The following is a 57671-nucleotide window of genomic DNA, read 5'->3' on the forward strand; positions in this document are numbered from 1 at the left end:
GGTTTCGCCAGTAGCTGGATCAACTTTGAAGACCTCACCTGTCTCGGCATCAGTATCCCGGATAGGACGCCAGCGTTCGCCAGAACCGTTTGCAGCCAGCCAGAGCGCGCCATCTCCATACGTCATCCCGCTTGTGTTGGAGCATTCGCTCGGAATGTCGCGGATAAGTTTCGGCACGGTATAGTCCGGGTCTGATGTGATTTCAACTAAGGCGACTCTATCGGTAATCTGGTCAACGATCCATAAACCGTCGTCTGTAACTTGTAAACCGTTCGGCACGGCATAGGGGGATCGGAAGGCTTTTTCAATTTTTGTTATCATATTCAGGCTCCTTTTGAGTGTCTATCTCCCTACTTGCGCTAAAGATGACTTTAGCCACGTTAGATATTGGGATTTCCGTTCTTTAGCGATTGGAACGGACTTGATAAACTCGTTTGTCGGTAGATTCTGGATAAACGCTAATTCCGGTGTTAGAATCATGGGATCAACAGGATAAACAAAGTGTTCTTGGAGTTTTGTGGCTAAGGCAGCTGCAGCAGCTCCTTTGGCACCGTCCTGAAGATCCGGTAATTCTTTGAGTAAAACCCATGTATTCACAAACTTTGTGTTAAGCAACTTGATAACTCTCGTTGAGGAGAGCGGACCCGCTCTCAAAGTTTTACCTGTCCCTCAGCAGGATTCGTCATCAAGTGTCCCAAATAAAACTAACGCATGGATGGGACGATTTGTTCCTTTCGCGAGTTCAACGACATCTTCAATCGGTGTCCACTCGATTTCAGCGAATTTGTAGAATGCAGTCGCTAACTTTTTGCGAGTTTCTTCTTCAGTAATGGTAGTTTCCCATGCTATCTCGTGTATAGGTGCGTCTGATAAAGCCGAGAGTTCCATGTGAGGAACAAAGACAATGTCTGCTACGCCGAATGCATTAATATCCACATTGCTATTGCGTGAAGGAAGCGAAAGTGAAAACTTATAGAGACGCCGTGTGTTCCGATTAATTACCAAGTGTCCAGCAAATTGTGCAGGCATAAAAAGTGCCTCGGGGCCATCTAACATAAACAACGCATGAATTCGGAAAGCGATCTCAATATGTTCGGGCGAAATTGCTTTTAAACATGCTTTGGCTCCATTTGTGCCTTTTCGGACTTGCCTTTCACGTTTTTTGCTGTAGTACCGAAGTTCCGTTGTTACCCCCAGGTGAAATTGGCGAAGAAAAGGAAGAATCTCTTCTGAATCTATATCCCAAACATCTCCTATGTCGACGGGTGACGGCGGAAGAAAGACTTGAAAATCTGCTGTGCTGTAATTTTTCAGTGGGTGCAAGGGTTTGAAATTAAACAACTCTAAGGTGTCTGCCAACTCCATGTTCACTGGTTCTGGCCACCTTGCTTTGAGCCGATCAAACTTTTCTTGTGTGGGTTGGTGCAAATTGTATGTCGCATCCGCAATTGGATCCCGATGTGCTTGTACTTGCACCGTTGCTGCACTGCTGAGAGCATCACTAAAGTCTACCACGATTTTATCTCCCGTCATCAAAATTCCCCATTTCAAATCAAGATGGCGGAGCTTGAACTTTTTCCGCCACGAAGTAAAAGAACGATTGTGTTTCGGTTACCGGATCCGCCGCATGTATTCGTCGTGCTAGCCTGCCCAAAACCAGACGAAGGTGTTATTTGCTTTACGTGCTACTGCCCGATAGCCCTTACAGATTCTAATAGCCCAATGATCTCCAACTTTTTTAAAATGGAGGGAAGGATGTCTTGGATTTTGCCGTAGCAACTCAAATTTCTGAGGGACCCGTCTCTGAACATCTTGCCGGAGTTTCGCGCAAAACCTCCAAAAATTTTCATTCAGGATGTGTTCCATGTTTGCGTTTATTCCCACAGTTAGCCACAAATTAAGCAGGGAGTTAATCTCATTTTCCAGTTTTGGTGTTCTTCTCGAAAATATAGCCCCCGTCGTTCAGGCACAATTTTGAACGGAGTCGGAACTTCAGATAGACTTTAGAATCTGCATGGAAAACAAACTCTAATCTACTTATTGTTTTTTTCTACCAATTCTTGAAGTTTGTCCAATTCATAATACCTGCCCTCTCGAAAATTTTTAAGGGCTTTTTCAGAGAGATAATCCAGATGTCCTGCCTTCACATCCGCCTCAAACTGTTTTTCCCACGCTTCCTGTTCAGCTTCTAAGGCTTCATGTAGGTCTTTCACAAGAGTTTTTAGTAATGCTTCTCTCGTGTACTCTTCGCATTCTACTTCGGGGACTTCTGGTATCCATCCTATCCACGCGGCACCGTTTTTTTGGATGTGGGCAGTGTAGGTCTCTTCGTAGACCGGATCTCGAATTTCAACAACCTGAATTGCTTTCATATTTGTCGCCTCCTTTTCAATTCTTTTCGAGGTAGACTATTAGAACCTTTCACATTGCTTTTACTCAACATAAATGATTAGTAAACGCCTACGACGACGCTTTCTTGAAGTTCGGTGAGGAGACGGAGGTTTTCAACGCCGTCCCAGGGGTATTCTGGTATCGGTTCGGCGCGTTCGGCTTCGTCCCGTTCAAGGAAACGAGGGACAAAAAATTCTTTTGTTAGGGTTGTGAGCATGACGCGCCCAGTTTCACCGTAATCAACAGTTTCCTCTGGGTTTTCTGGGTTAACGAGTTCAATGACAGCACGCGGCGATGGCGGATAATAGATAATTGCGTAGTTATCCGCTGGATCAAAAGGTTTGCAGGTAGCTAACCCCATGAGTGTATTGCCGTAGGTCGGGATAAAGTCAATGCCCGGTACGAGTTCTTCACGTGCGAATCGGTGGAACTGTGCGTCCATCTCGGTGCCACCGCAGAAAATGCCTTTGATACCGGCTTTTGGCAAGGAAATTTTTTCACAGAGTGCCTCCAGCAGCTTCGGCGTGGTGAAAAGGCATTGAACGTTTTCATGGGCGCGTAGTACGTTGAGTGCCTGCGAGATCACATGGTTTTTATACCCGTCCAACTCCTCATTTTTCCCGTAACGCACGAGTTGGTTCACCCAGCGCGGGTCGAGATCTACGTGGAAACAGATACCGCCACGATGTTGCGCGAGATGCTCGACAGCGAGCCGTAACCGGCGCGGTCCGGTTGGACCTAACATGAGCCAATCGCTACCGGGTGGAAAACCTTCGTCAGAGAGGGTTTTACTGAAAATCTCATAATCGATATGGAAATCTCGGATGCTAATCCGTGACTTCGGAACACCTGTTGAGCCGCCGGTTTCAAAGACATAGATCGGTTCCTTGGCGTAAGCCTTCGGTACCCAGCGTCGGACGGGTCCACCGCGGAGCCATTCATCCTGGAAATGTCCGAGGCATTTGAGGTCGGCATAACCGCCTATTTCTTTTCGCGGATCAAAGTCGAGATTTTCAGCGTATTCCAACCAGAAAGGAGATCCGGTCTTTGGGCTGAAGTGCCATTTGACGATTTCCCGGACATGTGCATCGAGTGCTTTTTGGTTCTCAGTAATTTTTCGGGTAAGGTTCATTTCTTCTCTTCTATCGCGATGAGCATATTCCGGGTTACGATGTAAAGCACACCATTTTTTGCCATAGGTGTCGTATAAACTGCACTGCCCATATTCATTTCAAACAGGAACTGTTCCGTTTTACCTGCCTTTAGGACGACAACATCGCCATCTTCGTCGCCGAGGTAGACCTTGCCGTCTACAACATAGGGTGAGCCCCAAATAGCGGCAAAGGTATCGTACTTCCAGTAGAGATCACCGGTGTTGACATCTAAGCAGTAGAGAAATCCGCTGAGGTCTGCGATGTAGAGAAGTTCATCGGCAATGGCGACAGTGGACATCGTGCGATTGAACTGCTCATCCCCGAAGTGCCATATTCCAGCGGTCTCGGTAATATCACCGGTTTGGGAGGCATCGATGCACCAGAGGTGTCCTACACCTTCACCGTGCTCGGGGTCTTGTCCAACAGCGATAAAGACCTTATCGTCATAAACGACAGGCGTTGAGATGATGTTATTGCGTGTGCCGCGTCCACCGAGTTCCCAGACAGAAGCTTTCGGGTTACAGTCAAACTTCCAGATAATGTCGCCGGTTTCTGGTGCAAACGCATAGACCCAGCCGTCTCCGCCGGGGATGATAACCTGTGGCACACCTTTGATAACGCCATAAGCGGGGTTTGACCACTGCCCGTGTAGTATACCTTCACCGGGAGAAGCATCTTCCCAGACGAGTTCCCCAGTGTTTTTATTCAACGCAATGAAGGATGGGGCATCAGGAGAAGGGATGTGGATATGCCCTTCATCAACACCGTTACTTGTTTCAAGAAAAAGGAGATCACCGACAACGAGTGGTGAACAGGTGGCGAGATTATGCGGAAAAACATCCAATTCATCCATCATATCATAACTCCAGATGATATCGCCATCAATCTCGCTTGTTTCGGTTTCGTTGGTAAAGGGACCGTCGTTTTCACCATCAAGGAAACCTTCAGTGTCAACACAGACGACTTCACAACGGTTAGAGATATAGTAGAGTCGGTCGCCCTCAATAAACGGTGTGGAACAAATTCCTTGTAGGGGCCAGTCGTTGACTCTACCAGAGGTGAGTTTGGTGTGGGTTGACTGCCATAGGAATTTGCCATCGGATTCGCGAAATGCCATGAGATTCCCGCGGTCGCCGGTGAGTTTCGGGTTGTAGAGTGCTTTGTTATTTGTTCCAACAAAGACCTTTCCGCCAATGACGAGGGGCCCTGCGTAACTCTGCGAACCGAGTTCTGCGGTCCATTTGATATTTTCACCGGTTTCGAGATCCCAACTTGCTGGGATATTCTTTTCGTCAGAGACCATGTTCCGGCTTAACGTTCCACCCCATAAAGCGATTTCTTTTTCAGCAGAGGCGGTGGATACAGCAAAAGCAAGAAATACTGCAAGTTTTATGAGGTAGATAGATCGTAATTTCCAAAGCGGTTTCAATTGAACGACTCCTTATGATTTGATATTATTCGTGGTTCGTTTACCATACTTTTAGATTGTCGTAGTAGATAACAGTTGCGGAGTAACCGTAGATGCCGGGGCTTCCCTCGCGATTCGGTAGTGGGTCTTCAGCAGTGATTGTCCATTCTGCAGGCTCAGGTTCACCGGTTCGCCATACCTTTCCTCGAATCAGGGCTTTATCGTTTATCACCTCTACCATCATCTTCATGGTGTACCAGACATCCGTCTCCCATTCAAAGTCAATAGTTTTCGCCATGCGTAAGTCTGATGCCCACGAACGGATTTGCAGGCGTTGGTGTCTGCCCTGCATATCCAATGTGTAGCGGTTGGCGATTAAGCCCATGTCTGGCAGTCTGCGTTTATCTTTGGTGCCCATTAGGTCAACTTGAATTTGATAGTTTTTCATTGTTGAGGGACCGAGATAGACATTAGAGCGGTTTAAGCCGCGTTGGACTGGTGTTTTGACTAAAACTTTACCGCCATCCTTCTCACGGACAAAGAATTTGCCGGTCGCGCCAATCCAATGTGTTGGTATCTTTTCGAGTTCAATCGTCTCAAAATCCTCTGTCCACGGGAGCGATGGTATAACGCGGACGCGAGCCATCGCTTTCATATCACCGGATTGCACGGCGACAGTGCCAGCATGCGCCCCTGCACTTTTATCGGGTGTGAATGTGTTGTTTTGTAGTGTCCCTGTTAATCCAGTTTTCATCCACTCTATAGCGCCGACTGCGCTCGTCTGTTTTCCGTTTGCATCGAACCCGATGACCCTGAATTCAATAGGATCGCCTGATGTGAGTTTTTCAGCGGGCGTAAGCAACAATGAGACAGCTGGAGCAGTGTTCATCTCAAGAGGTTTAGGCACCATCTCTTTGCTGGCACAACCAGCGGCAAGTAGACAGACAATCAGTATAGCGGACATTGAAATAGAAATTCTCATTATTCATTTCTCCCGATACAGTAAAGGCGTTCTTCTGTAGTGAAATAGATACGTCCATCAGCAATAGCGGGTGAACCGTAGATTTCGACGTAGTGATCTTCGTCTGCCCGGCTTATCTCTTGCGTGCTTAATGTCTCACACTTATCTTCGCCGGGTTGAAGGATGACAAATCCGCCGTTGACTTCCGTGACATAGAGTTTTCCATCTGCCCAAGCCGGTGAACCTTTACCAACTTTACCGATATTGTGCATCCAGAGTAACTCACCCGTATCCGCATTAACAGCATGAACATTAGCGGAGTTATCCACGACATAGAGGTGTCCGCCGTGAATTGTAGGGGATGCGTATCCGACGTTAACGGCATCGTACCGCCAGAGTTCGTGGGTTTTGGTGACATCACCAGAACCAGTTGCATCGATACAGACAACACGTCCCATTTCGGTACTATCTATATTCTCTTCACTATGCGAGGTGTAGACCTTCGTGCCTGAAACGACGACGGATGTATTGATCCCGCGTTGACTTAATTTAAATCCCCAGACCATCTCTCCGGTACTCTGTTTCATAGCGTAGATACCGCCATCGGCATTACCACCGATGATGAGTTGTTGTCCATTGATATTGGCAACGACGGGTGTAGAGTAAGTCGTGTCTAAAGGTCTACCACCGGGGGTCGAAATCCAAATCAGTTCACCGGTCCCTTTGTCGAAAGCGAAGTAGCGGTGGCGTGTCGCGGCGTGCGCGCCCCATCCTGAGTTAAGATAACTGATAACGACAAGGTCGCCTGCGATAATAGGCGTATGTACACGTCCACCGTAACCGGATATCCGTCCATACTCCTCCGTGAGTGAGCGGGACCAGACGATATTTCCGTCTTTGTCAAAGCAGAAGAAGAGCCCTTGGACACCGTGTGCATAGATATTCCCGGTTTCGGGGTCGCCAGCGAGGCTTGTCCAGCCGACACGGTTGAAGGAGATCGTGGTGTGAAAGACGTTAAATTGATAATTCCAAATCAGTTCGCCGGTTTCTGCGTCGAAACAGGCGATGCGTTCCTGTTCGGTGATGTCTTTGCCGACACGCCCGATGACATAGACTCTGTCGTTAAGAACGATCGGTGTGGAACGCCCGATAAATTCTGCTTCCCAAAGTAGGTTTTCACCTTCGACCGACCAATTTGAGATTAACCCAGTTTCAGGAGAGGTGCCGTTTTGATTCGGTCCTCGCCACGTTGGCCAATCACCAGCCACAACGGACATAGGAACGGCAACTAAAAGAAAACAAATGAATAACCGACAACAGATCGGTTTCTGATAACGCAAATTTCTGTTCCTCCTCGTGTATGTTACGTGTATCTGCAATCTTATTATAGTAGATTTCGTAATTACTTATACACTCGTATCGTCGTGTGAACTTTGAAGTTATATGCTACAGGAACAGTTTCCTATGCTACAAGGAAACCCAAACTAAAAGTTTAGGCTACAAGTGTAAACTTATTTTCGGATTTTACTATAAGACGCTGAAAAAGGTCTTAATGTTTAACTCGGCACGCCTATTAGAGTGCCTTATGGTACAGCATTCATAAATCTGACAGCGCACCAGATGGTTTTGTTCTGAATATCTTTTGATATATTATTATATCACTTCTGGTGTTTTTGAGAAAGGATTTAAATTGAGGAATAGTTGTCAACAGATAGCCATAGGTTTCTATGAGCAGGCAGCGGTCAAGGTGCCTCTGAAAACAGATAGATTTAGCGTTTTGTAGGTGGGCCTTAAAGGAAAGGATACGTAGTGTGATAGAACCGTTTTCAAGCGGATCAAGTTTCTTGGGAACTCCGTGTTCATTTTTTCTCTACTACTGCCGCAATCTTGGCTTCAATCTTTCGGGCAATGTTCTGGGCGAAATGGAGTTGATTTGACGATGGCCTGCTTGTCATGACAAGCACCCCGACATTGTCCTTCACGAACAAGAGAGGACTGCTCATTTTGACAGTGTGCTGATTGAGATGGCACCATGTGGCATCTCCGATGACAGCATCGGGACTCAGCTGGGGGTAAAAGTACAACTCGGCGGCAATAGTGCCACTCAATGCGTCTACCCCTCTTTTCGCAGTGTACGCGGAGTCAAATAACCAATATCGAATAACCAATTGACTTTCATTCCACCGCTGCTCGAATCCTACGATAATAGATAATTTCGAGTTTCCAGGGAGGCGGTCACTCGATGTGAGTCGCATCATACGGAGATCGTCCTGTGTGAGAATAACCGGATCAAGTCTCATGACGCGATTGATATTAAAGAGAATTCCGCACCCAATTAGGGTTATTGTCACGAGCAGCAGAAAACCGATGCTGCTTACTGGCATACTCTGTCTTGAGAGAATCTGTGTTTTCATTTTTTCTCCAATACTGACTCAATTTTGGATTCAATCTTTCGGTTGATGGATCTCGTCAGGGTGTGCTGGAAACTTAGACCCGAAATCCAATACTATAGGTGTGAGGAATTATCATTTAACCGAGGACGTGTCCCATAGGAGAATTGTTCCATCCACACTGCCACTGACGAGCGTTTTGCCGTCAGGTGAAAAACTCACACCCTCAACACTACCCATATGCCCCATGAGGGTTTTCAATAAGTTACCTGTCTCGACATCCCAGAGCCGAACCGAACCATCCGAATTCCCACTCGCAAGGGTCTTGCCATTCGGGAAAAAACTCACACTTTTAACCTCACCTGTATAGGTTGAGAAGGATTTCAATAGTTTGCCCGTCTCAACATCCCATAAACGCACCGAACTGTCCACACTGCTACTGCCGAGTACCGTGCCGTCTGGAGAGAAACTCACACTCAAAACACTCCCCATATGCCCCGTAAGGGTTTTCAACAAGTCCCCTGTCTCAGTATCCCAGCACCGAACCGAACCGTCCGTACCCGCACTGGCGATCATCTTGCCATCCGGCGAAAAACTCACACTCAAAACCGCCCCCGTATGCTCTGTGAGAGATTTCAATAGGTTACCCGTTTCGGCATCCCACAAACGAACTGTTCTGCCCACATCGCCAATAACGATCTTTTCCGCGACACCGCCACTGACAATCACCTCGCCATCCGGCGAAAAACTCACACTTGAAACCCGCCACTTACGCCCTTTGTGGGTTTTCAATAGGTTGCCTGTCTCGGCATCCCATAAACGAACCGTCTTGTCCTGACTTACACTGAGGACCCTCTTGCCATCTGGAGAGAAATCGACACGCGTAACCTCGCTTTTATGTTCCGTGAGTGATTTCAATAGGTTGCCTGTCTCGGCATCCCATAAACGAACCGTCCTGTCCGAACTCCCACTGACGATCCTCTTGCCGTCAGGTGAAAAACTCACGCTCTTAACATTACTCACATGCCCGGTGAGGGATTTGGATTTCAATAGGTTGCCTGTCTCAACATCCCACAAACGAACTGTCCTGTCCAGACTCGCACTGGTGAGCGTCTTACCGTCAGGTGAAAACCTCACATTTAAAACACTACCTGTATGCCCCGTGAGGGTTCTCAAGTGCCTGCCTGTCTCAACATTCCATAAACGAACCTTAGCATTCACACTTGCACTGGCGAGCGTCTTGCCATCGGGAGAAAAACTGGCACTCAAAACACGATGCCTATGCCGCTTGAGTGATTTCAATAGGTTGCCCGTCTCAACATCCCAAAACCGAATGGTCCCGTTGCTACTTGCACTGGCGAGCGTCTTGCCGTCAGGCGAAAAACCCACATTTAAAACACCGCCTATATGCCCCGTGAGGGTTCTCAAGTGCTTGCCCGTCTCAACATCCCACAAACGAATTGTCTTGTCCCAACTTCCAGTAACGAGCATCTTACCGTCAGGAGAGAAACCGGCACTTGAAATACTATGAACAGGCATGTAGCCAGCATGTCTATGCGCCGTGAGTGATTTCAATAGGTTGCCTGTCTCAACATCCCAAAACCGAATCGAACCGACTACACCACCACTGACAAGTAACTTACCATCCGGCGAAAAACTCACATTTAAAACACTACCTGTATGCCCCGTGAGAGTTTTCAAGAGATTCCGCGTCTCGACATCCCAGAGCCGAACCGAACCGTCCGCGTTCCCACTAACGAGCACCTTGCCATCCGGCGAAAAACTCACACTCTTAATACTACCGGTATGCGCTGCGGATAAGTCAATTTCTTTTCCCGTCTGTATATCATAGAGCCAAATGCCGATAGACGTTGTTACAGCAAGCCGGGTGTCATCTGGTGAAAATTGAATTTCCTTTATAGTACCTTTCCCAAGTCGGAGTTTTGCCCCTGCCGGTAAACGCCATTTGATGTAGTTTTGGGCAGATGTACTTGGGATAGAGGTCATTAAAACCAGAATCAACGTTAAAAAAATGGGAGATTGTTTAATAGACATTTGCAGTTCCTTTTAGCATGTCGGCACATTCCGCTTTGAGAGCGTCTGTGTTTTATTTTTCCTTCAATACTGCCGCAATTTGGGTTTCAATATGTCGGGCAATGTCCCTGGCGTCCTGTAGTCGATTCGATGGGGGTCCGTTTGTCCTGACGCTGACAAAGAGATTGTGTTTCACGAAATATATGTCAGTAGGTCCCCTTTCGCATTCCTCCCAACTCCTGTGGATGTTGCGCCATGTCGCATCCCCAATGACATCCTCGGGATTTAGCTCGGGGTGAAAGTTCGGCACCGCGGCAAAAAGCCATGTCCATTCTGCTTCCGCCGCTTTTTTCGCAGTAGACGAGGAATGAAATAACCAATATTGAATATTCAGATCTCCTCCACTCCATCCCTGCTCGAATCCTGCGATAACAGGTAATTTCTTTATAGATGAGAGATCATTTAGGTTTCTACTGGTACGTCCACTCTTCCTTAATCCCATCTTATGGAGATCGTCCAGTGTGAGGAGAACGGTATCGGATTCTATGACACGATTGACGAATCCCCTACATCCGAGCAGCGTTATTATCACGAGCAGAAGAGAACCGATGAGGCTTAGCGGAGTATTCCGCCTTGAGAGACTCTGTGTTTTCATTTTTCCTCCAATACTGCCGCAATTTTGGCTTCAATTTTCCGGGCAACGTCCCGAGCGAACTGGCGTTGATTTTTTGCCATGACGAGGACGGCGACATTGTTTTTCACGAACAAAATTTCAATATCGTTTATCTTTTCCGTCTGTCTCTTGGGGATGTAGTGCCATGTCGCATCCCCAATGACATCCTCGGGATGTAGCTCGGGATGAAACTTCGCCGGGCGGGCAACGCGGTATCCCCACGCATTCTTCCACACTTTTTGGGCAGTGTCCTCGGAGGGAAATAAATAATATCGAACAATCAGTTGATTTACATTCCACCGCTGTTCACATCCTACGATAATAGATGATTCCTCTGGAAATCCATAAAGGCGGAGATTCTCCATGAGTCGCATTGTCGGGAGATCATCCTGTATGAGGATAACAGGATCAAGTCTCATGACGCGATTGACATTGCGATTGACATTAAAGAGAATCCCGCACCCGATTAGAGATGTTGTCACGAGCAGAAGAAAACCGATGAAGTGTAATCGATACATCATAAACAAAAACCTCTTTTTTACTTGATGTTGGTTACCAATGCATTTGAATCCGAGATGAATTCTCCACTTTCAGAACGGAACATACCTTTCCTGCTGTTAAAGACACAATTTTGCGGTAGAAAACGTGCATTTTGTGAAAAAAGCAGATAAATTTGTATTTTTTAGAGACTGTTTAGCAAGTATCAAATTTCAAAGCACAATAAGCCGCTGCTTACTGATTTGATCTGGACTCGGTTTTCTTTTTAACGCGGATCAATGGAATTTGATGTGGAGAGGCATCCTCATAGCGTTCGGTTGAATCTCCATCGAAATGGTATAAACCGAGTGTGTCATCGTCTGGAGTAAATGTGCCAATGGGCGTGTTATACACCCCTTCGTCATAACGCACAACACGGCTGATTCTCAGTTCGTCTATATACATGCCAGATGCAGGCACCGCTTTCAGACCACTCTCCTTTAGAACAGGAACACCACCAATCAGAAGAGGTTCACTCATAGATGCGAGATGACTCCCAGGGACGAGTCCAGCAATAGAACCGCCACATCCGACAGTAGAGCTGCCGTCAATTATCGCCACGTAATAGACCCACCGCCCGGTAGGTTGTGTCCCTCATATTATTCCGGATCCACCCTCAACGCCTCTTGTGACAATGGCGGGACTCGCTTTATACCCATCACCAACAATGGCACAGGTAAAGCGGTTTGTCTGACCTACTATGGAGAAGGCAGCACGGGCCCCAGCAGTTAGTGATCGGATATCTCGAACGCTCGGCGGTCTGTCTATGTATACCCATGCCTCAATCGTTAACGGACCTGGATAATCAGGAAACCAAGGTTTTTCAGTTTGCACGCGTCGGAGTTCGGGATTTAGTTCAAGCCAACCGCCTCCAGCCGGAGAGGGTTCATGTGGTGCTGCAAGGAGTGTCACAGGCAACATCAAGATGATTAGCAAACATGTTTCTTTTAGGTATTTCATGAGGGGCCTCTGTCAACATTAATTGTAGGGTTGGTTAAGTTGTAAGCGGAGTACACCGCGGTGCCGCGTGCCGATATAGAAAATGCCACGATCAACAGCAAAAGCGGTTATTTTGTATGGAACTTTAGATGAAATCCGAATCAATGTATCTGTCTCCGCGTCTATCCGATAAACGCCTCGGTTAGTTACACCGTAGACCTGATCACCATCTACGGCTATCCGAGCAATCAGGGGACGGTTGCCCTCTGTATCGGTGAGTGCGTGCCAATTGATACCGTCGTGCGAATCCATAACCCCCTGATCTGTTACGACATAAACCGTAGCAGCCGCAAAAATTATCTCTTGAAAATATGCGAAACGGAAGGGTAAATCTGCGGTAATCTCTTTCCAACTCTCTCCGCTGTCAAACGATTGAAATAGCGAACCATCGCGTTTACCGACATAGACGACATTCTGCGAAGCCGCGAGGGTGAGACCTTTAGATGTATCTGCCCCCGGGGCGCGTTTGGTGGTATCTTCAATACCGGTATTGAACCATTGCGCTTCACCTTTTCGCCATCTGAAGAGTTTATGCCGGAATTCCATGTAGACCGTTCCATCTGCTATTGTAAACCGACCATTTGTGAGCTGCTCTTCAATGATATTAGGAATATCTATTCTCATTTGGTAACCCAATTCACTACGGCGACGTCCAGCAGGCGCATTATTGATCTGTTTCATCCATTCAACTTGTAGCGTACTTTCAGCAAATGCGGGCACTCCTTGGACAGCCATTAGCATACCTCCATCAGCAGAAAGGTGGTAAAAACCGACATTATTAGATGTACTGTTGCTTACGTAAAGTGAATCGTTAGCTGTCGCGATTTTTGCGTAACTCAGCAAATCTGGAGCTGCTTGTTTCTTTTGAAGTTTACCTGCTGCCACAACAATGTCATGAACATTTACGCCAATGGATATCCACGATTCCCCGAGATCCGTTGATTTGACCATACCTTCAGGCGTGAGGGCACAAAGTGCATTTTTAAGGGGAACCAGACTTTGAACGTGTGAGTTTACTATTCCAGTAAGGAAGGGATGCCACGATCTACCTGCGTCTGTTGACCGAGCAACCCCAGAGATATCCGAGGTATAAAAGTTATTTTCGTCCAGCGCGACAACGGGGAAGATACTCTGACTCAAGGCATTCTTGCCAATGCTGATATCCTTTCCGACATCTGTCCATGTATCACCACTATCAGACGAATGTAGTAAAACGCGTGTCCCCATCACTACGAGCCTCTCGCCAACTGCAGCTAACTGGATACCACTGAACATTTGGAGTCGGAAACCGTCATCTGTTGGTGGTAACTCCATCCATAATCTACCGCCTGTGCCTTTCCCCTCTACCGGTGAAATATCAATCCAAGTATTGCCCAGATCGGTAGAGCGGAAAATTCTCGGTGGAAACTCTAATATCTCAGTTGAAAGATTTAAGTCTTGATATTCAAACCTTGTAGGTTTTGTAAAATCGGGACCCGCTACAACATAGAGTTTACTCTCCGTGGCTATCAACGCATTAATAAATTGAGGACCGTAGAGCGGCAATAACTCCCAATCATCTGTGGTAACACGATAAAGCCCTCGGTTTGTCCCGACGAATACGCTGTTGTCAAGTGCAACAGCGTCCGAAACTGAGATGTCAGGTTTGCCATTCATCTTCATAATATAGGCGTGCAAATCTGGCATCATCGGTATCCAACTTTTACCGGCATCGTCAGACCGAAAGATATGTTTTTCAAAAACGAGGTAAAACATTTCATCCGTGATGAGCAATTCAAAAGCCCGTCCTTCTGGTCGAGGACCGACGGTATCCCACGTTTCACCGGCATCGGTTGAGGCTAATAATTCATCATCGGTCAAAATATAGAGTATATCGTTCCGCTCTGCCATCGGCGTTTGGAACTGACGGGTCGGGGTACTTTCACAGATCAACGTCCAAGCCTTTTCATCTTCTGTCAAGCGGTAGATTCCTCTCGCTGCAACAGCGTAGAGGGTTCGGTTGGATGTCGCAAATAGACCGACTCTGCCCCCTGAAGTGCCTTCTGGACCGCCCATCGGCATCCACCGCGATTTGATTATAGTAGGTTTCTCAGGTTGGTCAGATCGATCTGCGATGACTTGAAATGCTGTCGTTTCGCGGTTCGCGTTTCCGTTATGCGTGCCCGGTGTATCGGTGTTTCCGATCTGATTTCTCGGACTCAGTTTCTGCTTTGAAGCATTAACAACGGGCGCGTCAACGAGCTCAACGGTCATCTCCGCTGTTGCGTCGAAACTATAAGGTTGCTGAAAGCGAGGTAGGTATTGCGTGCCGTTGCCCATTAGCAGTATTACCAAGGCAGCCGTTGAAGCGGCGACCGCCCACGGCATCCACGGCTTACTGCCTGATGGTGGTGCTGGTTTGATACGGACGATTTCTTTCAAAACATTTTCGGTTAAAGTCGTGGTAAACTGGAAACCGCCCAAATTTTCGTGGATGATATGTTCTGCCTTCTTCAATCGCTTACGAGCGCGATGCAGCCGACTCTTGACCGTGTTCGGCGATACACCTAAAAACTTACTAATATCTTCGCATGTCATATCGCCGAGGTAGTGGAGCGTGACGACGGTGCGTTCACTCTCCGGTAACTTTTGAAGGAGACGTTTGACGACCTCGCGTTTCCCTTCACTGACGAATTCTTTTTGTTGTTCAACTTGGTATTGCGCACAAGCCAATTCCTCCAATTCCTCTGTTGACATCGCATCGAGCGATTTCATTGGAATCCGCTTCTTTTTGCACCAAGCGTAACATCGGCGAGCTGCAATTACGTAAAGCCATCCCGCAAACCTATTCGGATTTTTCAGCGCCTGGAGCTTTTTGTAAACTTTGAGGAATATATCTTGCGTGATTTCTTCAGCGATATGGAAGTCCCCAATTTTCCGCCATACGAGCGCGTGGACCGGCTTTTGGTATCTTCGCACGAGCGCGCTGAAAGCGGACTGGTCGCCTGCCAAAGTCCGTTGAACCAATTGCGCATCGTTATTTTTCATACGTCACCTCTAAAAACAGGTTGTCTCTCATAATGTTAAGAGAGGTGTGAGCGGTGGAAAGGTTGCATAAAACGCAAGATTTAATGAAAATTTGAAACGGAAGATCGCGAGCGACAAGAAATCCGCAGAAATCCGCAGAAACACCCTATCAATACGCAGAAATACCCAAGCAAAAACACCCCAAGCAAAAACACTCGCTCCTACAGATCGTGAACACAGCTTGTTTCCACAGATCGCGAGCCTAGCTCGCTCCTACAAAGAGAGGATGATAACACAAGTTTAGGTTCGATGACTAAGAGATCGTGATGGTTTTCCCGTTGACTGTTGTGCGTCCTGCCATATCAACGGTTGCGGCGCGAAGGCGGTAACTTCCGGCGTGTCTGCATCGTAGTGCCTCAGCGTGCCTCTAATTCGCTTAGAATCCGTTCTACGACCTGTTTCCGTTGCCCCTGAACCGCGGGCTGTTCCAATTCATAGATCTCATCCGAAATCAGGTGTTTATGGCTTTCAATGGGCAGGGAATTGTGTGATGCATTATCAATATAGCGGTTAAAAATAGTGTATCGGGGATAGGATTCTGTCCAACGTCTTCCGCCGTGATAGAGTGCTTCTGTAAAGATGACACAATCGCCAGCGTTGACAGGAACGTTGATAACCGTTGGGGGTCCATCGTAAATTGAGAGGTCGTCGGGTGGCTCAAAGTTACGCTTATGGCTTCCGGGCAGACAGACGAATCCTGTTTCCGGTGGGACATCCACCAAGGAGGTGCCAGCGTTGAGGAAACCTGCCCGAGGTCCAGATTCGTCTATACTGTAATCTTGACCGGCGGCATGGAAGTGGATGTCATCGGAGGTTTTGTAGTTCTTGGTTAAGGCACAATCAACAAGACAAGGCGTTCCGCGCGTCAGGGCAATAATGACACGCATAATCTCCCGGTTGAGGACAAGCCGTTGGAACACTGGATCCCCGTATTGGATATGATTGATCCAATGCGCAATTGTCGGGGAATGATCACCGGTTCGGGATGTAGAGGTAAGCGGTGCGGGCAGCTCATCCAAGGACGTATCGTGCCACTGGTTACCGAGTTCAATCATCCGTTCGATATCTTCAGGTGGCACGACTTTGCGGAGGATAATGAATCCGTGGTGATCAAAGAACCATTTTTCGTGTGGTGTTAGCATATTTTTAATTTACCTTGCGGAGAAATAACCTGCGTCTAAACTATTGGATGCGTTCCCGAAATCCGCCCTCCAAATGTAAAGCATTCTCACTGCGAAGCAAAATTATGCCATTTAAGGCATAATTTCATTACGGGCTACGGGTTTTTATAGTAAAATCCGAAAATAAGTTTACACTTTTCGCTCGTAGGGGTTGGGTTACCCAACCCCTATGGTCTCTCCAGTGTGCAAATAATTACGGGTTCTACTATAATTTATCTTGCGGAGAGACAACGTGTGTCTGAACTATAACAGATTCCAGCGTTATCATAATCTTCAGCGTCAAAACTCCGTCCTCGTAGGTCGGAGATGTAGACGCTGCCTATATTTTTTCTTGACAAAGATTGCCAAAAATGTTAAAATGTTCATCGTGTTCGGCATTGGTTGTGACTGATGCATTGGTATATTGCTTGATATTTCAGACAATCACGTAAAAGCCTCACACGACTGAAAAATATCTAAAATATGCTTGTCAGTCGTTAGTTGGGAAAGATTGCTTAAAAGCACATCCCATTTGAAATCAACGACTCAAAACTTTTCGTAAGGTGCTTTACAGCACGCAGTTAGGGCATTACCTGTTGCAGGAGGCTACAGAAGACTTGTCTATCGCAAGCAGTGGTCGTTGATAGCACGATCTGCCCCGCTCAGGGTGTTTCTAAGAATCCCCCTGCTTTAGCGGGGGGAGTATGTCAAAGAGATATTTTGTCCATCATTTTAAGGTTGTTTTGAGGGTGGCCCACACAATAGGCAGTTTCTCGGATGCCTGAACGGACAACCCGATTTTCGATTTAAAGTTTCGGGTCACTTCGCGAGCGGTTAGGGGTCGATCATAAATGCGGACTTCATCAATGACACCGGGGAAATGCCTGCTGACAGCACCGCGATTGTTCCCCGCGCCGATAAAGATGGGTTGTACAAATGGAACAAAATTGTCGAGTTCCTTTGCGTCGCCGGCGATGATCTCTTGTGGCTCACCGTCCATATAAATACTGACTTCGGCTTTACCAGCGTCTACGATTGCGAAAACGATATGGTGCCATTGCCCATCGGAGATCGGAAATTCAATTTCAACAGGGATAGCATTGCAGCCTGCCGCCGATTTTTGACGGACATAAAAGTGAATGACCCCTTCAGCAAACGGGAATCCTGCTAATGCGCTCCGGTTGGGTTCAATTGCCCATGCCATGTTACAACCTTCGTCGAGAACTTTGAAAAGGGTTGTCCAGTTATCTTTAAAACTGGTTTTCATCCAAACCTCAAAGGTAGATGTACCGATTTTCTCTCCAAAATCGCCGAGGTTTGTCAAGTTGACATAGTCGTTAGCACCGTCAAATTCGAGTGCTTCTCCGACTTGTCCGTCAACGATTTTCGGGTTACCGACGATTCTACCATCATTTTCACCCCAGATATCCTTAGCTGTAAAACCATCAATGTCTTGTTCGTCAAACGTCCAATAACTGACGAGTCCATCTGTTACGATGGGTTGTGCATGCCCGTTTTGGAAAGACATGGTAATAATTAGCGTGATTGCGAGGAGATAAATTAGGCTTTTCATAAGTAACCGCTCCTTTAGGTGTGCGAAAGTCACGCAGTGAAGTCCTGCCTATACATCCCGTATTTTTAACCCCCTAAATCCCCCTTATCAGGGGGACTTTAAGAGGGAATGCGTAAGTCCTACCCTTATTTTTTCTCCTATAATTCTGTCTTTAGGTTCCCCCAGACGATAGGTAACTTCTCGGCTGCTTGAACAGACAGTCCAATCTTCGACTTAAAATTTCGGGTCACTTCATCTGCGGTGAGCGGACGGTCATAAATACGGACTTCATCAATGATACCGGGGAAATGTCGCTCAACGTTGCCGCGATTGTTCGCCGCGCCTATGTAGACAGGTTCCACAAACGGAATAAAGGTGTCAAGTTTCTTGGCATCACCGACGATAATCTCCTGTGGCTCACCGTCCATATAGATGCTGACATCGGACTTACCCGGGTCTACAATTCCGAAAACGATGTGGTGCCATTTGCCATCGGAGAGTGCAAACTCAATTTCAACGACGATGGCATTGCAGCCCGCCGCCGATTTCTGACGGACGTAGTAGTGAACGATGTCCTCAGCGAGCGGGAATCCGGCTTTCGCACTCCGGTTGACATCAATCGCCCACGCCATATTACACCCTTGGTCAAGGACTTTGAAAAGCGTTGTCCAGTCTTTCTTGAAACTGGTCTTGACCCATGCTTCAAACGTAGATGCTCCGACTTTCTCACCAAAATCGCCGAGGTTCGTCAAGTTCACATAATCGTCAGAGCCGTCAAATTCAAGGGCTTCTCCGACTTGTCCATCAACGACTTTCGGATCTCCAACAATCTTACCATCATTTTCACCCCAGACATCTTTGACTGTACCGCCAGCAATGTCTTGTTTGTCAAACGTCCAATAACTCACGAGACCATCTGTGACTATCGGCTCCGTGTATCCGTTATGAATAAACATCGTGAGCGTTAGTGTGAACATTAAGAAAAAGAGTAACATTTTCATTGTGCGTTGCTCCTTGCGGAAGACGTTTCCGCAGCTATGAAAATCCTTGGTTTAGTTCTGAGGTCTATAGGTTTGCGAAAATGGTAAAGCCATTATAACATCTTTGGCGATTTCTTATCAAATTTATTTGATCTCAAGTTGATACTTGTAAGTTACGCCGAAAATTGGTAAAATGGACTTCATATCGTGATGTAAGTTACGTCGAAACAACGAGGAGAAGAATTTATGCCGAAAATGACGGGTGCTCGATTTATTGCTGAAACTGTTCACGGTTATGGGATTACGCACGTTTTTTTTATGCCCTACATCGGACCACGGGCTTTAATGGAGATGGAAAATCTTGGGATTAAGCGGGTTCAGACGCACGGCGAGAAAGCGGCAGCGTATATGGCGGATGCCTACGCGCGTGTGAACCGCGCGCCGAGCCTGTGTATGGCACAATCGGTGGGGGCAGTTAACCTTGCAGCGGGATTACAAGACGCTTATCTTGCCTGTTCACCAGTGGTCGCGCTGACTGGGAAAGAAAACCAAATCAACCAACAGCGACATGCCTACCAAGAAGTGGATCACGTCAATCCGTTTTCCGCTGTTACGAAATATAGTGCTTATGTTGCGACACCAGAGCAGCTTCCCTTCTATCTACGTCAAGCCTTCCGTTCCGCGACAACAGGGACACCGGGACCTGCTCACCTCGACTTTGAAGGTATCGCAGGGTCGTCGGTTATTGATCGGGAAGGTGAACTTGAGGTAATCATTGAAGAGGCATTTGCCCAATTACCACCCTTCCGACCAGAAGCAGAGGCAGAGAAGGTAGCGGAAGCCATCAGACTTCTCACGGAAGCGAAACGCCCTATCATTGTGGCAGGTGGCGGTGTAACGGCTTCAGACGCACGCGCAGAACTTGTTGCGTTCGCTGAGAAACTTTCAATCCCGGTGGCAACCTCCTTGAATGCGAAGGCGATGTTTCCGAGTGACCATCCTCTGGCGGTAGGCACCCCTGGTTCATATTCGCGGGCGTGTGCGAACCAAGCGGTTTGCGAGGCTGATCTCGTCTTCTTTATCGGTAGCCATACCGGTGGACAGGTGACCAGTGGCTATAAAATTCCACCACAAGGCACACCGATTGTACAACTCGATATTAATCCTGATGAACTCGGACGGAATTATCCGATTCAGTTGGGGATGCAGGGAGATGTGCGGAATACACTGCGCCGGATGCTTGCAGCGGTAAACACCACAACACAACGGACAGAATGGGTTAGCAGCGTGCAGGAATTGGTGAAGAACTGGAAAGAGAGTGTTAGCGAAAAAGTGAATTCGGAGCGGTTACCGATGTTACCGGAACGTCTCTGTCGTGAACTGACAGATTACCTTCCGTCAGATGCGATTCTTGTGTCCGATACGGGACATTCTGGCATCTGGACTGGGACAATGATTGACTTTAAACATCCGGATCAGAGTTTCATACGGTGTTCTGGTTCGCTGGGATGGGGAGTCCCGGCGGCGATGGGTGCGAAGTGCGCGCAACCTGATCGACCCGTACTCTGTTTCACAGGTGATGGCGGTATCTGGTATCACATGACGGAATTGGATACAGCAATGAAGTGCGGGATTAACGCTGTTATTGTTGTGAATAATAATCACTCGTTGAATCAGGAGCAGGGTGGCGTTGAGTCGGTTTATGGTGGACGGACATCGGGTTCCGATGAACTCTGGTTGTTCCCAGAAGCAGATTTTGCGAAGATGGCGGCGTCGATGGGATGCTTCGGGATTACGGTGAACAAGCCAAGTGAACTTGCGGGTGCGTTGGATCAGGCGTTTGCTTCGGGTCAGCCTGCGGTTGTGGATGTGAAAACGCATGTGGAAGGGATAGCACCACGGACGTGGATGCCTTCGTAAGAGAGAATTATGCGGTAGTGCGAGGTTCACCACGCCTCGCACACCCACCTATCTCGTAGTCGTGCAGCGGAAACGCTTGTTAGGAGATCGATATTGTGAGTTGTCCCTTCTGCCCACCAAAAGTCAATGACAATGCTGTTCTACTTGAAAATGAGTTGAGCCTTTTTATTGATCTAAAACATCCGATTCTGGAAGGTTCTGGGATTATTGTGCCAAGAGCCCATCGGCAATCAGCATTTGACCTCACCACAGAAGAAATTACCTCCACATTTTCACTTCTTACGGAGGTTAAGGCACTGCTTGATACTGAATACAATCCTCAAGGTTACAATCTCGGTTGGAATTGCGGTGCTGTAGCTGGACAAACAGTCCTCCACGCGCATTTGCATGTTATTCCACGTCATGCGTCCGAGCCTTATGCCGGCAAAGGGATTCGTTACTGGCTAAAACAGGAATCCAATCGTCGTAATATCTAACAAGTCATTATTATTGACAGCAAGGATCTCGTTACGACTTGAGTTCTCCTCGTTGTTCAGGTTGGCGGATAGTTGAACTTTCCCTGTCGCCATTCTTTGTAGATGAGAAACGCACCGAGTAGGTACAAATTGACGTATAATATGGATTTTACACCCTCAACTATTATGAAGATATCCAATCTTCGTAGCAATTTCACGCCCCTTATGTCTTGACTCGGTTCCCATTTCCCCATATATGCGTTGAGGACTGCGCCGAGCGCTGCATCGAAAATCGGACTCAGAAACCTGAATCCGATGAAGACCGCGGTGATGAAGATCACACCTTTTGACCGCGTTTGGAGGCATAAAAACACCAAAAATCCTGCCAGTACCACGTCTGAAATATAGGTTAGACCAGTAAGAACATTCTCAAACATGCTTAAAGGCTCCTGTGAATCTAAAATTTGATTGTCATCCTATCAGATTTAGGCAGATGGTTGGTTAAACTTTCCCTGTCGCCATTCCTTATAGATTAGAAAAACACCGAGTAAACATAAACCTTTGAACACTAAAGGTGTTAGCATAGCGACTGTCAATAAAAACTCCACGTCACTCATACCGAGTATTCCATCGTCCATCACTTTACCCGGCTCCCATCGCCACCAATCTGACTTAACAACTTGTTCAAAAATGGAATCAAAGATCTGAAATATAAGAAGTGTCGCACTAATGAGTACCAACCCTTTTGATTTCGTCCGGAAACATAAAAATACCAATAGCCCTATAAGAGCCAAGTGTGTGGCAAGATTTAGACTATAAAGCACATAAGCCATGCCAGACCTCCTTCAGATGTAAGTTTGATTGTAATCCTATGAATACTTTTCTAATCCTCTTCCAACGCTGTTCCCAAGTATCGCTGTAAAACCGGAGATATATCCGTTTCTTCTCGACTGCGTTGTTGACGGAAACACGCAGCTAAATCTTTACAGAAATCGAAGAACTTCTTTGGGGCATCAATGTGCATTTGGTCGAAAAAGAGTTTATATCTGGCGATGGTTGTGTGTGGTGGGATTGCATTATCTATGATTTGTTGACTCTTGATCCGCCCGCGAATGCGTAGGTCTTCACTGCACCATCCCAAGTGGACAAGCGTCCAATCCGTCATATACTGGGTAATGGCTTCAACGATCAGTCCACCATCGGTGGATACCTCTCCACCAACCCAGCAGTGAAAAAGTTCATGGGCAAAAAAGTGGTATGCGAGATCCCGTTCCTGCTCGGTGTTCCCATAATTCTGCGGAAATTCACAGATAAACTTGACCTCTATGGTGTAATCTTGAGCGGAATGTATCTGTTTGTTTATCTCGGCGCGCGCACCTAAGTTATTGGGTTCACAGATTCGGTCTTCGACTTCAATCACAATCCCCAATCCTGGTCCCATGAGCCTTTCAAACGCTTGATGTGCCTGTTCCAATAGTTCAAGAATCTTCTCAGGTTTCCATGGGCGGTTTGTTTCTGCTTTATAGGTAAAACGTTCTAAGGTCGCGCTTGCGGCCCAGTTGGTAGGATTCGCCTGTGATTGGATATTTTTCTGGTAATTCGCCATTCAGTTTATTCAAATTCAATCGGTTCGGTTACATGAAGGTTAACAATTTAGAGTGAAACCTAAAAATATATGGGCACTTCTTGACACGACGGGCAATGAATTGCCCTACTACGAACGGATATTTGTTAACGGATAAGTGTCTATATAATTTTAAGTTTTACTATAATTCGGTAATTTCTTGCCGAAGCCCGGTTCGGTTAGGAAACCGAACCTACCGGACCTGGGGAAAAGGGAATTCCGTATTTATGAAACAGGCTATGGTTATACCGCGAGTTCTTTTTGGTGTTCAAGTTGCGGAAGGCGAAATTTTCCCTGTCGCCATTCTCTATAGATTAGAAAGACACCGAGCACAAATAAAGAGTTGTACAGGAAGGATTTTATATAGGCAACTGTCAATACGAATTCTCCGAGAGTCATGCTTTGCGTCAACCAATTACTGATCTCACCTGCTATCCATTGATCCATATATGGGTCAAAAAAGTGTTTAAAAATTGAACTGAAAACCCCATTGGTAAGAAGTATAGCACTAATAAGTATCACACCCTTTGACTTCGTCCGAAAACACAAAAACAGCAGTAGTCCTACAAGAGCTAAGTGGGCAACAATACTCAAACCGGCAATAACGTTAAACATCGCTTGAACCTCCTTCAAACGCGAGTTGGGTTGTCATCTTATTTTTTTTGAGAAAATTATACCATAAGTCTGTTGACCATACCAGTTTAATCAGGTTTTCATTTCGGTATTCAGTTTTCGGTTTCCATCAGCATTCAGTTATCAGCGGTCAGTAAGTGGTAGGTGCGGGACGGGCAATAATGCACGTCGCATTTGGGCGAATACGCCGCAGAATTGCCCTACTACGAACGGTTCTGCTTGTAGTAGTGCGATTTATCGCACGTTCGGAATTACCGATTTAAGTAATTAATCTTCATGAAACCACACCTACCGCGTTTAGAAGACAGATTATCACTAACGGGGTTCAGGGTCAGGACTGCCGATTTTCAGATCTGTAAACGGTTTTCCGTCTGGGTCGGTAATCCGTAGATAGAATTCCCAATTGACTTCTTCATTGCAGACCTTGACGAGGATGCTATTTTCGCCGGGCTTGAGCGTCACAGGAATCGTATAACGGTCAATTCTGACACTATGGGCACCGGTATTTGTGAACACCTCTTCGCCGTTTAGAAAGACTGTCCCTTGGTCGTCGCTATCAAAACGGATTTGTGCTTCGCGTTCATCAGGCGAGGTAACGGTCACAAACGCATAAGCGACACGCCAATTGACATCCTGTCCGAGGTCAATGAAGCCGTTGAGTGTGTCATCGGTGCTTCTTTGCCAACTGATCTGTCCGTCTACACCATCGTATTTTGCGGTTGTGTCGATCTGTGTTGCCTCTTCTGCGATGTACGCCGTGTCGTAACCAACACCTTTGGTGTTGTCAAAGGGACCGAGGATTAACCATGAATCTTCAGCGATAACGCCTGTTTTTTGAACATACGTTTTCGCTTTTTCTGGCATAGCGTTTTCACGGCAGAACTCCGCCAACTTAAGATTAATATCTAATTGAATACCCAGATTGCCAGACATGGTATCCATTAATTCATCCAACATTTCAACGTAACGTCCTTTGTCGGTAGCGTTCTTACCTGCCCGAGCAATCCATGAAGACAACCAGCGTCCAAACGCCTCCTGTTCCATGGTGTTTAGGCGTTGTTTGAGCTGTACTAAAGCCTCATCATACCGGTCATTAGCGACATACGCCTGCGCCAACGTTTCGGTGTAGCTTGCCCCGGACCCCATTTGCGATGCGCGTTCAGCGTATTCCAATCCTTTTTCCGGCATGATACCTTTGTCAAGAATCTGCCTTGCAAGATTGCGATAACCAGCGGGACTTTGTCGCCGGTTTGCGTTTTTCTGTTGGATCGTTAGCCACTCGGTGTATGCCACATCTGCTTTTTCAGCATCGCCTGCTGCTTTGTAGGCATCGCCTAACAATTCCAGTAAAGAAACACTTGTTCCCATTTTCGGTCTTAATTCCTCAAGAACAGCAATTCCTTTATCTTTCTGATCTTTGTCGGCGTAAAGCTTCCAGATGCTCCGGACTACGGCATTGTGTTCGCTCTCTTCAAGGGAAGCATCTAATGCCTGACGATACACCGTTTCCGCTTCTGACAACCGGTCTGCTTTCTCGTGGGTTTGTGCCAATAGGTTGTACAGTTCATAAGAGGTCGGTTCAAGTTGAATCGCTTTTTGATATGCTGCAGCTGCTTGCGTCAACTGTTCTGCGTCTACCACAGCTACGATCTGACGGGTATAAGGCTCCAGTTTAGCCTCCCCGACCAGTCTACCGTTGTTTTTGTTAGGTGACGCGTCAGGGATATGCCCTTCCATTTCTCCGTCAAATTCCCAGTAAGCGACTAAGCCGGGTTCGTCCCCTTTCAATCGAGTGTTCATATTTGAACGGATCTCATCCGCTGTTAGTGCGACATCCCAGACAGCGACCCGATCAATTTGCCCTATAAATGAAGCATGCGTTACCCACTCTTCTTCATGAGAACCGCCGATTCGGACGGGCAGGTTGCTCTCATAAATGTTCTGATTCCCTCTAAAGTCTCGGGTCCCGACTTCAGCCCCATCAATAAACAGTTTAATGAAATTCCTTGGGGCATCAATGACCCCAGCGACGTGGTACCACTTGTTGAGTGTAACCGATCCTGGCGGTGAATATACACCTCTCTCCGCCTCACCACTTGGCGATGCAGCGAATTGGACTGTACCATCATTCCGTAGCCAGAGTGTGTAGCTTCGGTTGCTGATTTCGGGTGTCCGCTCATCCCCCTTATAAAGAATGGGGGTATACCTGTTAGGGTATTCGATCGGTTTGATCCATGCGGTCAGGGTTACCTGCTGGCTAATATTGTTCAGCGCAGCACTATCGGTAATCTCCACGAAACTTCCGTTTCCAGCCAAATCCAGTGCCGTATCTTCAACAATTTTCTCCGTCTGACGGTGCTTTTGATAGAGATCACCAATCTTTTTGTGCCATTGTGCATCATCAGGTTGAAGTTCACTGATTTTTTGGTATTGGGCGATTGCCTCGTCAACCTTATCGCCTAATTCGTAACTTTCAGCAAGTGCGAAATGTGCGTCAAGGTCATCAGGGTTTTCCTTGATCTTCTGTAACTGCTCGGGAATCTGCTTTTCATAGAGTTTCCCTTCAGTGTAAGCCTGACGTATTGCCGCCTCTGCTCTTTCCCGCCCTTGGTCAAATCTGGCAATGTTCGCCATCTGTTTATAAGCGTCAACGGCTTCTTCATACCGTTTCGCGCCGAGGTAACTCTGCCCGAGGATTTCGTATACATACTCGTTCAGCGAAGAGAGCCCCCCGCCCATCCGTGAGCTTGCAGCCACAGCGTCCTCAGCAAACTTGACTGCCGAGTCGTACAACTCACCCTCAGCACAGATAGAGGCAAGTGTCATGAGTAAAAAGATATCGAATGGCGCGCGCGGATTGGTTGAAACCGCGGTCTCACCTTGACTGATCAACTTTTCTGCGAGTTCTGGTTGGTTGCTTTTTTGCAGCGCGGCAGCGGCATAGAAAAAACTATTGAGGTTACTGGGTTGTGCTTTGCAAAGTGCCTGATATGCTTCTGCCGCCTTTTCATAATCGCGTGCATTCCGGTAAATTTCAGCAACCATTTCAAGAACCGCTGGATTCTGTGCGTCCTTTTCGAGTTTGTCGTTAAAGATGGTTTCCAATTGACCAAGTTTCCCTTGATTTTTATAGGCATTAATCAAGGTTTCGCGCGCCTCATCTCCAGCAGTCATAATTTTGAAACCGGACGAACTGGAACTAATAGAGAAACTACCCATTGGACCGGACTGAGACTGATTCTCATAGAGTTCTACCGCCAAATCGTTATCGCCAACTTGGACGTATAGTTTCAGTAACTCGTTGGTGATGTTCCCGCGTTCATAACTTTGCGTGGTCATATCCAAGGCTTTCTTATAAGCCTCAATTGCTTTCTGAAATTCACCGGCGTTCCGGTAGTCTTGTGCGCGGTTTCGCTGCATCTCAAGCGTTATCGTGCCAGCCTCTTCCGCCTGCTTTAGCATCTCTTCTAATTTGCCCTGACGCTTGTAGACGGTCATGAGCTGCCGTTCTATACTCCGACGTTCCCACTCTTGTCCTGTGTATTGGATGGCATCCTTGAATGCCTTCTCTGCGGCATCCAGATCATCCTTCCGAAGGTAGAGTTGTGCCAATTGACGATAGACGCGCCCGTCACCGGGATTACGTTCAACGGCTTTTTTATATGCCTCAATGGCATCGTCAACGCGGTCTTCGGCAGCATAAAGTTTCGCGAGCCGCGCATAGTGAACACCGTTCTCTGTATCCGCCTCAATGTATTGCTGTGCGAGTTCAAGTGCTTCGGGGGTTTTGTCAGCAGCTTGGTAAGAATCAACGAGTCCGTCCTGATACTTCGTGTTTTCGGGATCTTCGTCAAGTAAGGCGTTCCAAGTATCTACCGCCCTATCGTGCTTATTTTGACGTGAATAGAGATTTGCGAGTTGTGCGCGTGATTCGAGATCATCCGGCATCACCTCTGCGAGTTTCTCGTAAATTTCTACCGCCTTTTTGACCTCGTTCTGTTGGACGTACTGTTGTGCTAACGTTCTTTGCATCCCGACATCAAACTTTTCCGTTTTCTCAGGCGTACGGGTTGTCTTCGCCAACCCATCACGTCGCTGCTTGATTTGCATCAACTGTCGTTGCGCCTGTTCACGGGTCCACTGTTGTGTTGAGAAGTCATTAATGATCTCGGTAAAGAGTGCCTCAGCATCGTCCCACATTTCGTGTTGCAGGTACGTGTTCGCGATTTGCTCTTTCTCATAGGAGCCATGCCTCTGAAGTAGGCGGAGGGTCCCCATCTTACGGAATGTATCTTGCGCTTTCTCTTTCTCACCCTTCTTGGCATAAGCCGTGCCAAGTTTTTGATAGGTTTCCGTAAGATGCCGTGTATCTTGATGATTGATTTTTGCGATTGTAGACTCCAGCAAACGCAGTTCCCGATCTCTGTCATTCGCGCTTCGGTAAGCGTCGGCGAGATTGTTTAACCAGTGTGTATCCACAAGTGTTGAATCATCAAGGAGTTTGTCAACGAGCGCGTCTGCTCCTTCAAGGTCGTCCGCTGTAATCTTCATAGAAGCGACGAGATAAGTTAGCAACGCGTCGTCGGGTTTCTCATCGAGTTTTGCTTCATATTCGGTTAGCAATTCCGCTATCTGCTCTGATGCTTTGTAGAACTCAGTCAGTTTTGATACGATCTCTACCTGTGCGTGTGGATCTCGCGAGAGTGTCGTATCTTTTGCGTTGAGTTTTTCGCGTAGGAGCTGGATCGCCTTTTCACGATCACCTGCGGCGACATAAGCGGCAGCCAATGCGGTATAGGAAGAAGCGTTGTTTGGCTGCAGGGCAATAATTTTTTCGTAGAGTTCAATAGCGGCTTTAGGATTATTGTTTTCAAGGGACTGACGTGCCACGCCTTCTGCGAAAAAGTTGCTATAGTTCAGTCCGACAGATGGAACGATCATATCTTTCGCGAGCGAAACGAGTTCATCAACTTTGCCTGCGGAAAAGAAAGTCTGCATGACCTGATAATAGTTGTAGCTGAGTGCGTTCGGATTCTCTTTGAGGAGTATCAGGTATTGCGTTACAGCCTCCTTCGCCTTGCCGCGGCGCTCTAACATCTGCGCGTATCGCTGTCGTGTCATAGTGTCTTGAGGACGCAGGGCAAGTGCTGCGTCAAATGCTTCGGCTGCTTTTTGCACCTGATTTGTCTGTTCATAGAACGTCGCCAATCTGACGCGTGCCTGAAACGAATTAGGGTCTTTCTGGGTAGCTGCAACGAGCAGAGGTTCGCGTTCTCGCAACCCTTTTGCACGCCCGGCGGTCTGTACGGCGCGTCGAAAGTCCCACGAATACAATGTGCGTCCGTATCGGTCGCGCTGGTTGACGAACTGCATTGCGCGCGCGGCGATCCGTGCGGCATCCTGTCCTCGCCCTAAGTCATCCAAATGTTGGCTTAAATCTACAAGGAAGTTCGGATCACGTTCACCCATTGCCAAGGTCATCGCTTTTTTGGCAATAGCGATTGCGTATTGCGTGAGTCCGTTCTGTTGGAGGATTCGCGAGAATTGATAAAGTTCACGAGTCCCACTCGGTGAATTGAGTACCTTCGTCACCAATTCGCGTACAGCAACGGTATCGCCTGTCTGCACGGCAAGCTGGAGTGTGAGTTCATGGTACTGTTTGCGGTTTCTTGGATCCGCCTCAGCGAGTCCGGTAATTAATTTGAATGCTGCGGCGTGTTGTCCTGCTTGGATAGAGGCAAAAATCGTGTTTAGTTTAAGGGTGAGATCCTCAGGGAATTCCTTTTGAAGCGCGGAGAGCACCTCTTGGGCATCGTCACGCTGCCCTGCCCACCAATAGCAATAACTGAGTGCTAAACTCGGGTAGATCCGGTCTCTCCCTGTCGCACTCTCCAATTCAGTCTGCAATTTTTTGTATAATGCCTCCTGCTGATTGCGGGACCACAATTGACTGAAAACCCGCTGGAGGAACTGTAAACGGTTTTGATCGTAGTAAGTCGTCGGCGATGGATAGTTTGTCTGTAGGGATGTGTAACCGGCGTAAGAGCGATTTGCGTATGCTAAGGTTGCGACGCGCCGTGCGTTTGTCGCTTGCGGTTTGGTTCGTTCAAAGAAGTTCCAGAACAGCGCAATCCCTTTGTCGGTCTGTCCTTCACGAATATAAGCAGTGGCGAGATTTTGATAAATATCCCGATACTGACGCCATTGCTGTGATGCGTAGGGATTGGGGAACCCAACCCCTACGCCGCTTGCTGGCAGTTGCGTATTTTGTGCTGACTGACGTTGCGGCGTTGAAAGCCCTGGTACCTGAATCTGTGTAAGGATTTTTTCGGCAGCGTCTGTTTTCCCCATCCGTGCGAGCGTACTCACAATCGTCGCGCCTGTATTAAGGTCAGACACTTCTGCATCTACAAGTTCTACCACCAGTTTCTCGGTATCTTCTTTCCGTCCGTGCCGATAGAAGTTACTTGCATATCGTGCGATATACCAGAGCCGTGCGTCAGGGGCTAAAGCGGTTATTTCATCAAGATATTTTTTCAGCGTTTCATAGCTGATGCCTTGTCCGATTAATCGAGTCAAGCGCGTTCCGTGATAGACAGGGTCGTTGGGTGATACGGCAATTAGCCGTTCAAGTGTTTCATTCGTTTTGTCGGTATTGCCGGTTAAGATATAGATTTGTGTTAACGTTTCGAGGCCCTTTATGTTTTTCGGATCGGCATCCACTTGTGCTTCAACCTGATTGATGAGTTCTCCCAATTTTCGTTGTTGTTGCGCGATTGTGGTTATCTGTACGAGCGCGCCCGCTTGCGCCTCTTCAAAGTTCCTCGGTATCCACTGGGTTTGCCGTCCCCCCTGAATCTGAAATGCGGATCGCTGAATTCGAGAGGTGAGCGTTCGCGGCAAATCAAATCTATCTGTCCTGATTCCGGGAGGTCCAGATGTCGCGTGAGGTGTATTTGTGATTAGGTTCTGTGTTGCATGCTGCGTCGGTTCAGGCATGTCAAGCACCTTTTGAAACAGCGGACGTGCCCGGTCATATTCGTTCATTTCGACGAAGGCATCACCCAGTTGATACAATTCAAGATGCGCGTTTGGACCTGTTACCTTTTCTGCTGCCCGATCAAGCACAGAAATCGCCTCATCTAACAATCCGTGCTGAATCAGTAAAGTCGCGAGTTTAATCTCTGCGTCAAACGGTTGATTTTTGGTATGGAGAAGTTTAGTCCACGCCTGAATCGCCTCTTGTTCCCGCCCGACATCAAATAGTAATTCACCGAGCCGTTGCCTATGCATAGGATTCGGTTGTGCCTTGACGAGTCGCTGTTGATAGGTGAGTGCATCCTGTGTATCACCGAGATCAAGGCTGATTTTGACGAGTTGTGCCAAGAGATCCGGGTTATCGCGTTCCCGATCCAAAGCACGCGCCAGCTGGAAATGTGCGTTAGGCAAGTCGCCCTCCATCTGATAGAGGTTCGCCAATGCGACGACGGAACCTACATCAGATGTGTTGGTTTTCGACATCTGTTTCAATCTTTCTTCCAACTCGCCGCGTCGTCCCAAGTCGTAATATACCTCAGAAAGCGGTTTGACAAAAGCGAGCTTATCACTGATGCTTCCACTCAATTCCCAACACCGCCAGTACTGTTCAAGTGCCTGTCGAGGGTTTCCTGAAAGTTTATAAATTTCAGCAAGTTCGGAACGGATGTTAGTAGATTCTGGTCGAAGCCGAATCGCCTGCTTGAAGCTATCAATAGCCGTCTGGTAGTTTCCCGCCTGCTTCGCGATGAGTGCGAGCATCTGATGCCCTTCAGGGTTGCGCGGGCTGTGGGCAATTGCTTGCTTCGCTGCATCCGTAGCGGCATCAAAATCCATGACTTCGAGATAGGAATGCGCGATGTTTGTATAGTATTCGCGGGCATTTGCGCTGTCAACTTCAATCAGGTGGGTATAGATAGCGTTGGCATCATCACGCCGTCCCTGCAAAGTGTATACTTCCGCGATCCAACGGTTAACAAGAACGTCATTGGATTCAAGAGCCTTTGCTTTCATAAGGACTTCAAGTGCATAGGTGGTATTGCCGAGTTTAAGGTACATCTTAGCGAGCTGCTTGTATTGGTTGAAAGCATCCGCAGCCGCAATGTCTGGTTTTTCAAGTGCCGTTTCCAGCGCACTAATTTTTTCAACAAGCGTCCCTTGTCGCCGATAAATTTCGATGCGTTGGTTATCCATCTGTTCAGCGAAAAATTCGTTCGGTGCGAGTTTCGCGGCTTCAGTGTATTCCGTTAGTGCTTCGTCATAATCTCTGTTCTCCACAAGTCGCTTCGCCAATGCCTCACGATAACGGTATACATCGGGTGCTAACTCAGCGGCTTTTCGGCTTGCAGCGATAGCTTCGGTGCCGCTGTTTAGGACGCGTGCTTTGCTATCAAGGAGCTTCGCGAGACGGTCATAATTTTCGGCGACTGCCTTATCACCAGCAACCATTCTGTTCCATGTCTCCAAAGTTTTTGCCCGATCTCCTTCTCGGAAGTAAAATTCGCCGAAATATTCGATGTAATCAAGGTTCCCGGGTGCCAGTGAAATCGCCTTTTGATATGCTGTGACGGCATCATCCATCCATTCATGATTGGCGTAAATCTCGGCAAGGATAAGGTGCGTGCTTGCGTTATCGGGATCGCGTTCGAGCATCCGTTGATAGGTTGCTCTTGCTTTGTCTTCGTCATCTAATTGTAAATACAACTCACCGAGTTCGCGGTAGAGACCGAAATCGTCGGGTTGTTGCTCGCTGAGGGATTCGTAAGCTGCAGCCGCTGCTTCAAACTGTTCAGCGTTGCGGAGTGCAGCGATTAGGTTCAAGCGGAGCGTAGTGTCTGTCGGTGCGAGTTCAAGTGCCTTCTGATAAGCATCAATGCCCTCGTCTAACTGCTGGTTTTCAATATGTGCCTCGGCGAGCAAACCGATGAGTTCTGGATCGTTTGGTGTATTTTCAAGTTTTTCTTTATAGTGTGTGATTAAGCCTTCCCAGTTTCCGTCAGCGGCGTAAATGCCGATGATGCGATGCTGAAGGTCTTTGCGTAACCAGTTTCCGGGTGCCGTCAACGCCAATGCGGCTTCGTAGGTTTGAATGGCAGCCTCGTAATCACTCTTTTCCTCGTGTATATTCCCGATCTCCCGACGACTCAAGCAGACGCGATATGGATCGTCGGTTTTAAGTGCGATAATCGCTTCATGTTGCGCGATGGCTTGTTCGTAGAGTTGTTGTTCTCGGAAGAGGTCTGCGAGTTCAATGCGGGAAAAAATGTTTTCTGGATCCAGTTCAGAGATTTTTGTCCATGCCGAAATTGCTTCGTCTACGCGGTCTCGGCTGAAATAGGCGCGTCCGAGTGCCTTGTAAATCGTCATCAATTCTTCAGGAGATGCGGTCTGTGTCTGTTCTGATAATTCTGCGGCTTTCGTTAACTCGCGGATTGCGTCCTCATGCCGACGCAGGGTTGCGTACATCTGCCCTAATGCGAAATGGGGATAATAACCGTTTGGTGCCAGTTCAACGGCACGTTGATATGCAGCAAGTGTCTCGGCATCTTTTCCGAGGCGTTTATGGATATGACCCAAGATAAGTTGGAGGTTTGAATCGTTAGGTTTGGCTTGTGCTTCCGCTTGATAATCGGCAACCATAGCATCTAAGCCATCACCTTCAAGATAGAATTGGTAGAGTCGGTCGAACGTACTTCCCTCTTTTGGGTTGCGACTGAGCATTAATTTGTAGCGCTCGACAACTTTTTCGTCTTGGGCGAGGGTGATTGCGGGATAGTAGAGAGTGCAGGATAGTAGATAAAGCACACACGCGACGCTTAAGCATTTTTCTCTTGTGAACATGAAGATCTCCTTGAGGAAATGTTTGGCGTTGGAAAGCCTAAAAATTTTTGAGACTTTTAAATCAATTTCCCAAAATAGATAACGATTTTAATATTTGTGGGTTTGCTATAAACATACCGTTCCTACGGAACTCAGGAGCGAACATTCACCTCACAGTTTATATCTGATATGCAAAGGTTTCGGTTTCGGAAGGCTTTCTGAGTGCAGGAAACACGCCTTTTTTCTAAAATTGACACTTATGGTTCACTTATAGTGACACACTTTAAGGGCAAAAAAGGTGCATAATTTTATGCAAAAATCGATTTTAATCAGACTCGCTAAAAACTTCCATTCCGGCGGAACCGTCAGCGACCTTACGAATTTGCTTCTCAAAACCGGGGGGTGAGAGCGTCCACGTAATCCAGAGCGGTTCGTCGCCTGTGTTGACAAATCGGTGTTCAACATTCGGTGGAAGATAGATGACTGTGCCGGGTTTCAGGTCGGCAACTTCATCACCAACATACGCTTTGCCTTGTCCACCATAGACGAAAATAATCTCTTCGGCTTCGCTGTGGGAATGGATAGGAATTTCACTATTCGGGTCAATCTCCTCTAAGCCCATTGCGAAATGTTCGGTATTCGCTGTATTTGGCTGGATGAGTGTGTAGAGTGTTCGCGGTGCCTCACCTTCAACGCGGACGACTTCTGCATCTTCTTTGTGGTAGATATGTTTCATCTTTTGCTCCTTAAGGATGGATGGTAGTTAAACAAACCAGTAGGAATATAGACTTGCATTTCTGAGTTGAAAACGTAGGCGTATCTCTTTGCCTTTGAGTGCTTCTAACGGACTGTTGAATTTAACCGGTGCATCCAACGGATCGCCAACGATTTGCTGAGAGGTGTAATTCTTCAAAGGGGTCCCAATATCATCGGTGACCGAGACGATGACATAGCCTTGACTTGCATCAAGGTTGAGGTGTAATTCTCCGCCATCAATTGTCAAAGGCTTTGTCAGCATGTATCCTTGCGTCTCACCTGCATCAAGGGAGACGAATCCGTCCCGTCGTAAAGTCGCCAAGCCGAGCATGGACTTGTGCTTCCGTTCGACCTGTTTGAATTTTCTGCCAGTATGGGGTCCGTTCACGCCGCCGTAATAAAAATAGATTTGGTCGTTATGTGTGATGAAATTTTGGCTAATCCGCGTCATGCCGTCTTCCCAACTGCCCGGTTGCCCGAGCGTCAGGAAAGTCTGTCGGTCCAAGACGCGTTGCCAGTTGATACCATCACGACTTGTTGCGAGCGACGTGTCAATTGTGCCATCAACGCCTTCGCGATAGACCCAGATCATGCCGAGATAGATGCCTTCGTAGATGTTGATCGGCATGCCGTAAATTTGCGTCCCTTCTTCATCAACTTCATCACATTCAAAGACGCGTTCGGGTCGGCTGAAGTTGATTGCGTCGGGACTCTCGGCACGAGCGATTTTACGTCCACCTGCCCCGAATCTTCCAAAGACGACATACTTCTGTATTTTCGGGTCCCACACCAAGGATTGGGTCGTGTCGCTATCAATCGGAATAACGGGATTGGTTTCACAGTTCGTCCAGTGGACCCCATCGGGTGAAAAGGACATCCACATACCGTCCCCTTCACCACGTCCCCAGATCGTACGCCCTTCGTATTCAATGAAGGTGTCAATCCCTCCGTGTTCCCAATAGAAGCCTTTGTAACGACGCGCGGGGTCGGTTTCACGTTCATCGTAGATGATAGCTGCGCCTTCGCAGTTTGTGCGTCCGATGTCAACGAGATTGTTTTCGACACTGCCTTCAAAATCGACTTGGTTTAGGATAGGTTTCTCCCAGTGCACCCCATCGGTTGAAGTGGCATAAGCGAGGAGTGTTATATTGCCGAGCGCACTTCGTTGACGGACCTGTACGATTCCGTCCACATAAGGTCCTGTGAGATACCACATTTTGAACAATGAATTCTCTGGATCGTAAAGCACTGTACCATAGAGCGATGCGACACTCTCCCATGGATTTTCGCCGCGCAGAACAGGGTTATTGGGATGCCGTTGCGGCTGGTGTATCCGGCGATACAACCCTTCGATCCGGGTGATGTGATGCAGATCAAGGAAAAGATAGCGGTGTTCCATGCATCGGTTCCTTAGATATTCTGTGTCCTTCGTGCAGCCATGTTATCATAAATGCGAACGTAAGTCAATCACAATGGCCGTGTTTCATTTTATCGCACTGCCTTGCTGAACGGGCAATAATGCACTTCGCATTTGGGCGAGTACGCCGCAGAATTGCCCTACTACGAACTGCACTGAACGGGCAATGATGCCCTACTACGAACTGAATTTACCTTTAATTTGAAAATGGACAAAGCACTAAACTTACCTATTAAGTTACAGCACGCGCAACTCTTCAAATAGAGCCAACTGTTGACGGTAATTTGTCGGGAGTGGACGAATTTCTTGATAACCCTCAAAGAAAATTGTCTGTTCCTCTTCACTGAAATGGCGTGAAAGCGTCAGAATATCTGAGAGATAATAACCAAATCCAAACTCCATCACGTCAATTGGAGAAGGTTGTCCATCGGAGATAATGATATTATGGGGTTCCAGATCCGAGTGAATCAGTCCAAAAACGTTTCGTTCTTCACCGTGTTCCGTGACAAATTGTGAGAAGCGCGAAGAGAGAGCGGTAAGTTTCGCAAGTTCCGCCGCCGAGGTGTCCGTATCGCTTCCAAGTGCTGCTTCAATTTTCGCTGTAATCCAGTCTGTATCGTACCGCGGGCGGGTGAACCAGTTCGGTAATTCTAATGTTTCTGACACGGAGTGCATGCGCCCCACCATGATCCCAAGCTCCCGAATCAGTTCCGGTGTTTTTTCTGCTGCGGAGAGTCCGTGAAGCGTCTCACCGGGGATCCAATCGTATACAGTCGCATAGCGCAGCGGTAGGTCGTTTGGTGAGGCACACTGAATCATTTCGCCATCACGTCCGGGCACGGGAGAGAGGGTTTTGATGCTCGCTTCGTTCCAAAGTGCTTGTAACCAATAGATTTCAGATTGAATTTTATCAATAGAAGTTCCAGCCTGATAGATTCTCAGTGTGAATCGAGTATCCTCAGTGTGCAAGAAAAACAACATATTCGCAAAATCAAATCCGACACCACTGATTTGGAATGAAACGTTATTCAACGCATACAACATAACAGCCGCTTTTGCATAGTGCCAATCGGTGACAAGGTATTGTAAAATATTTTTGTTATAAACTATCAAAATACCACTGTCACACGCGTGTCGTGTTGATTCGGAGATAAAGGTTCGCTGTTCATTATTGCGTGAATCCAAGAAGGCAAGGATGGCGGGATCAATCTGCGGGTGCGGATCAGAGATTGCTTCAAGCCAATACTGTCTACACTTATCATGACAATCGATTCGGTAGACGGGTAAGGACGGATCGCGGTACCAATCCGGTGAATTTCCGATAGCGTATTCAACTTGGGTCCTACAAAATGGGCACGACATCTTCTCTGCCATGATGGTGTTCCTCCTATTCACATTGGTTTTATATGAATACAATTATTTAGTTTTCGTTTTTTTGTCTGAAAGACCCCCTAAATCCCTCTTATCAAGGGAACTTTCTGCATCTTCTTGTCTGGAAAAACCCCCTAAATCCCCCTTATGAGGGGGACTTTAAGAGGAAATACGCAAGTTTTAAATGTAATAGAACGCCGATTCTTAGGCACTTTGGCTAAATCGCGGTTCAGCCAATCGGAAGGTTAGTAAAAATCCTACCAAAACAAGCACACCGCCGCCGATAAAAACCGGTTCAAAAGCGAATTCTTCGATTAACGCGCCAATTAGCGGGGAAACGAACAGCGGGATTGCTTGAAAAAGACTCATCACGCCGAGATATTGCGGGTGTTTCTCCTGTGGCGCGATTTCAAGCGTGTAATTCGTGACGATGCGGGCTGAGACGGGTGTAAATCCCATAAGGGCAAAGATAATCCAATAAAACTGGGCACCGGTTGGCATCCGACTAATGCCGACTGCTAACAACGGCATACAGGCACTGATGAATATCAGGATACGCAAGACAAATCGGTTCCCTGAACGGTCTGCGATGTTGCCCATGATACCGGCACCGATAGCGTTGGACGCGTTTTGTGCAATTATCAACGTGACGAAACCAGAAGGGACGAGTCCTAATGTCCGCGTCCCGAAAACGGTATAGTGTGGGAAAAGGGGCCAGATCGAGTAAAATAACAGGATAACGATTGCAAATCGCCGAAAATTTCTGTCGTACCGCAGCGATAGGAGTGCATCACCGAGAAATCTGAAAAAAGGGGCCGTCCCTTCTGGCTGTGAAGGGAGTTCTCTAAACCCAAAACTGACCGCCGCTGCGATCCCGAAGAAGAGAGCCGTTGCCCCAAAGAGCACAGCATAACGCGGTGGACTCACAGAAAACCAACGCGGTAGGAGGTAAAAAGCGACTCCGATCGCAAGTGTACAACCGATGATATTGGAATAGGCGAGTAGCCTGCCCCGTTTTTCAGGGCTGATAAGTTTCCCCTGCAGCGTTCCGTTCGCCAGATGATTGCAACCGACAGCGAGCCAGTGCAGGGTACACAGCGCGAGAAAAACAGCGACAATGACATTCCCTGACCAACGCGTTAAGCTTAATGTTGCGGACAATATGAACCACGGAATCGCAAAACCGAGACCGGTGAAAACAAAGAACCCACGTTTTGTGGGCATCCGAGCGACACGTTGTGCCACCAGAAACTGGGGTAGACTTTGCCCGATTCGTAGAATGAGGGGTAGCAACCCGCGGATAGTTCCAGACGAGGTATAGACATCAATAAAGGCTGGAATGACCACAGACTCGGATTTGAACATCCAACCGAGACGCATCAGAATCTGATTGAGCGCGAATACAATTAAATTGCGCTTTTCATGCGGATAAGACTCTTTTGAACGATCATTCGTCTGATCTGGTGCGCTTTTATCCATTGAAATTCCAGTCGTTTGTCATAGTAAAACCCTCAATTATCTATACGCGTGAGAAAGCGGGGTTTATAGAGGAAAACCCAAGCAAAACACACCGCCAGCGAAGGAGGGCGTTTTAGCATCGGATTTACGGTGTCAAGGCACCTGCTTCGAGCCGCTGTGCGCCATATTTTTCCAAGTCGGCTTGTTCCTCTGATGTCAAGGTCTCTTGCTTGGAGAGTGCCTCTGCAATCCGATGGAAGCGCTCAACGTCTCTCAATCCCATAATGGTTAGATGGACACTTTTATGGCTGAGCACATAACGGTAGAATTGTTCTGGCGATGGCGCGTCAGCGTCTCCAAAAAGTCTGTCGTTACGTGAGGCGTTCATAATGACGACACCGGTATTGTGTTTGTCAGCTGCAGGGAAAACTGTATCTTCCGGTGTTTTCATTGCGCAATTATACCAACAGAGGACGGTGTCGAAAAATCCAGTGGCGACAGCGTGCTGAATCTGTACCCAATCGTGTCCGGTAACACCGATAAAGCGAATAAGCCCTTCATCTTGTGCTTTTTGCGCCATCTCCAATGCGCCACCGGGTGCTAATGCTTGGTCTCGTTCTTCTTGCGTGTTCAGGTGATGTAGTTGGTAAACGTCAATGTAATCAACGCCAAGCATTTGTAGAGATGTTTCAAGCTCTGTCCGTGCCCCTTTTGCATCGCGCTGAGCGGTTTTCGTTGCAAGAATGAGTTTATCGCGTTGTCCTTTTATAGCGGCTCCGATGACCTTTTCATCCTCGCCATCTCTGTAGGCTCGTGCCGTATCCATATAATTGATACCGGCATCAATCGCTTTCCGGTAACCGTTAACGGATTCACAATACGCGCCCCCACTACCGAGTCGGGTAACCGTCAAACCTGTGCGCCCTAAAACTGTTTTCGGGATTTCATAAGCCATTATGTTTACCTCTATGGCTATCAGCAAGAATAGCCATCAGCAGTCAGGGTGGATTTTTTCAAAAAATTCTTTCAGCAGTCAATAGGAAAGATCATCCTTTAAGAACACCTCTTTGCTGATTACTGATTACCGATTGCTGATTGCTAATTTATTCTTGAATGTTAGCAAGAGTATATGCTATTTCGCTGTAAAAGTCAACCTTGTCTCAAAATGCAGATGTGTTAATATTTGTAACGCGACAATCGTTTTCTATAGACATAGCACCCCTCTCGGGTGAGGAAAGTGCCTGAAAGCCCTCCTTGAAACGTCCAAAACTTGAGAGTAGCAACTTGGGTTAGATATAGCGCACCGCTGGAGTGCCGGAACCATCCACCATCAAAATGCGGGTGCCATCTCCCACGCCTGAACGGATCGGAAACGTGCCTGTCCACCTCGGTTCACTAATCTTACACCGGTGCTGTCGACTCGCGTTGGGTAGACACGTTGCGTAATACACTGTCTACCGTTTGCAAACACTTCAACCACAGATTTATCGACATAGATGCGGAGCTGAAGTGTTTCGTTGTCCTTCAGCGTAAACGGGGCACATTGTGAGTCAACGAACTGCTCTGATTCTGGCAATCTTGCAGTGCCGCCTGCGTCTCGGTAGTGTGGATAGCGAATGGCTTCGTTTAAGGTAGAACGGCTGATGTCTATTTTTAATGTTTCTTCCGCTGGAACATACAGAACCCCGGTGCATTCAGCCTGATCTGGTGAGCAGAGTACTTGGACACCGACTTCGGCTGCATTGCTGGGATCAATTTCGACAACCAATTCGAGGCAGTTTCCCTGAACCTCTTCTAAGTTCATCTCATCATCGGCATTCAAGATGATATTTTCACGCGCCTTCGGGTTCATTCGCAGACATTCCAACTCCGGCACGGGTTCAATCTGTAAACTACCGTCGGTTGCGAGGGACAGGATTCGTGGTACAGTCATGACACCTGACCAACCGGCAGCGCGTTCCTGTTCAACGCCTTGGATTTCGCGGATCCAATCGAAAAAGATACGGCGACCTTGCGCGTCTAACAGTGAGCGAGGTCCACCGAGCAGTCCACCCTCCCAACTCATCCGTCCATAGTTTTCAACGTGATATTGCTCATTTTCAAATCTACCGAGATAATACTGCGTGCCTTGCCAATGGCTACAAAAGAGTAACATGTGCTTATCGCCCAACGGATAGAAATCAGGGACCGCGCAGTCTTCTTCTGGGTCTGTCCACTGGCGCCGTGATTCATAAAAGGAGCGCACGAATTCCCAGTCTACGAGATTAGACGACTTAAACAGCGCAGTGCCATCTCCGATTTGTCCCGGTATCGTGTTTCCGATGAGGGCGTAATATGTATCACCTTCCACCCAAGCGCACGGGTCAAATACAATATATTCGCCGTGTCCTTTTTCACCGGGTTTTGGTACTGGGATCACTGGGTTGGCGGGATGCTTATCCCACGTAATGAGCAGGTCATCATCGCTTGTTGCGATACACGTGCCATCAGGAATTCCGTGATAGATGAACGTCGGAATGCCCTCCCGATTTACGAGTGCCCCACCACTAAAACATCCGCCCCGGTCGGGTCCGTTAAGGTCCGGTGTTAAAGCGATCGGATGATGCACCCAATGCACGAGATCGACGCTCGATGCGTGTCCCCATTGCATCCATTTCCAATAGCCACCTTCGGGATTGTGTTGATAGAAGATGTGGTAGCGTCCCTTCCAAAAGATGGAGCCGTTAATATCGTTCATCCAGCCAAATGGCGGGGTGAAGTGATAGCGCGGTCGATATGGATCGTCTTCGTACATTGCATCCAGTACTCGTGTGGAATGTATAAGTGCTTCTGTCTTTTCGATGGTTGTATTCATAGTTCTATTGTTCCTTATAGAGAATCGAAAGGCTCGTTATCTACAAACAGCCCGTTTGTAGTAGGGCACTTCATTGCCCGTCAGTCATGTCATGGATACCTATCATTTCTCCGCCGCTGGAAGGTCTCCAAACTTGCTGGTCTTCCTGTCTCACAATGTATCACATAGAAAATCCACTAACGTGAGTTCGATATAAAAAGACAGAGCATTTTAACCCAAATCTGAAAAATTATGAGACATCAAAGCATCTGAGAAGCGGATTCTTACCTCGTTTTCAAATCCACCCATATTGTCGTGAGTTTCCCACTCGCGGATACCAATCCCCTCATACGAACTGTGGCTAACTGCTTGCGAACACCGGCATGAGAGACATCCTCTATTCGATAATAGTAAACGACATTCGGTTTAGCGGTGGTGTCCGTCCACATATAGGTGTGGCGTTCACCGGTTGTGCCTGCGCCCGGAATGAGTGTCGGATTGACGACTTTGAATTCACCGTTTCTTGCTTGACTACGGTAGACATAGAAGCCTGCGTTGTCTATTTCTGATTCGGTAATCCATTTGAGAACAACGCCAGCGGGTGTCCGTTCTGCTCGGAAATGGGACAGTGTTACCGGCAGCGGTTCGCCCCCTTCTTTGAGATAAATTTTCATATCTGGCTTCTTTTTTAGAAGCGTAAGGAGTCGTGCATGGTTCTTAATCGGGTTGCCTTCGAGGCGTAACACCTCTAAGTTCGTGAGATTTATCAATGGCGTGATGTTGCTGACGTTGTTATGAGAAAGGTTTAAATAATCCAAATTCGTCAGGTTTTCCAGAGGCATTAGATCAGAAACTTGATTCCTACTGAGATTCAAGTGTTTTAATTGCGTCAGATTTTTCAGGGGCGTGAGGTCGCTGACATTGCCAATGAAGGACAGGTTTAAATGCTCTAAGTCCGTGAGATTTTTCAGGGATGTGATGTCCCTGACATTGTTAGAAGAGACGGTCAAAACCTTCAACTTCGTCATATTTCTCAGTGGTGTAATGTCGCTCACATTGTTCACCACATAAAGAGACAAGCGCACTAAATTAGTGAGATTTTTCAGGGGCGTGAGGTCAGAAACAGGATTCCTACCGAGCTTCAACTCTCTTAATTGCGTCAGATTTTTCAGGGGCGTGAGGTCGCTGACATTGTTCAAGAAGAGACTTAAGTCATCTAATTCTGTCAGATTTTTTAGCGGCGTGAGGTCACTAACATTATTATCGCCAAGCCATAACTGTTTTAATTTCGTCAGATTTTTCAGGGGCGTGAGGTCGCTGACATTGTTATTGTTAGCATCGTTACCATCAAAATCCCCCAGATACAAGTACCTCAATTGCGTCGCATGCTCTAACCCGGAGAGGTTCTTTATCTGTCTATCTCTGGCATTCAAGTTTTTGAGGCCTAGCAGTGCTCGTTGAGAGATAGGATCATTTTTATTTAGTCCCAACGCTTCTCGTATAGATGCTTCCAAATTCGGATCGAGTATTGACACGATTTTAGGAGGCGGCAGTATATTGGAAATATCAATCGGAAATGTTTGTGATGTTATACCACCACCTTTATCAATCATACGTAACTCGACTTTATCATGAGTTTCAATAATTAATTCAGTGCTGACAAATTCAATCGTCTTACTTTCATTTTCAAAAAAGTGGCACCCATTCAACTCAAAGTCTGAGTTTGGATCCGTCGGGTCTACTCGGATTATCAGCTGTACTTGGTGCAAACCCCTTGGGTCATTGGTTTTAAAACGCAGACGGATTGCGTCAGGTGATGCTAAAGTTGGGGGCAACATCTGCATTGTCCGGTCTGTATTATTGACTTGTGGCGTGCGGACGTTGAAGTAGGAATGGACATCCAAAAACCCGGCAGCACATTTAGAGAGTGTGTCGGGTCTCCCTCCGTAAGACATGATATACGCATCGTTGCGAAAATCGTGATATAATCCAAAGCAATGTCCAAGTTCGTGTGCTGTCATAATGAATTGGTAGCCAGCCTCCTGCCAATTAAGCTCATTAAAATCTCCCCGCGGCGTTGTGAGTGCGTACCCTTGAAACGCGTACCCGCCGAGTGACTGACCGAGATCTGCCACAATCAAATAGGTGTTACTTGATGTATCATACCGCTGCTTTATCTCTGGGATAACTGTTTCAACAGCAACACTTATACTATTATTATAACGCGAGCTGGAGGACTTCCCCTTGACATGATGTATCACCACCTGTCCCGTCTTACCTGTTTCAAGTCTAAACGTTTTTCTCCCGAAGCCGTGTCGTTCCATCTCGTCGGCGTAGAAAGTCTGTATATTTTTTACTAAAGCATCGAGATTTGTATCAATGCCTGCTTGGGGTTGGCGGTCTTTGGGTAAAAAGTAAATGACACGGACACTGTTATGTGGTAAATTCTCTATAATTTGTGCAGAACTGTGAGGTAAAGTGATCTGTCCAAAAAAGGTAAGAAGTGTAATCAGGCAATACAGTGTTGTTTTCATAAAGTGTTGTCTCCTTTTCGTGTGAATCTACGTTAATTTGATGTAACCAACGGTTTGCCTTTTAATTTTTAAATACTTATGTGGAACTACGTTACTATAATCCCAGCGTCCCAAATCACTCAGTGAACCAGAAGGCGTAAATTTCTGCCTCGAGTATAGAAAAGCGGAGGCGCACAGTCCTGCCACGAAGTTCAGCAAGGTTAGCCTTCTCCTTCCAACGTACTGGTTCGTCAATACTATCAATCATCGCGGGGATACTTTCGTCGAAGGTGTATCCCGGAACAGGTCGTCCATCATCGGCATTGAGCACCTCTACCTTAACCCGACCACGCCAAGAATCGACATTAACGCGCAGTTCGCTACCTTCCACAACTATAGGTTTCGTCAACACCGAACCCCATTCAATGCCGCCCTTAAGCGACACAAAACCGTCAACGCGAAGTTTGGCGAGTGCCATCGCAAAGTTGTTGAGGTATTTTCTGTTCATTATGTCCGTCAAAGGTTGACTGCGGTGCCGAACACCAAGGTAGTAGAACCAGAGTTCATTGTTGCGTCTGACAGGTCCGTTGACGACCGAGATCTGCCCTGTATCGTAAGCACTGCCATCCCCTACAGGTGATAACTCGATAAATGGCGTGCGGTTCGCGACCCGCTCCCACTTTCGCAAATCTCGACTTGAAGATAGTTCCACCGATTTGCGACTGTCTACGTTTTCATAGAGTGGCGGGTGCTTCCCCGTCCAGTGGTGCATCACAGGTAATCCCAGATACAATCCCTCATAGCGAAACACCGGAAAATTATAAACGTCGGTACGCCATTCTTCAGGTCGGTTGTATATCGGGGTAAGATAATCGGGATCCTCAATGAATTTACGGATCCGTTCTTCCCCGTTTTCTTGATCAATCTGGTCGGCGTGAAAAATTAGTTCTATCCCGCTCCAGTTTTCAAAGTCCTCGCTGGTACTCAAACAGAAGCTACGTCCATAAGGCGATCTGCCATCGGGTCCGGCGTGTTTGACGGTTGCGATAAATAGACCGTTCTCCTCGTCATAACCGAAGTGCGCCTCGTCCGAGCTTGGCACAGGTGGCACATCAAGGTATGTCCAGTGCAGGCAGTCTGGTGAGACTGCTGGTGTCAGCCCACCGCCTTTTCCCCATCCCATCCCTTTATAGCGACGTTGTTCATCAGGATCATGAGGGTCGTAGATCGGTGCCAGTGGCACGCCCGTGGGTAGGATGTTGTTGTCTGTGCCAATCGCGGTGCCTCGCCATGTGAGGGCATCATAATCCTGAAGACCCAACGCGGGTTTCTCCCAGTTCACACCGTCTTCCGAGGTTGCATAGCAGATAAAACTCCGTCCACCCATCGGCGCGCCGGTTACATCGAGTTTGACCTCTGGATCATCTCCTTCTGCACTGGCGTAGTAAAGCACCTTGAAAACCGCTTCATCGGGTATCCATGCGGGGGTTGTCCACATCATAATACCGCAGTTTTCCCAGCGATGTTCAGGTCGAAGCATAGCGTTCTTTTCAAACTTTTGCAGTGGATGCAGTTTCCGGGCGAGATTGTCGATTTCGTCAATATCATGGTCATCAATGAATAGCGTTTTCATTTGATTAGTTATTAGTTATCGGTTGTCAGTTGTCAGTTAAGAATCGGGAATCGGAGTTTCCTCTTACAAGTAATATTTTGACAAAAGGCATAAGTCCTACTTAATATTAATGGTGATTCTATTATGTTCCGAAAATTGTAAAAGCGGAAATTCACCAAGCCTCCTACTCTTAAGTTATCCAAAAGAGGTAGACGAATATAAGTACTATCCAAACCCATGCAACTGTTTTTATCACAACGCTTTTCCATCCTTTTGTCGTGAGAGAATAGGCAATGTAGTTGAATAAAAGCATTAAGGCGATCATGAGGTTGCCGTATTGGTCATAACCAAAATTTCGCCACTTTAGTAGGTGCATCACGTTAAAGACAAGGAGGCAAAGAATGAGCGCAAGGAAACCGTATCTCCAAAGAAGATTGAATGTGAATTCGACTTCTGTCGATACCGCTGGGCGGTTCGGGTTCATCCGAAGCGTTCGTTGGCGTTCTCGTTCGTCTTTAATTTTCGCCTCAAACTCCTGTTTTTCGGTATCGGTTAATTGCTTCACGAAAATTACCTCTTCATTTGGTTGTCAACTACAGCAATTCTTATTCTGTATACTTCCCACGCAGGACAAGACCTCGTGCAGACTTGAGACTGTGTAATCTGGTTGTTCATCTGTTGATTCCGGTATCAACACCTCTGATTTTCGGTTGATGAAAATGCTTGTCATGCCGGCACGGTTGGCACCAACGATGTCATTTTGAACAGAATCCCCGACGTATACTGCCTCTTTCGGTAAGACATCAGCGCGTTCACAAGCGACTTTGAAGATTTCGAGATTCGGTTTCCTGACACCGATTTCACCGGAAATTGTTAGCGACCGAGTACGTGCGCTGAGTCCAAGATGTTTCACTTTAGAAAGTTGGCTGTCGGCATGCTCATCGTGTGCGCCGTTTGTAATGATGCCGACATGGTATGTGCGTAGTTTCTCAAGGACCGTGACATCTTCGTAAAGCCGTAAACTTGTGAGGTAACGCGCACAGAAGAAGTCGCTGAGTTCTTCCATGACTTTATCTGCGGGTAAACCCAATTCTTCAAATAGGCACTGGAACCGTGCGTCTCTCACTTCTGCCATAGAAAGTTTCCCCGCGCCGAGTTGTTGGAAGAGCCTCTGGTGAACTGTTCTCCATGCGTTTGTAGCAGTCTCTTCCGAAACATCTGGATACTGCTTGCATAAGCGTTGAAACATTTCTTTTTGCGCGATGCTCCATGCTGTATCGGAGTCGCAGAGTGTGCCATCAAGGTCAAAGAGGACTGCTTTAATCATTGTGTTTCTCTCTCGCCGTTGTCTTCCAAGAATTCGATCAGAATTTCCTCGCTGATTGCCCGCGATGCGCCATGCCCTTCGTTGACGACCTTGTAGTGAATCACGTCACCGTTGAGGTAGCTGAAGATTTCCAGATTGCCATCAATTCTGCTGGGCTTGGACAACTTCTCTCCATCGTAGCCCATCTGTTTCGCCCAGAGAAAAATTGATTCTTCAGCGTCAACGAAGCCCAATTTGCCGCTTTTGGCAGGAATGTGTTTTGAAGGACCGCCGTGATAAGGTACCAGCTCATCGGTGGTGCCCGAAATATTCATTAGACGCTTGCCGGTCATCGGTGTGGCAACAGCTTGATAGTTGTTGTCGGCACCTTTGGCTTTGAAATTTTTCCCATCGTGCTGATACACATTCAACGGGCTGACTGCGCTCACATAATTCCGAAGGTTCGGTAGTTTGCTTTCGATTGCCAACTGGTTCACCAAAGCGGCACCATTTGAATTCCCCATGACGCTGAAATTGTCGCTCTGAATGTTGTTGTACGCGGATAATTTCTTAACGATTGCTTCGATGAATCCGAGATCGTCTGCTTGGGAACGCTCCGACACGATGTTCCAACTCGCCTTGTATCCGTCAGCAAACACCATGACGTATCTGCTCGCTATCGTTGGGTGCCGCTTCATGAATCCATTCATCGCATCCTTCGCATTTCCACCATTGCCGTGTAAAAAAATGAAGACTGGAAATTTTTGCTGATCCGCACCTTCGGGGACACTGACGTAATACGGACGCTTGAACGCTGCCTCCTGTGCCCACGACTGCGTGATATAATATACTCCAGATTTTAGTTGCGCTGCTGCATCCGCGAACGGAACAGTGCCAGTTATCAAGACAGTGGTTAATATTAACATGAGAGTCTTTACCATATCTTCTCCAATTGCCCTATTGCCATTGTGTTGGTCTAAGAAGCATAACAACGGTCCGTCAAGTGAAGAGAGCTCCTACCTAAATATCCAGAATATGTAAGCGAATCCAAATGCTATCCATACCCATGCGATCGTTTTCATCACGATGCTTTTCCATCCTTTTGTTGTGAAGTAATAAGCGATGTGATTGAATAGCAGTATGAATCCGATCACGAGAGCACCGTATTGGTCATAACCAAAATTGCGCGACCTTAGTAGATTTATTACGCTAAAGGCAAGTAGAGAAAGAATGATGCCGAGGAAACCGTATTTCCAGAGCCGCCTTGGCACAAACTTCCGGACAATCCCTGTTTTTGCTGATGCCTCTTCAAAGGTCTCAGGTAGGTCGGGATTCGATTCTCGAAGGGCTTGCTGGCGTTCCTTTTCTTTTTGAATTTTCGTTTCAAGTTCCTGTTTTTCAGCATCGGTTAACTGCTTCACGAAAGTTACCTTCTTTCTGGCGATTTAAGAGGCATGACAAACGCTAAACATTTTTCGTCACGTTCCATCGGTTCTACGGCAAACCCCATAGAGAGTTTGAGAGAATGGTTCTCAGGGTGATTCTCGCCGCTGACGGATCGCACTTGATAGCAGCCGAACATCTTCGCTTGTTTGATAGTATACTCTTGAAGTGCCGTGCCGATGCCTTGTCGCCGATAGCCTTCTTTCACGCCAAAGGCAAGAATTTTCGCCTCTCTAAGTGTTTTTCCATCTATCTGAATAGGTGGATGATCGCGATCATTGGGACCGATGTTCCACACAACAAACATGAGGAATCCGACGATAACCCCATCCTGTTTTGCCGCTAAAAAATAGCGTGAAAACTGCTCAAAATAGGGATTGAATGCCCAATCTGCTTGGTTTAAGTCGTTGACGAGCGCGATAAACTCCTGCCAATCTGGATGGTCGGGTGTGAGTTCTTCAATGGAAAAGTGTTGTTGCTCATTCATCGAACGTCTTACTTTGAAGCTTTTATCATTCCCCAAGTGAGTGCTAATTTTTGGGTCGGTTCAACAGCGAGTCCTACCGCGTCAAGATTATTCTCAATCTCTTCTTGCGTTAGACCGCGGTTGTAGAGGCGCAGTTCGTCAAGGAGACCGTTGAAAGGCAGCCCATCCGATTTTCTGGCACCCATCCAAAAATTTTCGCCATTGTGTTTGATAGCACCCTCGAATTTTTTCTCACTATCAAATTCACCATTAATATAAATTATGGCTTTGGAACCGTCGTAAACACCAGCGACGTGATGCCATTTATTCACATCGGGCTGTGCTATGCTGTGGAAGGGCCACGTCTCTAAGGCACCGTTCCAGAGATTAAAATCAACCCGGGTTTGGTCTGACCATGCAATCACATAAGAATTATTTCCTGACCTTGATATGCCTGCGATAATCGCCCAGCCAGGTTTTTCAGGCTTTATCCACATCTCCAACGTAAGTTGATCGCCAATATCGGTTAGGCTCTTATCCGATCCACAATCAACATGTCCACCGCTAAACTTGAGTGCCTCACCGACTTTACCCTTAACCACCTCAACGTTTCCATCCATGGTTCCATCGTTAGCACTAAAAACGTCTTTAACCGTTTTGCCTTCAACCGCTGCTTTGTTAAAGGACCAGTAACTCACCAGCCCATCGGTAATCGCTTGACGCGCGTGTGCTATGTTTGTAGCCATTAAAACAGTTGCTATAACGACTAAAACAAGCATTTGTCTCAGAGTTCTGTTAATCATTTGGTCCCCCTATTTCGGAATATTGGGTGCTTTTTGGCACAGTTAAGTTTCCTAATTTACCTAAGTTGCTACCTATTCGAGAAAAACCGAGTTTTCAGTCTCCACTTCAGGGTATCAACTCGGGTTTCAATTGACCAAAGAAATCTCTATAGACATATAGGTACTACGGACCTAAAAACCTGCGTGAATCTATTAACAGTATCCTTTCCATCTTTATTTTATTATCCAAAACTTATTTCAATGAACTTAGTCATCATATTCTACAACGACATCATCACCATCAACTCTGACAGGGTAAGTCGCTACGCGCAATGATTCATCGACGAGGCATTGTCCGGTGGCAATATCAAATGTCCACTGATGCCATGGACAGCGTAGCACTTCACCTAAATCGTCAACAGAGGGCATCGTCCCCTGAATTGAAGGCGGAGCATTGGCTGCGAACCTACCGGTCAGTTCACCAGTACATAGGGGTCCGCGCTTATGCGGGCAGATGTTGCGCACAGCGTAAAAGGTGCCATCAACATTAAAGACACCGATGCCTGCCTTGCCACGGAACGGCACGACAATTTTGCGTTTCCCCGGTGGAATCTCTGATACCTTTCCTACAACAACACGTGCCATATTTTTAATTTACCTTGCGGAGAAATGACAGGAGTTTGAAACTTCAACTGCTTTTCTCATGAGTCGCCTGCGCCTGCTTCGGAGTGAGAATGCAGGCTACGGTTTTGTGTTTCGGTTAATTCGCTACTGGATTCGGGGATCCGTTGGCTTCCTCTAAATCCAATCGAAGGATGTCCAGCGCGTTTTGGGCAAAGATGCGATGGTGTAAATCCTCCGGAAGCCTCGGGAAAACTGTTACTGGGTCGTTCCAGTCGAAATGCGGAAAGTCTGAGCAGAAGATGAGTGTCTCATCCGCATGGAGCATCTCTAACATCTGGTACATCTGTTCCGGTTTCTCAGGTTCATGCATGGGTTGTGATCCGATTCGGATGTGTTCACGGAAATACTCGCTCGGCAGGCGTTTGAGCCAGGGTGTCTGGTCTCGGAGTGCTTTCCAATCGGTATCAAGATGCCACATCACTGGCACCGCCCACATCTGTTGTGCTTCAATAAGTGCGAACTTGAGGTTGGGAAACTTTTCAAAGACACCTTCGCAAATCAGAGATGTCGCATGCGAACTGGCGACATACGGTCGGCTCATCCGAGATTCCATGTAGTAGGTGGGATGCCCGACGGGGGTTGGCGTGTTTCGGGTCGCGCCGCCCCCACCGCCGATATGGGATACGATAGGAAGTCCATGCGCTTCACACGCTTCCCAGATCGGATGATAGAAACGGTTGCCAAAAGGACGACTGGTTCCCATTGGGACCATGACTGCAGCGGTGTCCTTCCGATCTGCAAGTCTGTTGATTTCCTCAACGGCTTGGGGTGGGTCGGATGGAGAGATGAGAATTGCATTTATGACGCGTTCGTCGCGCTCCAGCCAATGCTCGATTGTCCAATCGTTAAAGGCGCGGCAGAGCGCAGCCGCCCAATCGGGGTCAGGTAACCCAGAATATCCGTAGAACGGAGGCGGTCCCGTTAGCAGGGCAATATCTATATTCCAGACATCAAGATGCTCCTCTTGGAGAAACTCTAATGTGAAGTTGAAATCTCTGGGGTCGCCACCGGAGTTCTTCGGCGTCGATTCGACAGCATCTTCGACCCGCCCTTTGAGATCAACGCGGTTGCTCCGAATGGGGATGTTTGGATACCCACCAAGATGCAAGCCCTGATCAAGGAGATGTTCCTGATAGAATTTTGATAAGTAAGGCAGGAGCTGCGTAGGGTGACGAAAATTGTGGTGAACATCACAATCAACGATAGCAATACCGTCTTTCGGCTTCGCAGTCCAACCCGGTGCAGTAACAGGCGTTGATCCAATTTGACGCATACGAACGCCTCCTATATTAGCCGTCAGCAATCAGCCGTCGGCTATCAGTAAGAATAGTTTTCAGTTTGCCTCGCAGTGAGAGTTATCAGTTATCAGTTAAGAGGTTTCTTGTAGAAGGTTCCCTTTGTTGTGACCGCCACAAGATATTAACTCTCACTGCGAGGCAACCGATAACCGATAACCATCTTTCCAATAACTCTCACTGCGAGGCAAACCGAAAACTGAAAACTATTAACTAATGCCGATACGTTTCGCCGATCAAATTATTGGCGGCACGGACGGGTCGGAAAAGTGTCTGTCGCTTGGCAGGCATTTCTTCAAGCAGCTTTGGATGCGGATCCCAGTCGTGCCATTTGCTATTGACGGTGTTGTAACAGCTGAAAATCGCGAGGCGGTCGTTTTCTTCGTTTGTCCACGTGTGGGTGCTATGTGTCAACGCCTCCGTGAAAAAGAGGAGCGAACCGGCGGGACACTCATACGTATCCCAGATAAGCGAATCTTGGCTTCGGATTGTTTCGGGTGCTGTGTAGACGGCTTTATGGCTCGCCGTAATAAAGAGCGTGCCGCCCTGCCGATATTTGACAGGATTCAGTTCCCAAACGATGCGGGTTAGCCCGCTATACCCTCTGCCCGGGATGCAGCGATAGAGGTGCGAATCACCGGGAAAACGGAGCATGCCGTTTCCGTTGTGGGGTCCAAAGTTTCCATCGCCGACAGTGCGGTAGAACAGGCTACAGGATTCCATCCGGAAGCCGTAGCATTCTTGACCTGATAACGCGGGATGTGCGAGGAATTCGTTGAGAAAGCCGATGACATTCGGATGATCAGCGAGACGTTGCATGGGACCACCGAGCGGAGAGCGTTCATGCTCTGGAATTGACTCCGGTTCGTGGCGGAGTTTATAGCCGAATTCCTGCATCTCCGCGAGTTCATCACCCGACAGGACACCGGGAACCAAGAGCCAGCCGCGCATATCAAAAAGATACTTCTGTTCTTGGGTCGGCGCGACGACAGGCGTACCGTCAGAAGTTGTTTCTGTGAGTTGGGCGTTCTCAATATCGAGTGCTGCGCCGAGATTTTTATCAACAATAAAAGGTTTTGAGTAATTCGTAGTTTCTGCCATGAGAGAATCCTCTTGGTTGTAGGAAAATTAGGATTTACGCGAGATTCCTTCGTTAACCTGAAAACATTATACCATTTCTGAAATTATATTCAGCATTTTACGGTATGAAACCTACCTGAGTTAATTTAATGCCGATAATTATCGCCGATCAAATTATTGGCGGCGCGGACAGGACGGAAAAGGGTCTGCCGTTTGGCGGGCATCTCCTCAAGCAGTTTCGGATGCGGTCCCCAAGCACTCCACTTGCTATTGACGGTGTTGTAACAACTGAAAGTAGCGAGGCGATAGTTCTCCTCGTTCGTCCAGGTGTGCGCGCTATGTGTCAACGCCTCGGTGAAAAAGAGGAGCGAACCTGCGGGGCATTCATAAGTGTCCCAAATCGGTGAATCTTGGCTCCGGATGGTGTCAGGTGCTGTGTAGACGGCTTTATGGCTCGCTGTAATAAAGAGCGTTCCGCCTTGCCGATATTTGACAGGGTTCAGTTCCCAGACGACGCGAGTTAAGCCACTGTGTCCTTTTCCGGGGATACACCGATAGAAGTGCGAGTCACCCGGAAAACGGAGCATGCCGTTTCCGTTGTGGGGATTGAACTTCGCATCGCCGACAGTGCGATAGAACAGGTGACACGATTCCATGCGGAACCCATAGCACTCTTGGCTTGATAACGCGGGATGTGCGAGAAACTCGTTAAGGAAACCGACGACGTTTGGATGGTCAGAGAGGCGTTGCAAGCCCCCCCCGAGCGGCGAACGCTCATGCTTCGGAATCGACTCCGGTTCGTGGTGGAGTTTATAGGCGAATTCTTGCATCTCCGCGAGTTCATCACCAGACAGGACACCCGGAACCAAGAGCCAACCGCGCATGTCAAAGAGGTACTTCTGTTCCTGCGTCGGTGGGACAACAGGTGTACCATCGGAGGTGGTTTTTGTTAATTGTGCATTCTCAATGTCGAGTGCTGCGCCGAGGTTTTTATCAACGATAAACGGTTTTGTGTGGTTCGTAACCTCTGCCATAATAGATTTCCTTTGTATTGGCTGTCAGCCATCAGCCGTCAGCGATCAGTTTTAAGAGGTTTTCGTTTAAGAATAGCCTCTTTTTGCTGATTGCTGACCGCTATGCAGCTTTGGCGCGTTTGAGTGCGTCCTCAGAAACGCTGAGTGTCTTCGCAACATCTTCATCGGTATGCGACATAGACATGAACCAAATATGTCCTTCTGGTAGATATAAACCACCATCCAAAGTTGCTTCATAGAAGGTTTTGTGGAACCGTTGTTGTTTTTCGTCATCGCTATCGGTGCTCAAACCGAAGTAGGGCATGGGTCCGATACCACCGATGCGGGCATTGTCAATACCGAGACGTGCTGTCATCTCTCTGTAGCCATCTAATAACTTCTGTCCCTGTTTCCACATAAAGGCGACACCGTCTTTGGCTTCGAGTTCGTCAATTGTGGCGATTGCAGCGGCAACGAGCGATACCTCTCCGTGGAAGGTCGCGGCGACCCAGACATCGCCCACTTCATCCATGATTTCTTCTTTTCCAACGACGACAGCCGTTGCAAATCCGTTTGCGAGTGCTTTGCCGAAGACAGACATATCTGGTGTGACACCGAAGTATTCCTGCGCGCCGCCTAAAGCATAACGGAACCCGGTTTTGACCTCATCAAAAATCATCAGTGCGCCGTTGGCATTGACGAGTGCTTTTGCTTCTTCAAGATACCCGTCCTTAGGCAGGTCCTGTCCGGAAGGCTCCATAATCAAGCAGGCGATCTCGCCGGGGTGCGCTTTAAAGAGGTCGGCGAGTCCTTCAAGATCGTTAAAATCGACGCTGAGTGTGGCGGCAGCAGCACCTGACAAGTGCCCGCGTGCGTGGCTACACCAATCGTGCCATCCGTGATAACCGGATCGGATCACCTTTTCTCTAACGGTATATGCGCGAGCGAACTTAATCGCACCGGTTGTTGCGTCGGATCCGCCAACAAAATAAGCGATTCTGTCCGCTGATGGGATAATCTGAACGAGTTTTTCGGCGAGTTCTACTTCAAGCGTATGCCCGAAATTGTAGACATTGCCACGTTCAACGAGGTATTTTGTAACCGTGTCAATCACAGTGGGATAGGCGTGCCCAAGTATCATGGGTCCGTATCCCATCAGATAGTCGATATAGTCGTTTCCATCGGCATCCCAAAAATGCGCGCCTTTCGCGCCTGCGATCATAACCGGTCTTGGTGGCTGGCTCTGTTTATGGGGTTGCCCACCGCCGACGAGTGCGGCTCTGGCGCGCTTCTGCCACGCGAGCGATTTTTCAAAACTTCGTTCCATTCTGAAACCTCCAATATTGGTATCCTATGCGTTGAAATCCGCCTTAATTTTAAATTTTAGCATAATTCGGGATTTGATGGGAGAATTTCTTGAAAAATAGTCCGATTTTATGGAATAATAAAATCACTGGATTGTTGTGAATAGGATTTATAGCACGTTTGAGAAAAGAGGAAGGAATAAAAAATGGCAGTGAACCTCTTAAGCGACGCGCAGATGCGGCATTTCATCGCGAACGGTTTCGTGACCGTCACAACCGAACTGCCTGCGCAATTTCACGATGCAGTCTATGAAAAGACTGTAGACGTCTTCGATAAGGAAGGGAATCCGGGTAACAACCTTTTGCCGAGAATACCGGAGATTCAGCAGGTCTTTGACGATCCAAACGTTGAAGGTGCCTTGACGAGTCTGCTGGGTGCTGACCACTATATGCAGCCGCACCGGCATCCGCATTACAATCCGCCCGGGAGTAAAGGGCAAGGACTGCACCAAGACGGCGGGAAACGGTGGTCGCACCATACGCGCAGGCTGTTGGTCTTCTATTATCCGCAGGATACTCCTGTTGAACTCGGTCCGACTGGCGTGGTACCGATGAGCCACTACTTTAGTACAAGTGAAGGTTCGGGGGTCTCGCGGGAACAACCTATTATAGGCGAAGCGGGAACAGTTGCTTTCGCAAACTATGATCTGTGGCACCGTGCCATGCCGAACAGCAGCGAGAAGCGGCGCTATATGATGAAATTCCTCTATGCCCGGATGTCAGAACCAGAAGTACCGACGTGGGCAAATAAGGAAACAGACTGGGCAAACGGGACTTCCGTGGGACCGGCTGAACATCAAGAGATGTTTCGCCATCTCTGGAACTGGCATCGAGGGATTGAAGATAATGGCTCACACGGGACATCAAATGGCGAACCGTTGTCTGATTTGATCAGTGCACTGAATAGTACGTCTGAATCGACAGGATTGCAAGCGGCTTATGCGTTGTCCCGATTTGCGGAGAAGGCGGTGCCTGCTTTGGTGCGGTGTCTGCAAGAAGAATCGGAGACGACGCGTCGAAACGCCTGTTATGCGCTCAATGCAGTCGGAACCGCTGCTGTTGAACCCCTACGTGATGCGTTGAAAGATTCGTGTGAACATACGCGGGATAATGCAGCAGAGGCACTCGGTGACTTGGGGAACAAAGCCCAACCAGCGGTGCCAGCACTGATTGAGACACTCTCTGATGCGTCGGGTCGTGTACGGTCACACACGGTAGAGGCGTTAGGGACAACGAGTCAAGCGAGTTCACTCGCCGTTCCGGGTCTTATAAAGGCGTTGGAAGATGCGAGTGAGGGAGTCCGCCGAAATGCGGTGTTCGCGTTAGCGAGAATCGGTGATAACGCTGCGGATGCTGTTGAAGGGTTACAGAATATGCTGTTTGACGCGAACCGCTATATTCGTGGTGATGCTGTGCATGCGCTTTACCGTATCGGGACACCAGAGGCGAAAGCGGCGCTGCTGCGTCATCTTCAGACGACGCGTTGGTGTCCGATCACCTCAAGCGAAAGTACGTTTTAGGTTAGATTGAGATTCTGTTTCGGCGCGGTTACAAACCGCGCCTACCGCGATGTGGTCCTTACGGTAATGTGATGAGAAAATTTAGGTAAAAAATTCTTCGTTATGGGGACGGACATCCACCTCAAAAGTCCACGCGCTTCTTTCCTGTTGCACTAATGCCCAATAGGTGTCGGCGATTGCATCGGGTTCGAGGAGCGGTTCATTTTCACTGAGTTTATAGCGTTGTCGTACACCGGGTGTATCAATAACACCGTCGATAATAACATGGGCGACATGGATGCCGTGCGGACCGACCTCGCGGGCGAGTGCCGATGCTAAGCCTCGCGTCGCATACTTGGCACTGCTGAACGCCAAAGCCCCTGCCCTACCACGAACAGCGGAGGTTGCCCCTGTAAAGAGTATGTTCCCGCCACCTTTTTTTAGCATTCCCGGCACGACCTGCTTTGAACAGAGGAACCCACCGAGGGTACAGACGCGCCATGCGCCCTCAAATGCTTCTGGAGTAAGGTCAGCGAAACTGCCCCAGGCTGCGTTTCCAGCATGATTCACCAAGATATCCGGGTCACCGAGTTCTTCTCGAATACGATCGAAACTTTGATCTACCTGCTCAGGTTCGGTAATATCTGTCGGGATTGGGATGGCTGTGCGTCCGGATTTTGCCAATCGCGTGGATAGGTTTTTAATGTAGGCAGATGAGCGCGACAGAAGTGCTACGTTACATCCTTCTTCTACAAATTTACGTGCGAGTGCAGCCCCTAAACCGGGACCGACACCTGCAATAACTGCTATTTTTTCCATAGTGATTCCTTCAGGCCTTATGAAAATTTGGGAGTTGGGTCTGCTTTCAGTTCACCGTGATCTATATAGACTTACGAAAATTTGTAAGTTAGGTTTCACTTTCAGTTCAACCCGCCTATATGGTTAACGCAAGTTGTCACCTATGCGAGACATAGCACCCCTACGGGG

At 47.7% G+C, this 57671-nt stretch carries 46 protein-coding genes; 3 read left to right on the plus strand and 43 right to left on the minus strand.

Features of this window, described 5'->3' with window-relative positions:
* The 18 genes from OXH00_07665 to OXH00_07750 form a co-directional block, all read right to left on the minus strand.
* The coding region (locus OXH00_07665) for a hypothetical protein (GenBank protein ID MCY3740881.1) at window positions 1-321 on the minus strand (321 nt) is incomplete at its 3' end.
* A 21-nt stretch (window positions 322-342) separates the two neighbouring features.
* Window positions 343-615, minus strand: coding sequence for a hypothetical protein (locus OXH00_07670; GenBank protein MCY3740882.1), 273 nt, complete (start codon window positions 613-615; stop codon window positions 343-345).
* A gap of 54 nt (window positions 616-669) precedes the next feature.
* Window positions 670-1533, minus strand: a complete 864-nt coding sequence (locus OXH00_07675) for a hypothetical protein (protein ID MCY3740883.1) — start codon at window positions 1531-1533, stop codon at window positions 670-672.
* 500 nt (window positions 1534-2033) lie between these two features.
* Window positions 2034-2372, minus strand: coding sequence for a hypothetical protein (locus tag OXH00_07680; GenBank protein ID MCY3740884.1), 339 nt, complete (start codon window positions 2370-2372; stop codon window positions 2034-2036).
* A gap of 77 nt (window positions 2373-2449) precedes the next feature.
* A complete protein-coding gene (locus OXH00_07685) occupies window positions 2450-3523 on the minus strand; it encodes a hypothetical protein (protein MCY3740885.1) in 1074 nt (357 codons plus the stop codon).
* Entirely contained in the window at window positions 3520-4974 is a 1455-nt protein-coding gene (locus tag OXH00_07690; GenBank protein ID MCY3740886.1) for a PQQ-binding-like beta-propeller repeat protein, read from the minus strand. Before OXH00_07690 ends, OXH00_07685 begins: the two co-directional genes overlap by 4 nt.
* A gap of 40 nt (window positions 4975-5014) precedes the next feature.
* Window positions 5015-5935, minus strand: a complete 921-nt coding sequence (locus OXH00_07695) for a hypothetical protein (protein MCY3740887.1) — start codon at window positions 5933-5935, stop codon at window positions 5015-5017.
* The gene (locus tag OXH00_07700; GenBank protein ID MCY3740888.1) at window positions 5935-7254 is read right to left on the minus strand and encodes a PQQ-binding-like beta-propeller repeat protein; all 1320 of its coding nucleotides are present in this window, start codon (window positions 7252-7254) and stop codon (window positions 5935-5937) included. Before OXH00_07700 ends, OXH00_07695 begins: the two co-directional genes overlap by 1 nt.
* Before the next feature lie 519 nt (window positions 7255-7773).
* On the minus strand, window positions 7774-8328 hold the full coding sequence (locus OXH00_07705; protein MCY3740889.1) for a hypothetical protein: 555 nt from the start codon (window positions 8326-8328) through the stop codon (window positions 7774-7776).
* A gap of 111 nt (window positions 8329-8439) precedes the next feature.
* The gene (locus OXH00_07710; GenBank protein MCY3740890.1) at window positions 8440-10359 is read right to left on the minus strand and encodes a hypothetical protein; all 1920 of its coding nucleotides are present in this window, start codon (window positions 10357-10359) and stop codon (window positions 8440-8442) included.
* A 52-nt stretch (window positions 10360-10411) separates the two neighbouring features.
* On the minus strand, window positions 10412-10993 hold the full coding sequence (locus tag OXH00_07715) for a hypothetical protein (GenBank protein ID MCY3740891.1): 582 nt from the start codon (window positions 10991-10993) through the stop codon (window positions 10412-10414).
* Window positions 10990-11532 (minus strand): hypothetical protein, encoded by a 543-nt coding sequence (locus OXH00_07720; GenBank protein MCY3740892.1) that lies wholly within the window; start codon window positions 11530-11532, stop codon window positions 10990-10992. The genes OXH00_07715 and OXH00_07720 overlap by 4 nt, the downstream gene beginning before the upstream one ends.
* Before the next feature lie 211 nt (window positions 11533-11743).
* A complete protein-coding gene (locus tag OXH00_07725; protein MCY3740893.1) occupies window positions 11744-12109 on the minus strand; it encodes a hypothetical protein in 366 nt (121 codons plus the stop codon).
* A 33-nt stretch (window positions 12110-12142) separates the two neighbouring features.
* Window positions 12143-12508 (minus strand): hypothetical protein, encoded by a 366-nt coding sequence (locus OXH00_07730; protein MCY3740894.1) that lies wholly within the window; start codon window positions 12506-12508, stop codon window positions 12143-12145.
* An 18-nt stretch (window positions 12509-12526) separates the two neighbouring features.
* Window positions 12527-15574: a sigma-70 family RNA polymerase sigma factor gene (locus OXH00_07735; protein MCY3740895.1), complete on the minus strand. Its 3048-nt coding sequence runs from the start codon at window positions 15572-15574 to the stop codon at window positions 12527-12529.
* A gap of 395 nt (window positions 15575-15969) precedes the next feature.
* On the minus strand, window positions 15970-16755 hold the full coding sequence (locus tag OXH00_07740; protein MCY3740896.1) for a phytanoyl-CoA dioxygenase family protein: 786 nt from the start codon (window positions 16753-16755) through the stop codon (window positions 15970-15972).
* A gap of 745 nt (window positions 16756-17500) precedes the next feature.
* Complete coding sequence (locus tag OXH00_07745) at window positions 17501-18346, minus strand: LamG domain-containing protein (protein MCY3740897.1); 846 nt, start codon at window positions 18344-18346, stop codon at window positions 17501-17503.
* Between the two features lie 137 nt (window positions 18347-18483).
* A complete protein-coding gene (locus tag OXH00_07750) occupies window positions 18484-19326 on the minus strand; it encodes a LamG domain-containing protein (protein ID MCY3740898.1) in 843 nt (280 codons plus the stop codon).
* 225 nt (window positions 19327-19551) lie between these two features.
* On the opposite strand from OXH00_07750, the gene OXH00_07755 reads away from it, so the two are divergent.
* Together OXH00_07755 and OXH00_07760 are read left to right on the plus strand one after the other, a co-directional pair.
* Window positions 19552-21225, plus strand: a complete 1674-nt coding sequence (locus OXH00_07755) for a thiamine pyrophosphate-binding protein (GenBank protein ID MCY3740899.1) — start codon at window positions 19552-19554, stop codon at window positions 21223-21225.
* Window positions 21226-21320: 95 nt separating this feature from the next.
* Window positions 21321-21701, plus strand: a complete 381-nt coding sequence (locus tag OXH00_07760; GenBank protein MCY3740900.1) for an HIT domain-containing protein — start codon at window positions 21321-21323, stop codon at window positions 21699-21701.
* 56 nt (window positions 21702-21757) lie between these two features.
* Here the strand turns inward: OXH00_07760 and OXH00_07765 are convergent, their stop codons facing one another.
* The 24 genes from OXH00_07765 to OXH00_07880 form a co-directional block, all read right to left on the minus strand.
* Entirely contained in the window at window positions 21758-22117 is a 360-nt protein-coding gene (locus OXH00_07765) for a hypothetical protein (protein ID MCY3740901.1), read from the minus strand.
* Between the two features lie 48 nt (window positions 22118-22165).
* Window positions 22166-22513: a hypothetical protein gene (locus tag OXH00_07770; protein ID MCY3740902.1), complete on the minus strand. Its 348-nt coding sequence runs from the start codon at window positions 22511-22513 to the stop codon at window positions 22166-22168.
* A gap of 50 nt (window positions 22514-22563) precedes the next feature.
* On the minus strand, window positions 22564-23286 hold the full coding sequence (locus OXH00_07775; GenBank protein MCY3740903.1) for a hypothetical protein: 723 nt from the start codon (window positions 23284-23286) through the stop codon (window positions 22564-22566).
* A gap of 261 nt (window positions 23287-23547) precedes the next feature.
* The gene (locus OXH00_07780; GenBank protein ID MCY3740904.1) at window positions 23548-23919 is read right to left on the minus strand and encodes a hypothetical protein; all 372 of its coding nucleotides are present in this window, start codon (window positions 23917-23919) and stop codon (window positions 23548-23550) included.
* A 333-nt stretch (window positions 23920-24252) separates the two neighbouring features.
* A complete protein-coding gene (locus OXH00_07785; protein MCY3740905.1) occupies window positions 24253-33813 on the minus strand; it encodes a tetratricopeptide repeat protein in 9561 nt (3186 codons plus the stop codon).
* Window positions 33814-34117: 304 nt separating this feature from the next.
* Window positions 34118-34528 (minus strand): cupin domain-containing protein, encoded by a 411-nt coding sequence (locus OXH00_07790; GenBank protein ID MCY3740906.1) that lies wholly within the window; start codon window positions 34526-34528, stop codon window positions 34118-34120.
* Between the two features lie 27 nt (window positions 34529-34555).
* Complete coding sequence (locus OXH00_07795; protein MCY3740907.1) at window positions 34556-35947, minus strand: hypothetical protein; 1392 nt, start codon at window positions 35945-35947, stop codon at window positions 34556-34558.
* Window positions 35948-36202: 255 nt separating this feature from the next.
* Entirely contained in the window at window positions 36203-37339 is a 1137-nt protein-coding gene (locus OXH00_07800; protein MCY3740908.1) for a phosphotransferase, read from the minus strand.
* A gap of 201 nt (window positions 37340-37540) precedes the next feature.
* Window positions 37541-38815, minus strand: coding sequence for a hypothetical protein (locus OXH00_07805; GenBank protein ID MCY3740909.1), 1275 nt, complete (start codon window positions 38813-38815; stop codon window positions 37541-37543).
* A 124-nt stretch (window positions 38816-38939) separates the two neighbouring features.
* Complete coding sequence (locus OXH00_07810; protein ID MCY3740910.1) at window positions 38940-39749, minus strand: aldo/keto reductase; 810 nt, start codon at window positions 39747-39749, stop codon at window positions 38940-38942.
* Window positions 39750-40124: 375 nt separating this feature from the next.
* Window positions 40125-41648, minus strand: coding sequence for a glycoside hydrolase family 32 protein (locus OXH00_07815; protein ID MCY3740911.1), 1524 nt, complete (start codon window positions 41646-41648; stop codon window positions 40125-40127).
* 263 nt (window positions 41649-41911) lie between these two features.
* The gene (locus OXH00_07820) at window positions 41912-44161 is read right to left on the minus strand and encodes a leucine-rich repeat domain-containing protein (protein MCY3740912.1); all 2250 of its coding nucleotides are present in this window, start codon (window positions 44159-44161) and stop codon (window positions 41912-41914) included.
* 115 nt (window positions 44162-44276) lie between these two features.
* Window positions 44277-45773: a hypothetical protein gene (locus OXH00_07825; GenBank protein MCY3740913.1), complete on the minus strand. Its 1497-nt coding sequence runs from the start codon at window positions 45771-45773 to the stop codon at window positions 44277-44279.
* A 169-nt stretch (window positions 45774-45942) separates the two neighbouring features.
* Window positions 45943-46317 (minus strand): hypothetical protein, encoded by a 375-nt coding sequence (locus tag OXH00_07830; GenBank protein MCY3740914.1) that lies wholly within the window; start codon window positions 46315-46317, stop codon window positions 45943-45945.
* Between the two features lie 24 nt (window positions 46318-46341).
* Window positions 46342-47079 (minus strand): HAD family hydrolase, encoded by a 738-nt coding sequence (locus OXH00_07835; protein ID MCY3740915.1) that lies wholly within the window; start codon window positions 47077-47079, stop codon window positions 46342-46344.
* Complete coding sequence (locus tag OXH00_07840; GenBank protein MCY3740916.1) at window positions 47076-47999, minus strand: hypothetical protein; 924 nt, start codon at window positions 47997-47999, stop codon at window positions 47076-47078. The genes OXH00_07835 and OXH00_07840 overlap by 4 nt, the downstream gene beginning before the upstream one ends.
* 75 nt (window positions 48000-48074) lie before the next feature.
* The gene (locus OXH00_07845; GenBank protein ID MCY3740917.1) at window positions 48075-48479 is read right to left on the minus strand and encodes a hypothetical protein; all 405 of its coding nucleotides are present in this window, start codon (window positions 48477-48479) and stop codon (window positions 48075-48077) included.
* 5 nt (window positions 48480-48484) lie between these two features.
* Window positions 48485-48988, minus strand: coding sequence for a GNAT family N-acetyltransferase (locus tag OXH00_07850; GenBank protein MCY3740918.1), 504 nt, complete (start codon window positions 48986-48988; stop codon window positions 48485-48487).
* Between the two features lie 8 nt (window positions 48989-48996).
* Window positions 48997-49770 carry a LamG domain-containing protein gene (locus OXH00_07855; GenBank protein ID MCY3740919.1) on the minus strand — a complete coding sequence of 258 codons (774 nt, stop codon included), beginning with the start codon at window positions 49768-49770 and terminating at the stop codon, window positions 48997-48999.
* Window positions 49771-50016: 246 nt separating this feature from the next.
* Window positions 50017-50394, minus strand: coding sequence for a Rieske (2Fe-2S) protein (locus OXH00_07860; GenBank protein ID MCY3740920.1), 378 nt, complete (start codon window positions 50392-50394; stop codon window positions 50017-50019).
* Between the two features lie 115 nt (window positions 50395-50509).
* Window positions 50510-51706 carry an amidohydrolase family protein gene (locus OXH00_07865; protein MCY3740921.1) on the minus strand — a complete coding sequence of 399 codons (1197 nt, stop codon included), beginning with the start codon at window positions 51704-51706 and terminating at the stop codon, window positions 50510-50512.
* A 235-nt stretch (window positions 51707-51941) separates the two neighbouring features.
* Window positions 51942-52829 carry a phytanoyl-CoA dioxygenase family protein gene (locus OXH00_07870; protein ID MCY3740922.1) on the minus strand — a complete coding sequence of 296 codons (888 nt, stop codon included), beginning with the start codon at window positions 52827-52829 and terminating at the stop codon, window positions 51942-51944.
* 125 nt (window positions 52830-52954) lie between these two features.
* Window positions 52955-53842, minus strand: coding sequence for a phytanoyl-CoA dioxygenase family protein (locus OXH00_07875; protein ID MCY3740923.1), 888 nt, complete (start codon window positions 53840-53842; stop codon window positions 52955-52957).
* Between the two features lie 100 nt (window positions 53843-53942).
* Window positions 53943-55148, minus strand: a complete 1206-nt coding sequence (locus OXH00_07880; protein ID MCY3740924.1) for an aminotransferase class III-fold pyridoxal phosphate-dependent enzyme — start codon at window positions 55146-55148, stop codon at window positions 53943-53945.
* A 183-nt stretch (window positions 55149-55331) separates the two neighbouring features.
* Between OXH00_07880 and OXH00_07885 the strand changes: the two genes are divergently transcribed.
* Window positions 55332-56705: a HEAT repeat domain-containing protein gene (locus OXH00_07885; protein MCY3740925.1), complete on the plus strand. Its 1374-nt coding sequence runs from the start codon at window positions 55332-55334 to the stop codon at window positions 56703-56705.
* An 81-nt stretch (window positions 56706-56786) separates the two neighbouring features.
* Here the strand turns inward: OXH00_07885 and OXH00_07890 are convergent, their stop codons facing one another.
* Window positions 56787-57503: an SDR family NAD(P)-dependent oxidoreductase gene (locus OXH00_07890; protein MCY3740926.1), complete on the minus strand. Its 717-nt coding sequence runs from the start codon at window positions 57501-57503 to the stop codon at window positions 56787-56789.
* Window positions 57504-57671 lie beyond the last annotated feature (168 nt).

The organism is Candidatus Poribacteria bacterium (assembly GCA_026706025.1).
Taxonomy (GTDB): Bacteria; Poribacteria; WGA-4E; order WGA-4E; family WGA-3G; genus WGA-3G.

Excerpts from the sequence above, each read along its gene's own strand:
- OXH00_07755 (MCY3740899.1), top strand. The coding sequence starts at position 19,552 with ATGCCGAAAATGACGGGTGCTCGATTTATTGCTGAAACTGTTCACGGT.
- OXH00_07820 (MCY3740912.1), bottom strand. The coding sequence starts at position 44,161 with ATGAAAACAACACTGTATTGCCTGATTACACTTCTTACCTTTTTTGGA.
- OXH00_07885 (MCY3740925.1), top strand. The coding sequence starts at position 55,332 with ATGGCAGTGAACCTCTTAAGCGACGCGCAGATGCGGCATTTCATCGCG.
- OXH00_07720 (MCY3740892.1), bottom strand. The coding sequence starts at position 11,532 with ATGATGTATCGATTACACTTCATCGGTTTTCTTCTGCTCGTGACAACA.
- OXH00_07675 (MCY3740883.1), bottom strand. The coding sequence starts at position 1,533 with ATGACGGGAGATAAAATCGTGGTAGACTTTAGTGATGCTCTCAGCAGT.
- OXH00_07825 (MCY3740913.1), bottom strand. The coding sequence starts at position 45,773 with ATGAAAACGCTATTCATTGATGACCATGATATTGACGAAATCGACAAT.
- OXH00_07835 (MCY3740915.1), bottom strand. The coding sequence starts at position 47,079 with ATGATTAAAGCAGTCCTCTTTGACCTTGATGGCACACTCTGCGACTCC.
- OXH00_07695 (MCY3740887.1), bottom strand. The coding sequence starts at position 5,935 with ATGAGAATTTCTATTTCAATGTCCGCTATACTGATTGTCTGTCTACTT.
- OXH00_07880 (MCY3740924.1), bottom strand. The coding sequence starts at position 55,148 with ATGGAACGAAGTTTTGAAAAATCGCTCGCGTGGCAGAAGCGCGCCAGA.
- OXH00_07790 (MCY3740906.1), bottom strand. The coding sequence starts at position 34,528 with ATGAAACATATCTACCACAAAGAAGATGCAGAAGTCGTCCGCGTTGAA.
- OXH00_07680 (MCY3740884.1), bottom strand. The coding sequence starts at position 2,372 with ATGAAAGCAATTCAGGTTGTTGAAATTCGAGATCCGGTCTACGAAGAG.
- OXH00_07850 (MCY3740918.1), bottom strand. The coding sequence starts at position 48,988 with ATGAATGAGCAACAACACTTTTCCATTGAAGAACTCACACCCGACCAT.
- OXH00_07800 (MCY3740908.1), bottom strand. The coding sequence starts at position 37,339 with ATGGCAGAGAAGATGTCGTGCCCATTTTGTAGGACCCAAGTTGAATAC.
- OXH00_07745 (MCY3740897.1), bottom strand. The coding sequence starts at position 18,346 with ATGAAAAGCCTAATTTATCTCCTCGCAATCACGCTAATTATTACCATG.
- OXH00_07775 (MCY3740903.1), bottom strand. The coding sequence starts at position 23,286 with ATGGCGAATTACCAGAAAAATATCCAATCACAGGCGAATCCTACCAAC.
- OXH00_07765 (MCY3740901.1), bottom strand. The coding sequence starts at position 22,117 with ATGTTTGAGAATGTTCTTACTGGTCTAACCTATATTTCAGACGTGGTA.
- OXH00_07875 (MCY3740923.1), bottom strand. The coding sequence starts at position 53,842 with ATGGCAGAGGTTACGAACCACACAAAACCGTTTATCGTTGATAAAAAC.
- OXH00_07815 (MCY3740911.1), bottom strand. The coding sequence starts at position 41,648 with ATGAATACAACCATCGAAAAGACAGAAGCACTTATACATTCCACACGA.
- OXH00_07860 (MCY3740920.1), bottom strand. The coding sequence starts at position 50,394 with ATGGCACGTGTTGTTGTAGGAAAGGTATCAGAGATTCCACCGGGGAAA.
- OXH00_07685 (MCY3740885.1), bottom strand. The coding sequence starts at position 3,523 with ATGAACCTTACCCGAAAAATTACTGAGAACCAAAAAGCACTCGATGCA.
- OXH00_07740 (MCY3740896.1), bottom strand. The coding sequence starts at position 16,755 with ATGCTAACACCACACGAAAAATGGTTCTTTGATCACCACGGATTCATT.
- OXH00_07855 (MCY3740919.1), bottom strand. The coding sequence starts at position 49,770 with ATGATTAACAGAACTCTGAGACAAATGCTTGTTTTAGTCGTTATAGCA.
- OXH00_07785 (MCY3740905.1), bottom strand. The coding sequence starts at position 33,813 with ATGTTCACAAGAGAAAAATGCTTAAGCGTCGCGTGTGTGCTTTATCTA.
- OXH00_07710 (MCY3740890.1), bottom strand. The coding sequence starts at position 10,359 with ATGTCTATTAAACAATCTCCCATTTTTTTAACGTTGATTCTGGTTTTA.
- OXH00_07805 (MCY3740909.1), bottom strand. The coding sequence starts at position 38,815 with ATGGATAAAAGCGCACCAGATCAGACGAATGATCGTTCAAAAGAGTCT.
- OXH00_07735 (MCY3740895.1), bottom strand. The coding sequence starts at position 15,574 with ATGAAAAATAACGATGCGCAATTGGTTCAACGGACTTTGGCAGGCGAC.
- OXH00_07890 (MCY3740926.1), bottom strand. The coding sequence starts at position 57,503 with ATGGAAAAAATAGCAGTTATTGCAGGTGTCGGTCCCGGTTTAGGGGCT.
- OXH00_07750 (MCY3740898.1), bottom strand. The coding sequence starts at position 19,326 with ATGAAAATGTTACTCTTTTTCTTAATGTTCACACTAACGCTCACGATG.
- OXH00_07705 (MCY3740889.1), bottom strand. The coding sequence starts at position 8,328 with ATGAAAACACAGATTCTCTCAAGACAGAGTATGCCAGTAAGCAGCATC.
- OXH00_07715 (MCY3740891.1), bottom strand. The coding sequence starts at position 10,993 with ATGAAAACACAGAGTCTCTCAAGGCGGAATACTCCGCTAAGCCTCATC.
- OXH00_07865 (MCY3740921.1), bottom strand. The coding sequence starts at position 51,706 with ATGCGTCAAATTGGATCAACGCCTGTTACTGCACCGGGTTGGACTGCG.
- OXH00_07810 (MCY3740910.1), bottom strand. The coding sequence starts at position 39,749 with ATGGCTTATGAAATCCCGAAAACAGTTTTAGGGCGCACAGGTTTGACG.
- OXH00_07795 (MCY3740907.1), bottom strand. The coding sequence starts at position 35,947 with ATGGAACACCGCTATCTTTTCCTTGATCTGCATCACATCACCCGGATC.
- OXH00_07840 (MCY3740916.1), bottom strand. The coding sequence starts at position 47,999 with ATGGTAAAGACTCTCATGTTAATATTAACCACTGTCTTGATAACTGGC.
- OXH00_07770 (MCY3740902.1), bottom strand. The coding sequence starts at position 22,513 with ATGGCTTATGTGCTTTATAGTCTAAATCTTGCCACACACTTGGCTCTT.
- OXH00_07780 (MCY3740904.1), bottom strand. The coding sequence starts at position 23,919 with ATGTTTAACGTTATTGCCGGTTTGAGTATTGTTGCCCACTTAGCTCTT.
- OXH00_07870 (MCY3740922.1), bottom strand. The coding sequence starts at position 52,829 with ATGGCAGAAACTACGAATTACTCAAAACCTTTTATTGTTGATAAAAAT.
- OXH00_07730 (MCY3740894.1), bottom strand. The coding sequence starts at position 12,508 with ATGAAATACCTAAAAGAAACATGTTTGCTAATCATCTTGATGTTGCCT.